The organism is Nocardiopsis prasina DSM 43845 (genome assembly GCF_000341265.1).
Classification (GTDB): Bacteria; Actinomycetota; Actinomycetes; order Streptosporangiales; family Streptosporangiaceae; genus Nocardiopsis; species Nocardiopsis prasina.
The window spans coordinates 1-56,468 of sequence record NZ_ANAE01000125.1 but is presented as its reverse complement, the minus strand read 5'-3'; the positions used below and the strand labels follow the sequence as shown (position 1 = coordinate 56,468).

Below are 56,468 nucleotides of genomic sequence, written 5' to 3'. Positions count from 1 at the left end.
GGGTCGGTGACCTGGTCGGGGGTGCTGGTGTCGACCCCCTCCGCGGCGGGTTCGCCCGGCGGGTCCCCCTCCCGCTTCGCCTGGTCCGCCGTCGTGGTGCCCTGCGCCATACGCCCCCCGTTTCCGCTTCTTGACCGGCTCTGTCCGGCCTCCCGGTCCGCGCTCCGTCCGTTCCCGGGCATGCCGAGGGGCACGGGTCGCGTGTTCGGGCCAACCTATCCAGCGGCTCCGACAGCTGCCACCGGATTGTTTCAGCGCGGGACACATCAGAGCTATTCCGTACAACGGGAACTTCCCGGGGCGGGGCGCGCACGCGTCGGGCCCGGTACGCCGCAGGTGGCGTACCGGGCCCGACTTTTCTCACATCGGGGTGGTGCTGACGTGACTAGCGCACCGTCTCCATCTCCCGGGTCTGGTCGCCCTCGACAGGAGCGTCCTCGACCGGGGCCTGCTCCGCGGGAGCCTGCTCGGCCGGGGCCTCCTGGGCGGGAGCTTCCTGGGCGGGGGCCTCCTGGTCCGCCTCCGCGCTCACGGCGCGGCAGCTGTCGACTCCGGTGATGATGGCCCGGTAGGTCAGCCTGCCGAAGGCGCCGTCGACACCGATGCACAGGTCCCGCTGGGCGTTGCGGACGGCCCGCTCCGTGGCGGAGTTGTAGGTACCGTTGACGTTCAGGCCCGCGTTGTACTTCGCGTTGAGCAGGACCTGCACGCCGCGGACGCCGTAGCCGCGGTCGTCCCGGTGGAAGGAGTCGGCGCTGGTCGGGAACAGCTCGTTCCTGATCTTGATCCAGCTCTCCGACTCGAGGACGCCGTTGACGGTGATGCCCTCACGGCGCTCGAAGTCGCGGAGCACGCGGTCGAACTCCCGGGTGAAGGTCTCGCTCGGGTTGTCGGTGATGTACCCGAGGTGGTTCAGGAAGTACTGCGCGGCGAGGATGTCGGCGCTCGGGCCGGGGTTCTGGAGCGAGTAGTTCGGCCAGATCTGCGCGGCCTCGATCAGCTGGATGACCTCGTTCGGGGTGCGCTCGTAGTCGTCGGCCGCGGCGGTCGGTGCCATGAGCGCCATGCCGCCGAGGGCGATGGCTCCGGCGGTGGCGAGGGAGGCGATCCGGCGCACGACGCCGGTCAGGACATGCTTGGACATGATGTGCGGTTATCTTCCTGTCGTGGCTGGTAAGACGCGCTCATGCTCACACGGATCACGACTTGGTCAACGACATGACACGCTTTGATTACTGACAGCGATCGTTGACACGGTCGCGCAGGTCAAAGGCCCCGGGCTGGTCCGCCCGGGGCCTGTTCCGTGTCTCCACGGCGTGTCGTCGCAGTTCCAGCTACCGGACCGGGTACCCGGCCTCGCTCAGGCTCCGCTTGACGTCGGCGATGGTGAACTCACCGAAGTGGAAGACGGTCGCGGCCAGGACCGCGTCCGCGCCCGCCGCCACCGCCGGGACGAAGTGCTCCACCGCGCCCGCGCCGCCCGAGGCGATCAGCGGGACGTCCACCCGCGCGCGCACCGCGCGGATCAGCTCGAGGTCGAACCCCTCCCTGGTGCCGTCGGCGTCCATGGAGTTGAGCAGGATCTCACCGGCGCCCAGTTCGGCGGCGCGCTCGCACCACTCCAGGGCGTCGAGGCCCGCGCTCTCGCGTCCGCCGTGCGTGGTGACCTCGAACCCGCTCGGGGTGGGGCGGCCGCCCTCACGCACCCGGCGCACGTCGGCGGAGAGCACCAGGACCTGGCGGCCGTAGCGTTCGGCGATCTCCCCGATCAGCTCCGGACGGGCGATCGCGGCGGTGTTCACTCCGACCTTGTCGGCACCGGCACGCAGCAGCCGGTCCACGTCCTCGGTGGAGCGGACCCCTCCACCCACGGTGAGCGGGATGAACACCTGGTCGGCGGTGCGGCGGACCACGTCGAAGGTGGTCTCGCGGTTGCCGCTGGAGGCGGTGACGTCCAGGAAGGTCACTTCGTCGGCGCCCCCGGCGTCGTAGGTGCCCGCGAGTTCCACGGGGTCACCGGCGTCGCGGAGGTTCTCGAAGTTGACGCCCTTGACCACGCGCCCGGCGTCGACGTCCAGGCACGGGATGACGCGGATGGCCAGGCTCACCGATCCGCACCCCGCACCGTGGTCAGGGCGTCCTCCAGGGTGAAGGCGCCCTCGTACAGGGCGGTTCCCATGATGGCGCCCTCCACGCCCAGCGGGACCAGGGAGGAGATGGCCTCCAGGTCGGCGAGGCTGGACACGCCGCCGCTGGCGACCACCGGCTTGTCGGTGCGCTCGCACACGGTGCGCAGCAGGTCCAGGTTGGGGCCCTTGAGCGTGCCGTCCTTGTTGACGTCGGTGACCACGTAGCGGGCGCAGCCCTCGGACTCCAGGCGGTCGAGGGTCTCCAGGAGGTCGCCGCCGTCGCGGGTCCAGCCCCGGGCGGCCAGGGTGGTGCCGCGCACGTCCAGTCCGATCGCGATCCGGTCGCCGTGCTCGGCGATGATCCGGGCGCACCACTCGGGGTTCTCCAGGGCGGCGGTGCCGATGTTCACCCGGGTGCAGCCGGTGGCGAGGGCGGCGGTCAGGGTCTCGTCGTCGCGGATGCCGCCGGACATCTCCACCTTCACGTCGAGGCGGTCGACGATGTCGCGCAGCAGGTCGCGGTTGTGCCCCCGGCCGAAGGCCGCGTCCAGGTCCACGAGGTGGATCCACTCTGCCCCGGCGTCACGCCAGGCTCGGGCGGCCTCGAAGGGGTCGCCGTACTGGCCTCCGGAGCCCGCCCTTCCCTGGACGAGCTGGACGGCCTGACCGCCCGACACGTCCACGGCGGGCAGCAGTTCGAGTACGGGGGTCGACGGGGTGTGTTCGCCGGTCATGGTGCCTTCTCGTGCTCGGTTCGGTTCGGGGTCATGCGGGTTGCACTGGGCAGGGGAGGGTGTTCTGTTCGGCGCCGGAGAGTCCGGGTTTCAGCAGACACAGTGCAGGACGAGTCAAGCCGCCAACGAGGAACGAGCCGGGCTTGGACGACGATGCCGTGTTGCCTTGACCCGCATCTCTCCGCGAAGGCGCCGTACCCGGGCCAGAGCGAAGCGGAGGCCCAAGGTGGCACAGCGGTGGTCACAGGCTGCCGACCCAGTTGGCCAGGACGCGGGCGCCCGCGTCACCGGACTTCTCCGGGTGGAACTGGGTGGCGCTGAGCGGGCCGTTCTCCACGGCGGCCACGAACGGCTCGCCGTGCTCGGACCAGGTGACCTGGGGGCCGCGGAAGCGGTCGCTGTGGCTGACGAACTCCCAGCGGCGGACCGCGTAGGAGTGCACGAAGTAGAAGCGCTCCTCGGGGCCCACACCGGCGAACAGGCGCGAGTCCTCGGGCGGGGTGACGGTGTTCCAGCCCATGTGGGGGATCACCGGAGCCCTGAGGCGTTCGACCGTGCCCGGCCACTCGCCGCAACCCTCGGTGGCGCGGTCCTCGGCGTGGACGTCGGCCTGTTCCACGCCACGCTCGAAGAGGACCTGCATGCCCACGCAGATCCCCAGGACGGGGCGGCCCCCGGCCACACGGCGACCGATGATCCGGTCACCGCCGGCGGCTCTGAGGCTGGCCATGCAGGCGCTGAAGGCGCCCACACCGGGGACGACGAGCCCGTCGGCGTCCAGCGCCGTGTGCGGGTCGGAGGTGACCGTGACGTCGGCGCCGGTGCGCTCCATGGCGCGTTGGGCCGAGCGGAGGTTGCCCGACCCGTAGTCGAAGACGACCACACGTGACATTCGAGTGCGTGCCCTTCAATTGGTGAGGTGAGCGGCCCTGGAGCGGGCGGACTAGAGGTAGCCGAGCCGCAGCACGCCGGAGACCACGGCGAGCGCGACGCATCCGGCCAGGGCCCCGGCGATGAGGCGGTTCCTCCCCCACAGGGCGTAGACGCCGCCCGCGAGGAATCCGCCCAGGACCAGCAGGAACAGGCCCCAGAGGTCGGTGTCCATCTACAGGACGCCCTTGGTGGAGGGCACCCAGTCCACGCGCGGGTCGTTCTCGGTGGCCTGGCGCAGCGCGCGGGCGAACGCCTTGAACTGCGCCTCCACGATGTGGTGGGCGTTGCGGCCGTAGGGCACGTGGACGTGCAGGGCCACACGGGCCTGGGCGACGAACGACTCGAAGATGTGGCGGGTCATGGTCGTGTCGTAGTCGCGGCCGATGATCGGTGCCATGCCCTCGGGCTCGGTGTGCACGAGGTAGGGGCGGCCGGACACGTCGACGGTGACCTCGGCCAGGGCCTCGTCGAGGGGCACCTTGGCGTCGGCGAAGCGGCGGATGCCCGCACGGTCGCCGAGTGCCTCGCGGAAGGCCGCGCCCAGGGCGAGGGCGGTGTCCTCCATGGTGTGGTGAGAGTCGATGTGCAGGTCGCCCTCGGTGCGCACGGTGATGTCGAAGAGCCCGTGCTTGGCGAGCTGGTCGAGCATGTGGTCGAAGAAGCCGACTCCGGTGGAGACGTCGGCGACGCCCGTGCCGTCCAGGTCGACCTCGACCATGACCTTGGTTTCCTTGGTTGCGCGTTCGACGCGCCCGATGCGGCTCATGGTCCCTGATCCTTGGTGGTGCTGTCGTGGTGGAACGTGCTGTGGTGTCGGGCGGGGCCCGACGCGGCTACCGGCCGGTGGCCTTCAGGAGGGCCGCGCGGAACGCCGCCATCTCCTCGGTGGTGCCGACGGTGACGCGCAGCCAGCCGTCGGGGCCGGTCTCACGGATGAGGACGTCCTGCTCGAGCAGGTCCCGCCAGACCCGGCCGCGGTCCTCGAACTCACCGAACAGGACGAAGTTGGCGTCGGAGTCGGCGACGGAGAAGCCCTGTTCCCGCAGCCAGGTGACGATGGCGTCGCGTTCGGCGCGCAGGTCGGCGACGGCGCCGAGGAGCTCCTCGGCGTGTTCCAGGGCGGTGACGGCCACCGTCTGGGTGATCGCGGACAGGTGGTACGGGAGACGGACCAGTTGGAGGGCGTCCACCACGGCGGGGTGCGCGGCGAGGTAGCCCACCCGCGCCCCGGCCAGGGCGAAGGCCTTGGACATGGTGCGCGAGACGATCAGCCTGGCGTGCTCCGGCAGCAGGGCCAGGGCGCTGGGCGTGCCCTCGCGACGGAACTCGGCGTAGGCCTCGTCGACGACCACGACACCGGGGGCGGCCAGGGCGACACGCTCGATGTCGGCGATCCCGAGGGCGGTGCCGGTCGGGTTGTTCGGCGAGGTGAGGAAGACGACGCTGGGCCGGTGTTCGGCGATGGCGGCCAGGGCCGCGCCCACGTCGATCCGGAAGTCGGCGTCGCGCGGGACCGGCACCCAGTTCGTCCCGGTCCCCCGGGAGATGATCGGGTGCATGGAGTAGGAGGGCTCGAAGCCCATCGCCGTGCGACCCGGACCGCCGAAGGCCTGGAGCAGCTGCTGGAGGATCTCGTTGGAGCCGTTGGCCGCCCAGACGTTGGCCGCGGTCAGGTCGTGGCCCAGGTAGGCGGCCAGGCCCTCGCGCAGGCGGACCGCGTCCCGGTCGGGATACCGGTTGAGTCCCAGGGCGGTGTCCGCCACCGCCTCGGCCAGGGCCTTCGCCAGACGCGGCGAGGGGGCGTGGGGGTTCTCGTTGGTGTTGAGGACCACCGGCACGTCCATCTGCGGTGCGCCATAAGGCGAGCGGCCGCGCAGATCGTCGCGCAGCGGCAGGTCGTTCAGGGTGAAGCTCACTGGTTTCACACTCGTGGTCGGTTGTGGCGGGACGGTCCACCGGGGCCGCGGTGACCACCGTGGTCACACGGGTCCCCGTGGCCGATCGCCCCGCCGGGGCGGGCGTCTGACGGCCTCCGGTTCGCTTCGGCCGGTTTTCGGGCGCCGCCGGGGGCGGTCACCCCCGGCACCTCCCCGGAACTGCTGGAACGCCCCCGGGTCAGGGGGTGTTCCCCTCCTCGGCGCGGTCCGCGCGCGCGGCGACGGCCTCGCCGTGCGCGGGCAGGTCCTCGGCCTGGGACAGGGTGATGACGTGATGGGCGACGTCGGCCAGCGCGTCACGGTCGTACTCCACGACGTGCACCCCGCGCAGGAAGGTCTGCACGCTCAGGCCGCCGGAGTGGCAGGCGCAGCCGCCGGTGGGCAGCACGTGGTTGGAACCCGCGGCGTAGTCGCCGAGGGAGACCGGGGAGTGGTCGCCGACGAAGATCGCTCCGGCGTTGCGCACGCGCGCGGCCCGGGCGGGAGCGTCCGCGGTCATGATCTCCAGGTGTTCGGCCGCGTAGGCGTCGACGACGGCCAGACCCTGTTCGAGGTCGTCGACCAGGACGATGCCGGACTGCGGACCGGCCAGGGCCTCGCGGACGCGGTCGCTGTGCTTGGTGGCGGCGACACGCGCGGCGAGGCGCTCGGTGACCGCCTCCGCCAGGGCCTCGTCCGGGGTGACCAGGACGGAGGCGGCGACGACGTCGTGTTCGGCCTGGCTGATGAGGTCGGCCGCGACGTAGTCGGGGTTGGCGGTGGAGTCGGCGAGGATCGCGATCTCGGTGGGTCCGGCCTCGGCGTCGATCCCGATGACGCCCTTGAGGAGCCGCTTGGCCGCGGCGACCCAGATGTTGCCGGGGCCGGTGACCATGTCGACGCGCTCGCAGTCCTCGGTGCCGTAGGCGAACATCGCCACGGCCTGCGCGCCGCCGACCGCGTACACCTCGTCGACGCCGAGCAGGGCGCAGGCGGCGAGGATGGTCGGGTGCGGCAGTCCGCCGAAGTCCTTCTGGGGCGGCGAGGTCACCGCGAGGGAGGACACGCCCGCTTCCTGGGCGGGGACGACGTTCATGATGACGCTGGACGGGTAGACGGCGCGGCCGCCCGGCACGTAGAGGCCGACGCGGTTGACCGGGATCCACTTCTCGGTGACGGTGCCGCCGGGGACGACCTGGGTGGTGTGGTCCCGGCGGCGCTGCGCGTGGTGGACCTTGCGGGCGCGCCGGATGGACTCCTCCAGCGCGGCGCGCACGGCCGGGTCGAGTTCGGCGAGAGCGGTGTCGATGGCGTCCTTGGGGACGCGGACGTCGGTGAGCCGCACGCCGTCGAAGCGTTCGGTGAGTTCGACCAGGGCCTCGGTTCCGCGATGGCGGACGTCCTCGCAGAGCGGTCGGACGCGTTCGGTGGCGTCCGCCACATCGATTTCGGCGCGCGGAAGGGCGTCGCGCGGGTCGTCTGAGGAGCCTCGGAGGTCGATTCGACTGATCACGGTCCCAGTCTAGGGGGCTCGGCCCAATCCCCGTGTGGTGGTGTCCGGATGATGGACACCACACCCACTCGACACCCGCGCGACCGGCGCGAACCCCGCTTCGCGGCTCCGACCCCGCCACTCCCCCAATCGCGCGCAATAAGCGTCGCCTAACTTTGGGACACCTAACCTAATATGACGAAAGAAAGGCTAGCCTTATTCATTACGACACCACTCGGAGGGGTTTCGTAAAACGCATTTGAATGCGTTATCGTAGTGACATGACTTCGAACAAGACCGGCGATAGCAACCATTCCAAGTTCCACCGTCTCCTCGTCGACCAGGTGCGGCACGAGTTCACCGCCTCGCACCAGTACGTGGCGATCGCCGCCTGGTTCGACGACCAGGACCTGCCCCAGTTGGCCAGGGTCTTCTACGAGCAGTCCCTCGAGGAGCGCGACCACGCGATGATGATCGTGCGGTATCTGCTCGACAACGACGTCACCTTCGCCCTTCCGGGCGTGGACGAGATCGAGACCGATTTCGCCGTACCCCGCGACCTGGTCGCCCTCGCGCTGCGCCAGGAGCGCGAGGTGACCGACAACTTCCAGCGCCTGGCCAAGGTGGCCCGCGACGAGGAGGACTACACCGGAGAGCAGTTCCTCCAGTGGTTCATCCAGGAGCAGGTGGAGGAGGTCGCGACGATGTCGACCCTCCTGAACGTCGTGGACCGCGCCAACGGCAACCTGTTCGACGTGGAGACCTTCGTCGCCCGCGACATGCCGAGCGAGGACAACGGCAGCCAGGGCGCGCCGGGCACCGCCGGACCCTCGGTGTCCTGACCGGTCGCGCCTCGCCGCGCACCGTCTGACCACATGCCCCGCCCGGCCGGCTCCGGGCGGGGCGCCCGCGTCCGCGCCTCCGCGGAGGCATACTGGGACCATGCCAGAGGCACTGCCGATCTTCCCGCTGAACACCGTGCTGTTCCCCGGTATGACGATCCCCCTCCACGTGTTCGAGCAGAGGTACCGTCGGCTGGTCTCGGAGCTGCTCGGCCCGACCCTCGCCGGGGGTGAGACGGGCGGCCGTGATCGCGGACCCGCCCGGTTCGGGGTCGTGTGGATCGAGCTGGGGAACGAGGTGGCCAGCGAGTCCGGGCAGGGCTCGGGGGGCGCGGACACCGGAGTGCCCATCACCGCGGGGCCGGGCGCCCGGCCCTCCCTTCCGCTCGTGAGCGCGACCGGGTGCACCGCCCTGGTACGCGACGTGCGCACCTACGAGGACGGCAGGTACGACCTGGTCATCGAGGGCGGCACGCGGTTCACCATCACCGACCTGTCCGAGGCCGACCCCTCCTCCGTGGACGACTACTCGGCGGCGTCGGTGTCCCTGCTGCCCGAGGCGCTGGGCCCCGACGTCGAGGAACACGCCGACCGGGTACGGGACCTGTACGAGGTGTACCAGCGGCGGCTGTCGGAGATCGGGATGGCGTCGGAGTCCTCGGGTGACCTGCCCCGCGACCCGATCGCGCTGTCGTACTCCGTGGCGATGTCGGTGGTGCTCGACTCGGCGGAGAAGCAGCGCCTGTTGGAGGCCGAGAACACGGCGACCCGCCTGGCCGTGGCCGCACGGTTCCTGCGCAGGGAGAACCGGATCGTGGCCGCCCCCGACCTGCCCAACCTGCCCGCCGGCCCCTTCCTCGACAACGGGATCTCCTTCAACTAGGAGGTCCTCGGGACGCCACACCGGGACGGGACACCCCCTCACCTGGCGCGCCGTTCCGCGTACGGAGGAGTAGCCTGCCCTGAGGTCGGTAGTACGAAGTGGAAGGCCCAGGTGACCCATGAGTGGAAAAGCCACGCCCGCGACCGTGGCCGCCAGCAGGACCAAGACCACCTACACGCTGCACCCCTATGAGGCTGACGGGGGTGACGGCCACTCCTACGGCTCGGACGCCGCCGACGCGATCGGGGTGCCCCACGAGCACGTGTTCAAGACGCTGGTGGCCGAGGTGGACGGAGAGTTCACCGTGGGAGTGGTTCCGGTGAGCACCTCGCTGGACCTCAAGGCTCTGGCGGCGGCGGTCGGGGGCAAGCGGGCGACCATGGCCGACCCGGCCCGGACCGAGAAGATCACCGGGTACGTGCGCGGCGGCATCAGTCCGCTGGGGCAGCGCAAGCGGTTGCGGACGGTGATCGACTCCTCGGTGACCGGGCTGCGTTCGGTCTACGTCTCCGCCGGGCGGCGCGGCCTCCAGATGGAGCTGACCCCCAAGGACCTGATCGCCCTGACCGAGGCGGCCGTCGCACCCATCGGGACCGACTGAACGCCCTCCCGCCGGGAGGGGGCGCGGGCCGCGCGGCCGAGGTCCGATGGTCCCCCTCCGGACCCGAACCCGCTGGGTCACAGGGGTCCGTGGACCCGCACACATTCGCCCACGGAGTGTTGCCCACCCCCCTACCCGGGGGTAGCTTTGTGACATGGGCAACACTTCATCCCCCTATCGGTCCGTTCCCGACATGTTCGCCTCCCGCGTCGCCGAGTCCGGTGACCGGGAAGCGTTCACCTATCCGGTCCCCTCCCCCACCGGCGGCAGCGAGACGTGGGAGTCACTGACCTGGAACCAGACCCGTGACCGCGTCCGCGCCTTGGCGCTGGGCCTGCACTCCCTGGGCGTGACCTCCCAGGCCCGCTGCGCGATCGCGTCGAGCACCCGCGTGGAGTGGGTCCTCGCCGACCTCGCGATCCTGTGCGCGGGCGGCGCCTCCACCACCATCTACCCCACCTCCGGACCGCCCGACTGCGCGTACATCGTGTCCGACTCCGGCAGCATGGTCGCCTTCGCGGAGAACGACGAGCAGGTCGCCAAGCTGGTGGAGCAGCGCGGGGCCATGCCCGGGCTGTCCCGGGTCATCGCGTTCGAGGGAGCGGCCGGTGGCGACGACGCCTGGGTCATGGGCCTGGCAGAACTGGAGGCCGTCGGGGCCCGGCTGCACGAAGAGCGGCCCGAACTCTTCGACGAACTGGTCTCCTCGGTGCGCGCCGACCACCTGGCGACGCTGATCTACACCTCCGGCACCACCGGTCGCCCCAAGGGGGTGCGTCTGGACCACGCCAACTGGCTCTACGAGGCCGAGGCCCTGCGGGTGATGGGCGACGAGATGCGCGCCCAGGGCTGGGAGATGCTCGACGCCGACGACGTCCAGTCCCTGTGGCTGCCGCTCGCCCACAGTTTCGGCAAGGTCATGCAGGTCGCCCAGCTGCGCCTGGGCTTCACGACCGCCGTCGACGGTCGCGTGGACCGGATCGTCGACAACCTCGCGCTGGTGCGGCCCACCTTCATGGCCGCGGCCCCGCGCATCTTCGAGAAGGTGTTCAACCGGGTCGTCATGCAGGCCAAGGAGGGCGGGGCGGCCAGGTACCGGATCTTCAAGTGGGCGGTGGGCGTGGGCGACCAGGTGGCCCGGTCGAAGGAGGAGGGCCGGGAGCCCGGGGGCCTGCTCGCCGCCCAGTACAGGGTGGCCGACCGCCTGGTCTTCGACAAGCTGCGCGCCCGGTTCGGTGACCGGCTGAAGTTCTTCGTGTCCGGCAGCGCGCCCCTGGCCCCCGAGATCGGGCGGTTCTTCTACGGCGCGGGGATCACCATCCTGGAGGGCTACGGCCTGACCGAGACCTCGGCGGGAGCCTTCCTCAACCGGCCCGGCGACGTGCGGTTCGGCTCGGTCGGGCTGCCCCTGCCCGGGACCGAGGTGCGGATCGCCGAGGACGGCGAGGTGCTGCTGCGCGGCGGCAGCGTGATGCGCGGGTACCACAACCTGTCCGGCGCCACCGAGGAGGTCCTCGACGAGGACGGCTGGTTCGCCACCGGGGACATCGGCGCCCTGGAGAACGGCCGCCTGCGGATCACCGACCGCAAGAAGGAACTGATCAAGACCGCGGGCGGCAAGTACGTGGCTCCGCAGAGCATCGAGAGCCGGTTCAAGTCACTGTGCCCCTACGTGGGCAACCTGGTGGTGCACGGCGACCGCCGTCCCTACTGCGTGGCGCTCGTGACCCTGGACGCCGAGGCGATCGAGGTCTGGGCGGAGGCCAACGGCCTGGGCGCGCTGAACTACCTCGGCCTGACCCGGGAGCCCCGGGTCCGCGCGATGGTCCAGGAGGCCATCGACGAGCTCAACCGCGGCCTGCCGCGGCACGAGTCCATCAAGGACTTCGCCATCCTCCCGAACGAGCTCACGGTGGAACAGGGCGAGATCACGCCGAGCCTGAAGATGCGCCGCAGGGCGGTCGAGGAGCGGTACCGGGACCTGCTCGAAGGCATGTACGAGGGCTCCGTCCAGAAGCTGTGAGCGGGGCCCCGGGCCCGAGGGACACCGTCAGCCGCTACCGGGGCCCGGCCCGCCCGGCCGGGGGTCGCCGGTCTGGGGGAGCGCGCCCTCCGGCAGGGGTGCGGCCCGGACCGGTTCGGGAACGCCGGGCTGGTCGCCGCGCATCAGGCTGAAGGCGTCCAGCAGCCCGTACTGGAGGACGTGCACGAAGGGCCACACGACCAGGAAGGCGACGGCCTGGAGCTGGAGGGCGGCGACGACGGTGCCGCCGGGGTCGGTGGCCAGCATGGTCTCCCGGGCCGGGGCGTCCAGGGCGGTCCCGATCCGCCACACCAGCAGGGACGCCGCGGCCGCGCCGAGCGAACCGGAGATCAGCCCGACCAGCCGCAGGTCCTGGAACCTGCGCCGAGCCAGCGCGAACTGGACCATGTAGGTGGCGTAGCCGGTGAGGAGCCCGGCCACCGCGGTGATGACGACGAAGTAGCCCTCACCCGCGAAGACCACCTCGGACGCGCCCGTGAAGACACCGCCGTCCGGTAGGACCACCACCTCGGGCCGCGGGGCGAGCCACCACCACAACGGCGCGAGGAGCGCGCCCAGCAGGGCCACCGCCCCGAGGAGGCCCACGCCCACGACCAAGCCGCGCACCGGACCCCTACAGCTCTGTTCCGCCATCACCCGCTCCTCATCGTCGCCACCCGGGCCCGCCGAAAACCTGTGGATACCGGACATGGCCCGAAGGAGAATACCGCCATGAGCGACAAGAGCAGTCTCCAGAACCTCCCCGAGCGTGTCGATGCTCCCACAGCCGCCGACGAACGCACGATGCTCCTGGCCTCGCTGGACTGGCACCGGGCGACGGTGCACCGCAAGTGCGCGGGCCTGGCCGCCGGCCTCTCCTCGTCCGCGCCGGTCCCGGGGTCGCCCATGACCACCATCGGCGGGATCGTCTCGCACCTGCGCTGGGTGGAGGCGTTCTGGTTCGACGTCGTGATGCTCAACCAGCCCGACGTGGCCCCGTACTCGACCGAGGATCCGGACGGCGAGTTCAGGGTCGGGGTCGAGCGGCCCCTGGACGAGCTCCTCTCCGAGTACGCCGCCCAATGCGAGCGCTCCCGGGAGATCACCTCCCATCTGGAGCTCGGCAACTCCGCCCGACGGGTGCTCAGGGACCGTGAACGGGTGACCCTGCGCTGGGTGGTCCTCCACATGATCGAGGAGACCGCCCGGCACAACGGGCACCTGGACATCCTCCGGGAGCTGGCCGACGGCGCCACCGGCGAGTAGGCACCGCGACGATTCGGGCCCGGGACGGTGTACACCGTCCCGGGCCCGAATGTCGCGCGGCTCAGTCCTGGTCGTCCGTGGTGTCGGCGTCCTCGGTGACACCGCCGTCATCGTCGGCGAGGATCAGGTAGAGCCCCCGCTTGGTGTCGGCCAGCAGACGCTTGGCCCGTTCCAGCTGCTCCGGGGTCCCGGCCTGGGCGACCTGGGACGCGGCGGCCGAGAGCTGGTACGCCAGGGTGCTGATCTCCTCGTAGCGGGACCTGGCGTCGGCGTACGCGTCGGCCCCCGCCTCCCAGGGCGGGGTGAGGTCGGCGCCGTTCTCCTCCAGGTAGGCGACGCCCTCGTCAGTGAGCTGGTAGGGACGGCGGCGCCCCTCCCCCTCGACCTGCGCGACCAGGCCCTCATCCTCCAGCTGCTGGAGCATGGGGTAGACCGAGCCGGGGCTGGGCCGCCAGACCCCGCCGCTGCGTTCGCGACCCTCGCGGATGATCTCGTAGCCGCTGCGCGTCTCCTCAGCCAGGAGCATGAGGATCCCGGTGCGGACGTCGCCGCGCCGTGCTCGGGTGCCGCCTCGCCGGTGTCCGTGCCCGCCCCCGAAGGGGAATCCGGGCCCGAACGGCCCACCGGGGCCGCCGGGGCCACCGAAGGGACCGCCGGGGCCACCGAAGGGGCCGCCGGGGACGGCGCCTCCGCCCCACGAAGGGTGCGGCGGCCGGGGCGGTTCCGGCGGCGGGGACCCGAACCCGTCCCGTCGCGGGCCGTGGTGTTCGTCGTGCCCGTCTCGCGGGTCGTGGTGTGCGCGGGGGGTGTCCGTGGGGCGCCAGGCCCAGGGAAGTCGGGGACGCTCGGAGTGTCGTCCGCCCCAGGGCCAGGGGCCGGGAAGTGCCATCGCGGTCATGTCGTTCTCCCTGCTGTCGAGTGATCTTGATCGTTCACGACTGTCATTCCGTGATTCGATAACTCAAAGATATATCGCTAACTCGATCAAAGCAAGGGCGAAGACAGAGAAATCCCCGTGTGCGGTGCCGCACACGGGGATCTCGGAGGCGGGTCAGTAGTCGACCGCGTACGCCCCCAGCAGGCTCTTCATCTCACCGTTGAACTCCGGGGAGATCCGCACCGAGTAGCGGTCCACCGCGTAGATCCGGGAGCGCACCGGGTTGTCCACCCGGATCCGCACGGGGGTGTCGCCCTTGTGCGTGCTCAGCACCTGGCGGAGGTCGTCGATGAGCTCGGAGTCCAACCGGTCCTCGGCGACGGTCAGCAGGACCGGCGGTTCGCCCTCCGTGACATGGGAGATGTCGAGGATGGACATCTCCGAGGCGAACATCGACCAGGTGCCGTCCCGATCGTTGAGCCGTCCCTTGACCGTGACCGCGGTGTCCTCCAGCAGCGCCTCCACGTACAGCGGATACGTCTTGGGGAAGAACAGCACCTCCATGCTGGCGTCCAGATCCTCCACCGTGGCGATGGCCCACTGGTTGCCCGCCTTGTTGGTGCGCTTGTCCACCTTGGAGATCAACCCCGAGATCCGCACCTCACCCCGCTCACGCGCCATGTCACCGGCGACGATCTGCGCGATCGAGGTGTCCCGGGAACGCGCCAGCACCCGCTCGGCCCCGGCCAGCGGGTGACTGGACACGTACAGACCCAGCATCTCCCGTTCGAAGGCCAGCTTGGTCTTGCGGTCCCACTCCTCCTCGCCCCACTGGATGTTCAGCCCGATCGGGGTGGAGTCACCGTCGTCGTCACCGCCGCCGAACAGGTCGAACTGGCCGTGGGCCTCCTGCTTCTTGGAGCTGATCATGCCGTCCACCGCCACCTCGTGGTGGCGGTACAGCTCACGCCGGGGCTGCCCGAGCGAGTCGAACCCGCCCGCCTTGACCAGCGACTCGATCACGCGCTTGTTGCACGCCGCGAGCTCGATCTTGGACAGGAAGTCCGTGAAGGACGAGTACTTGCCCTTCTCCGTGCGGGTCCTGACGATCGAGTTCACCACGTTCGCGCCCACGTTGCGCACCGCGCCCATGCCGAAGCGGATGTCCTTGCCCACCGGCGTGAAGCGCAGACCCGACTCGTTGACGTCCGGCGGCAGCACCTTGATGTGCTGGGCCCGGCACTCGGCCAGGTACACCGCCATCTTGTCCTTGTCGTCACTGACCGAGGTCAAGAGCGCGGCCATGTACGCGGCCGGGTAGTTGGCCTTGAGGTAGGCGGTCCAGTAGGAGACCAGCGCGTACCCGGCGGCGTGCGACTTGTTGAAGGCGTAGCCGGAGAAGGGGAGCATGACGTCCCACAGGGTCTGGATGGCCTCCTTGGAGAAGCCGCGCTCCATCGCGCCGGGGAAGAACTTGGCCTCCTCCTCCTCGAGCGCCTCCTTCTTCTTCTTGCCCATCGCGCGTCGCATCAGGTCGGCGCCGCCCAGCGTGTACCCGGCCAGCTGCTGCGCGATGGCCATGATCTGCTCCTGATACACGATCAGGTGGAACGTCTCAGCGAGAATCGGCTCCAGGGCGTCCTTGAGCTCCGGGTGGATCGCCGTGATCTCCTGACGCCCGTTCGACCGGTCCGCGTAGTCGTTGTGCGCGTTCGCGGCCATCGGCCCCGGACGGTACAGGGCGTTGACCGCCGCGATGTCACCGAACTTCTTCGGCTGCATCCGCTTGAGCAGGTTGCGCATGGCGCCGCCGTCCAGCTGGAACACGCCCAGGGTGTCGCCCCGGGAGAGCAGCTGGTAGGTCTTCTTGTCGTCGAGCGGCAGCTTGATGAGGTCGATGTCGACCCCTTCCGCCTCCTTGATGCTCTTGACCGCGTCGTCCATGATCGTGAGGTTGCGCAGACCCAGGAAGTCCATCTTGAGCAGACCCATGTCCTCGCACTGAGGGTAGGGAAAGCCGGTGATGATGGCGCCGTCCGCGTCCCGCTTGTGCAACGGGATGACGTCGAGCAGAGGCTCCTTGGACAGGATGACGCCCGCCGCGTGCACGCCCGTGCCGCGGGTCAGCCCCTCGATACCGCGCGCGGTCTCCATGACCTTGGCGACCTGGGGGTCGTTGTCCACCAGGCTGCGCAGCTCGGTGGTCTCGCCGTACCGCTCGTTCTCGGTGTTGAAGACCGCGTCGAGCGCGATCTCCTTGCCTCCGACCGCCGCCGGGAAGGCCTTGGTGATCTGGTCTCCGACCGAGTAGGGCATGCCCAGGATGCGGGTGGAGTCCTTGATCGCGGCCTTCGCCTTGATGGTGCCGAAGGTGAGGATCTGCGCCACACGCTCCTCGCCGTACAGCCGGGTGACGTACTCGATCATCTCCCCGCGCCTACGCTCGTCGAAGTCCAGGTCGACATCGGGCATGGACACTCGTTCGGGGTTGAGGAACCGCTCGAACAGCAGGCCGTGCTCCAGGGGGTCGAGGTCGGTGATGCCCAGGATGTAGGCGATCATCGAGCCCGCCGCCGACCCACGGCCCGGGCCCAGCGCGATCCCGCTCTTGCGGGCGTACTGGCAGATGTCCGCGACCACGAGGAAGTACGCGGGGAAGCCCATCTCGTTGATGATGCCGAGCTCGAACTCGACCCGGCGGCGGACGTCGTCACCCGCACCGTCCGGGTAGCGGTTCGGGAGGAGCCGTTCGACCTCCTTGGCCAGCCACGAGGCCTGCGACTCCCCCTCCGGCACGGGAAAGACCGGCATGAGGTCGCGGTGGGCGAAGACCTCGTCGTAGGCACCGGCTTCGACGCGCTCGGCGATGAGCAGGGTGTTCTTGCAACCCTGCGCCCACTCGTCGAAGTTGAGCAGGCCGCGCATCTCGTCGGCGGTCTTGAGGTAGTAGCCGGAGCCGTTGAACCGGAACCTGGTCGGGTCGTCCAGGTTCTTGCCCACGCCCACAGCCAGGAGGGCGTCGTGCGCCGACGCCTGGGACTCGTAGACGTAGTGCGAGTCGTTGGTCACCAGCGGCGGGATGTCGAGCTCCCGGCCGACCTTGAGCAGGCCGTCGCGGACCTCCTTCTCGATCGGCACGCCGTGGTCCATCAGCTCCAGGAAGACGTTCTCCTTGCCGAAGATGTCCTGGAGCCCGGCCGCGTACTCGATCGCCTCCTTCTCCTGCCCCAACCTCAGCCGTGTCTGCACACCGCCGGAGGGGCAGCCGGTCGAGACGATGATGCCCTCGTTGTACTGCTGCATGAGCTCGAGGTCCATGCGGGGCTTCATGTAGTAGCCCTCGGCCGAAGCCAGGGATGACATCCGGAAGAGGTTGCGCAGACCCTGCGCGTTCCGCGCGAGCATGGTCATGTGCAGGTACCGGCCGCCACCGGAGATGTCCTTGCCGCCCTCCGCCGAGGCGTCGTCGGAGGTGTTGGAGCGCCCCCAGAACACCCGCTTCTTGTGGAAGCGCGACTCGGGTGCGACGTAGGCCTCGATCCCGATGATCGGTTTGACGCCCGAGCCCTTGGACTGCTGGTAGAACTCGTAGGCCCCGAACATGTTGCCGTGGTCGGTCATGGCCACGGCTGGCATCCCCAACCGCCCGGCCTCCTTGAACAGGGGCTTCAGCTTCGCCGCACCGTCGAGCATGGAGTACTCGGTGTGGACGTGCAGATGTGCGAAGGAGTCGGCCATGACGCGGGTGCCCCCAGGCGGGTAGACGGACGGGTGGTGTCTCCTGAGCCTACGACTTCCCCACGACTTTCGCGGACGCCCTGTGGACGGCGGCACTCCCCCGCCCCCTACGGACTCAGCGGGATCCGCCGGAGGAGCGCAGGGTGTGGGCCAGGGTCCGCAGCCAGGGGTCCCGGAAGGCCGGTTCGGCGGTCAGGGCGCGGTGGACCTGCGCGCGGGCCCCGCGGGTGAGGCCGTGGTCACGCAAGGACGGCGCCTCACCGAGGGCCTCCCGGGGACGGTCGTCGTGACGGGGCGCGGCCGCACAGGGGTCGGCCCGGCGGGCGCGGCGGAACGGGGGTTCGATCGTGCCCTGGCAATCGCCGAGGTAGCGCCAGAGGGGGCCTGGCACGGACACGTTGCCCACGGAACTCGCGGGGAGTTCACGGGTCCACTCGGCGTGTTGCTGCCAGCGCCGGGTGTGGGGGCCGGTGTGGCGGCGGACGGTGATTCCGAGGTAGCGGAGCCCGCGGCGGATCACGTTCCATGCGACGCGCTCCTCGTCGATCCAGGCGCGTAGTTCCCGGTGGAGGTGGCCGAAGGTGGTTCCGTCGTGGACGAGGTCGACCAGCACCAGGGGGCGCTCGCGTGCTGCCATTCCCGCGGGCGTGATGCCCGAGGCGGTGAGGTCTGCGCGGAGCTGGACGCGCTCGTCGGGGGTCAGGTCGCGGCCGCCCGTGCCGTGGAGGGAGAGCGGCAAGCGGTGCAGCCGGGACAGGTGGGGGGTGTCGGCGAGGACCCCGCTGAGCAGGTCGTGCAGGCGGTCCGGGTAACGGCCGACGAAGAACAGGTCGCCGTCGGCGCTGCGGGCCAGGACCTTGGCCGCGCACTCGGTGAGTTCGGGAACCTCCTCGGGGCGGGTGTCACCGGGCAGGGTCCCGAGCTGTTCGTCGCGCGAGAGGTCCCCGCGGAACGGGCGTCGGGGTTCCTTGTCTGCCATGGGACCCCAGTCAACAAGGCGGAGCCGGGGGCGACAAGGGGATTCGGTCGCCGTTCCGACTGTGGTGGTACACCGTTCGGACACGCGGGCCTGTTAGCCTCCGGCGGTCGGCCCCCGCTCCCCTGAGAGGACCCTCTTCCGTGACCACCACGCCCCGCCGGATCGCCTCCACCGCCACCCTGGTGCTGGCCGCCTCGGCGCTGACCGCGCTGCCGTCCTCCGCGGCCGAGTCGTCGGTTCCCGCCCCGCCCGGGGCGCACGAGGTGCGCTTCGCCACCTTCAACACCGCCCTGGAGCGCGGTGAGCAGGGCGCCCTCGTCGAGGAGCTGGCGACCCCCGACAGCGAGCAGGCGCGCAACGTGGCGGAGATCATCCAGCACGTGCGCCCCGACGTGCTGCTGGTCAACGAGTTCGACTACGACGACGAGGGCGCGGGTCCCCGGCTCTTCCAGGACAACTACCTGTCCGTGGGCCAGTCCGGTGCCGAGCCGATCGAGTACCCGTACGTGTACACCGCCCCGGTCAACACGGGAGTCGCCTCCGGTGTGGACCTCAACGGCGACGGCGAGGCGGTGACCGAGCCGGGCGGTCCCGAGTACGCGGAGGACGCCTTCGGGTACGGCGTCTTCCCCGGTCAGTACGGGATGGTCGTGTACTCGATGTACCCGATCGTCACGGACGAGGTGCGCACGTTCCAGAACTTCCGCTGGGCCGACATGCCCGACGCCCTGCTGCCCACCGATCCGGAGACCGGTGAGCCGTACTACTCGGAGGAGGCCCTGGCGGTGCTGCGGCTGTCCTCCAAGAGCCACTGGGACGTCCCGATCGACACCGGGCGCGGGCGTCCGGTGCACCTGCTGGCCAGCCACCCGACACCGCCGGCGTTCGACGGTCCGGAGAGGCGCAACGTGGCTCGCAACCACGACGAGATCCGGTTCTGGGCCGACTACGTGACCCCGCGCGGGGGTTCGTACGTCTACGACGACGAGGGCGTGCGGGGCGGGCTCGCCCCCGGGGCCCCGTTCGTGATCGCCGGTGACCTCAACGCCGACCCGAACGACGGTGACGGGCACCCCGAGGCCGTGACCCAGCTGTTGGAGCACCGCGACGTCGTGGACGTGCGCCCCTCCAGCCAGGGCGGACGCGGTGCGGCCCAGCGGCAGGGCGGCGCCAACGATGACCACGAGGGCGACCCGGAACTGGACAGCGCCGACTTCAACGACGTGCCCGGCCCGGGCAACCTGCGGGTGGACTACGTCCTGCCGTCGCGGTCCCTGCCCGCGCGGGGTTCGGGCGTGTTCTGGCCGACCGTGGACGACCCGCTGTTCCGGCTGACGGGCGACTACCCGTTCCCCAGCTCCGATCACCGCCTGGTGTGNNNGGGGGGGGGGGGGCCCCGCCGCCACCGGGTGTCAGGAGCCTCCGACTCCGCCGGGACCGGTCGCGGCCTCCTCCTGGGCCGCGGCCAGGCCCGCGCTGATGACACTGTCCATGATGGGTGCGAGACGGTCCGCGCCCAGGCGGGGAGCGTGCTCGGCCATGCGCTCGACAAGTCGGCGTTCGCGTTCCATGTCGCGTCCGGCGAAGTAGCCGACCGGCTTGAGCCGCTGGACCTGTGCGGCGACGAGGGCGCGGCGTTCGAGGAGTGCGGCGAGCTCGGCGTCCATCTGGTCGATCCGGCCGCGCAGGCGCAGGATCTGCTCGCTGACGGGCGCGGGTTCACTGTGGCGGTCGTGCACGGAGGTCCCTCTCGGGTGTGGATGCGTTCGCGGATGCGGCGCGGCCGTACGACCCGTCAGGGAAGTGTGGACTGGGGCGTCGGCCGCCCGGAAAGACGAAAGAGCACCGGGCCGATGCCCGAGTGCTCCTTTTGCCGACGTTCCCGTCTCCGCCTACGTGAAAGCGGCCGACGGGCGCGTCGGCTGGCTAAACACGTGATAGCGGTGGGTCACGGTGGTGATGCTACTACACCCCGGGGAAGCGCTCCGTCACGGCGCGGTTCACTCGGGGACCTCGACCCGGATCATGAGGGCGCTGGCCTCGGCGGTGACCTCACCGTGGGCGCGGATCCGACCGGCCACGAAGACCTTGCGACCCTCGACCCGCTCCACCCAGGAGGTGATCTCCAGGGGGGTGAACAGCGGGGTGGGGCGGCGGTAGTCGATCTCCAGGCGCGCGGTCAGCCCGGGGCTGGTCTCGACGGAGGAGACGCTGCCGACGGCCTGGTCGAGCATGGCGGCGATCCAGCCGCCGTGCACCAGGCCGGGAGGGCCCTGGTAGACGGTGTTGAGGGTGACCTCGGCGCGCAGGCCCTCCTCGGTGCGGTCGAGGAAGAGGCGCGGAGCGGCGGGGTTGGTCTCGCCCTCCACGATGTTGGTGATGGTGCCGATCACGGAGGTGCCGTCGCCGAGTTCGCGGCGGACCATGGTGCCGATCTCGCGGCGGGCGACGTTGAGGCGGTCGGTGAGTCCCTCGACGACGTCGGCGGTCTCGGCCAGGGTGTCGGAGTCGACCTCGGTGTTGGCGACGGCATCGACGAGGTCGTGGACGCGGGAGACCAACGTGCGCAGTTCGGCGGGGATCGAGTGGGCGTCGACGAGCGGGAGTCCGTAGGCTCGTGGGTCGTCGGGGCTCTCGGTGGCCGGCTGCGTGTTGACCGTCATGTGTTCCTCGTCGGATCGGTGTTCGTGCTCGGTCGGCGAATGGTTCTGGGGGCGCCGACGCCAAAACCGAATCCTACTCGGTAGTACCCCGATGGGGCGGGCCGAGGGCGTGCGCTCCCCGTCACACCGGACGGGGAGCGCGCTCGTCACAGCCGGTCAGCCGAGCTTGTGCTCCATGTGCAGGTGGGGGATCCCGGCGTCCATGAACTCCTCACCGTGGGCCGTGTAACCCAGCCGCTCGTAGAAGCCCAGCGCGTGCGTCTGCGCGTGCAGCTCGACACGTTCGAGGCCGATCTCGCGGGCCAGTTCCTCGGCGGCGCGCACCAGAGCGGCGCCCGTCCCCCTCCCCCGTCCGGCGGGCAGGACGGCCATCCGGCCGAGGAGACCGGCGCCGTCCCCCTGGTCCACGAGTCGGACCGTGCCCACCGGGTTGCCGTCCACGAGGGCGAGGAGGAAGGCGGCGGTGGAGTCCCGCTCGTCCCACTCCTCCTCGATGGGAACCTGCTGTTCGGCGACGAAGACGGCGCCGCGGATCACGAAGACGGCCGCGCGGTCCCGCTCGCCCTCGACCCGGCGAATCTGTGGCTTGCTCATGGGCGCAGACTATCCGCGCGCCGGTGCCCCCGTACCCCGCGGGGCCTGCCACGATCCCCTCTCCGGCGGTCTGGGCCCCGGCCCCTCCCGTGCCCGGGGCGGTGCCCCCGCCCCGCGCGCACCCTGGCGCCGACGAACGCCCGCGACCCGTTCTAACCTGGACATATGGAACTGCCCCGTGACGTCCACCCCACCGTCGAGGACCCGCGCGTGGAGCGCGCGCGGTACTGGCGCTTCTCCGGGCTGCCCGACACCGAGCTCCTCACCGCGCGGTTCGTCACCACCGCCTTCACGAGGCACACGCACTCCACATACACCATCGGCATGATCACCGCCGGGATCGAGGAGTACTCGCACTCGGGCGGGAGCTCACGGGTGGGGCCGGGCGGGCTCGCCGTGGTCGAGCCGGACGAGGTGCACACCGGCCACGCCGGGGTCCCCGAGGGGTGGAGGTACCGGGTGTTCTACCCCGCGCCCGAGGTGGTGGTGGACATCGGCCGCGAACTGGGGATGCGCGGCACCCCGGGGTTCACCCACTCCGGCATCGACGCCCCCGAGGTCTCCCGCGTACTCGTGCGCGCGCACACGGCGGCCGAACGGGGCGAACGGCTCACCGCGTCGTCGCTGGCCCGTCAGGGCATCGCGATGCTGCTGCGCTCCCACGGGCGTGAGCGCGGGACCGGGGTCGCGGCGCACACCGCGCGGCCCGAGGTGGCGCTGGCACGGGAGCTGTTGACGGAGCGACTGGTGGACCCGCCGACCCTTGAGGAGCTGGCGGCGCACGTGGGCATCGGCCCGTTCACGCTGGCCCGGGCGTTCCGGACCGCCTACGGACTGCCCCCGCACGCCTACCTCAACCAGCTGCGGGTGGCCCGGGCCCGGGTCCTGCTCCTCCAGGGCTGGCGGGCGAGCGAGGTCGCCGCGCGGGTGGGTTTCACCGACCAGTCCCACCTGACCCGGCACTTCCGCCGCCACCTCGGTGTGCCGCCCGTGACCTACCAGCGCGCCCTGCGCGTCTGAGCCCTTCCGCCCGGTTCCCGGCGAGCGCAAGAACGTACAAGACTCCCGGCCCTGGGCCCACCTAACGTGAGCGAACGTGAAGACCTTCTCCGTACTCCGATCTCCCGCGGTGCGGGACAGCCTGGGGATCGGTGTCGCCGTCGGCGCCGCCGGTCTGGCCTTCGGCACCGCCGCCGTGGCCGCCGGGCTCTCACCCGCCCAAGCGGTGTTCCTGAGCCTGTTCATGTTCACCGGCGCCTCCCAGTTCGCGCTGGTGGGGGTGATCGCGGGCGGCGGCAACCTCGTCGCGGGGGCGCTGGGCGCCCTCCTGCTGGGCGCCCGCAACACCCTGTACGGGCTGCGGCTGGCCGACGTCCTGGGGTACCGGGGCGTGCGCCGGGCGCTGGCGGCGCACGGGGTGATCGACGAGACCACGGCGGTGACGCTGGTCCAGCCGGACCGGGAGTCGGCCCGTACCGCGTTCATGACGACCTACCTGGTCCTGGGCGGCTTCTGGGTGGCCACGACCCTGGTGGGCGCGCTGGCCACGGACCGCGTGGACAACATCGACGCGTTCGGTCTGGACGCGGTGGGCCCGGCCATCTTCCTGGGGCTCCTGTGGCCCCGCCTGCGCGAGGGCGGGCTGCGCACCTGGCTGATCGCGGCGCTGGGCGCGGGGCTGGCGCTGGCCACGACCCCGTTCATGCCGCCGGGGGTACCGGTGCTGCTGGCCGCCTCCGCCGGGCTGCTCGCCTTCGTGGGCGCCGACGACCGCGGGGGCGCCACGGGGCGGCCCGACGGCGCCGACGGGACCGACCGTGCCGAGGGGGTCCGGTCATGACGATGTGGATCGCGCTGGTCGCCACCGCCGCCGGGTGCTACCTGCTCAAGTACGCGGGGCTGGCGGCCCCGCGCCGTTTGCTGGACAACCCGTGGCTGCGACGGTTCGCCATGGCCGTGCCCCTCGCGCTGCTGGCCGCTCTGATCGCCGTGCAGGCCCTGGGCGACGGTCAGGGCCTGCACTGGGACACCGCCCGCATGGCCGGGCTGGGAGCGGCCGCGCTCGCCCTGGTGCTGCGCGCGCCGTTCCTGGTGGTGGTCGTGGCCGCCGCCGGGACCACCGCCGCCCTGCGCGCCCTCGGCGTCGCCTAGGACCCGGCCGGGCCGCCCCCGGGGGGCGGGGACGGCTCGGCGTCAGTCCGCCGTCCCGGAGTCGCGGAGCTCGTCCCGGACCTGCGCGAACGCCGCCACCGCCGCGCGGACGTCGTCCTCGCTGTGAGCCGCCGAGAGCTGGACCCGGATACGCGCACGCCCCATGGGAACGACGGGGTAGGAGAACGCCGTCACGTACACGCCCTTCTCGAGGAGGGCGGACGCCATCCGGGCCGCCTCGGCCGCGTCCCCGATCATCACCGGCACGATCGGGTGTTCGCCGTCCAGGACGTCGAAGCCCGCCGCGGTGATCGACTCCCGGAACAGTGCCGCGTTACGGTTCAGCCTCGTCCTGAGGTCGTCGGCCTCGGAGAGCATGTCGAGCACGCGCAGGGAGGCGCCGACGATCATCGGGGCCAGGGAGTTCGAGAAGAGGTACGGCCGCGACCGCTGCCGGAGGATCTCCACGATCTCCGCGTGTCCGGCCACGTATCCGCCGCTGGCCCCACCGAGTGCCTTGCCGAGCGTTCCGGTCACGATGTCCACACGGTCCTGGACGCCGAACAGCTCCGGGGTCCCCTGCCCGTTCGGTCCGACGAACCCGACGGCGTGGGAGTCGTCCACCATGACGAGCGCGTCGTAGCGCTCCGCCAGGTCGCAGATCTCGTCGAGCGGGGCGAGATAGCCGTCCATCGAGAACACGCCGTCCGTCACGATGAGCCGGTGGCGGGCGTTCGCCGCGGCGACGAGCTGCTTCTCCAGATCGGCCATGTCGCGGTTCTTGTACCGGTACCTGCCCGCCTTGCTGAGCCGGATCCCGTCGATGATGCTCGCGTGGTTCAGCTCGTCGGAGATCACCGCGTCCTCAGCGGTGAGGAGCGTCTCGAAGACCCCGCCGTTCGCGTCGAAGCACGAGCTGTAGAGGATGGTGTCCTCGACCCGGAGGAACTCCGAGAGGCGTCGCTCCAGTCGCGCGTGCAGGTCCTGGGTGCCGCAGATGAACCGCACCGAGGCCATCCCGAAGCCCGATTCGTCGAGCGTGCGCTTGGCGGCGTCGATCAGGTCGGGGTGGTCCGCGAGGCCCAGGTAGTTGTTCGAGCAGAAGTTGAGGACGGAGCCGTCACCGACGCTGATCCGTGCGGACTGGGGACCGCTGATCAACCGCTGGTCCTTGAACAGTCCCGCCTCCCGGATGCCCTCGATCTCACTCTTGAGGTGGTCACGCATCGCTGAGTACACGTCAGTCTCCTACTCGTCGCTGATCGTCGTTGTGAGCGGTCCCGGGCTGGGGGACCATCGGCGTGGTCCAGTCGATGACGACCTTTCCGCACCCGCCCGAGGCGGCGACCTCGAAGGCCTCCTCGTGCTGTTCGTAGCCGAACCGGTGGGTGATGATCGGACTGATGTCGAGGCCGTTCTCGAGCAGCACGGACATCGCGTACCAGGTGTCGAACATCTCCCGCCCGTAGATCCCCTTGACCGTGAGCATCCGGGTCACCACGGTCGCGAGGTCGACGGAGACGTCGTCGGACGGCAGGCCGAGGACGGCGATACGGCCGCCGGGGCTCATGCTGGAGATCGCCGAGGCGAGGGCCCTGGGCTGGCCCGACATCTCGAACGCGACGTCGAAGCCCTCCTTCATGTTGTTCGCCGCCATGACGTCGGCCAGGTCCTCCCGTGACACGTCCACGGCGATCGTGGCGCCCATGTCCCGGGCCAACCCGAGTCTGTACGGGCTCAGGTCGGTCACGACGACGCTGCGCGCTCCCGCGTGGCGCGCGGTCGCGGCGGCCATGATCCCGATCGGCCCCGCCCCGGTGACCAGGACGTCCTCGTTCATGACGGGGAAGGACAGCGCCGTGTGCACGGCGTTGCCGAAGGGGTCGAAGATGGCGGCGACGTCGAGGTCGATCGGGATGCGGTGCACCCAGACGTTCGACTCGGGAAGCGCGACGTAGTCCGCGAACGCCCCGTTCGTGTTCACCCCCAGACCGATCGTGCGAATGCACAGGTGACGGCGCCCGGCCCGGCAGTTGCGGCACTTGCCGCACACCAGGTGGCCCTCGCCGCTCACCAGGTCGCCGACCTTCACGTCGCTGACATCACCGCCGACGTCGACGACCTCACCGACGAACTCGTGTCCGAGGACGAGCGGCGGCTCGATCACGGAGCGCGCCCAGTGGTCCCAGGCTCTGATGTGGAGGTCGGTACCGCAGATTCCGGTGCGCAGGACCTTGATGAGCACCTCTCCGCGACCGATCTCGGGGTTCTTGACGTCGGCCAGGGTCAGCCCGGGCTCGCCGCGGAGTTTCGAAAGAGCCTTCATTCCCCCGATCATCACGTACTGGATATCATTAAGTCCATCACGAAGACCTGTAGAGAACCTTCCAGATTTCCTTCAAAGGAGACCGCGTGATCGACCCGCGCCGCCTGCGCGTTCTCCAGGCAGTCGCGCTCCACGGCACGGTCACCGCCGCGGCCCGGGCGCTCTACCTGTCACCGTCGGCGGTGTCGCAACAGCTGTCGGCGCTGGAGCGCGAGGTCGGACTCGACCTCTTCGAACGCCACGGACGGAACATCCGGCTGACCTCCTCGGGGACGGTCCTCGCGGGATACGCCGTGCAGGTGTCCGCGATCCTCGAGCAGGCGGAGGCCGACCTGGCCGCGTCGGCGCTCGGAGAGGTCGGCACCGTGAGCATCGCGGCGTTCCCGTCCGCGATCATCGAGGTCGTGGCTCCCGCCCTCCGCGCGCTTCGGGCCTCCGCGCCGCATCTGCGCGCGCACGTCACCGACGCGGAGGGGGGCGCCGCGCAACGGCTCCTCGCCGAGGGCCAGGTGGACGTCTCGGTGTCGGTGGACTACCCGGAGGCCACGGTCTCGACCGCACAGGAGTTCAGTCACGCACGTCTGTACTCGGAGCCGTTGGACGCGCTCGTGCCGTCGGACAGCGAACTCGCCGCCAGCACCCACCTGTCACTGTCACGTCTGGCCGGCGAGGCGTGGGTCACCCCGCTGCCGGGCAACCCGATCCACGACCTCACACTCCTCGCGTGTCAGCAGGCGGGCTTCCAGCCGCGCGTCGAGTCGGTCTCCAACGACTTCCGTGCGGTCAGCGCGCTCGTCGGCGCGGGCGTCGGCATCGCCCTCGCCCCGCGGTCGGCGGTAGCCGCCATCGACCTGCCGCGCGTCAGCGTCGTCCCGCTGAGGGGACGACCGCCCAGAAGGCACGTGTTCGTCTCCGTTCGCCGGGGCACCGAGGGGCATCCCCTGGTGAACGCTGTGCTCAGCGAGCTCCACGACCACGCCCGCGCCCTCGAACCACGAAGGAGGCGGTCGGCGGCACGGCCCCCCGACCACGAGGACGGGAGCTCCGCCTGACCGGTCGGCCCACCGGGCGGGCGCCACACAGGGGGCGGCTTGGGGCGGCTCGGGGTGAGTTGTCCACAGGCGGCGACCCTCGGCCTTGACCGGCCCTGAGCCGCCTGCCAGAGTCAGCCGCATGTGTTCCGGAGCACACCCCGCCCCCGGAGCGCGCTGAGTGGACCTTGCGACGATGGAAGGACCCGCCTCCATGGCCCCTGCCGCACCACGGCCCCAGCCCCCGACCGACACCGCAGCGCACGCGACGGTCTCGGTCCTGGCCGCCGCCGGGATCAGACGGTGTTACACCGTCCCCGGCGAGAGCTTCCTCGAACTGGCCGACGCCATCGACCAGCATCCGGAGATGGCGCTGGTCTCCACCCGGCACGAGGGCGGAGCCGCCTTCATGGCCGAGGCCGAGGCCAAGCTCACCGGTATCCCGGCCGTGGCCGCCGCCACCCGGGGCCCCGGCGCGGCCAACCTGGCGGTGGGCGTGCACACCGCCATGCAGGACTCCACCCCCATGATCGTGTTCCTCGGACAGGCGGAGACCGAGCACCTGGGCCGTGAGGCCTTCCAGGAGGTGGACCTCACCGCCTTCTACGCACCCATCACCAAGTGGTCCACCACCGTGCACCGGGCGGACCGGCTGGCGGAGGTGACCGCACGGGCGATCCGGATCGCCACCACCGGGCGGCCGGGGCCCGTGGCCGTCGCGGTGCCCGGAGACCTGTTCGGGCAGCGGGTCGGCGCCCCGCCCGTACCGCGCGCCCCGCTGGTCCCCCGGCCGCCACTGGGCGAGGGGGACCGCGATCAGCTGGCCGCGTGGCTGGCCCGTGCGGTGCGCCCGGTGATCGTCGCGGGCGGCGGTGCGCGGGCGGCGCGCGAGGACCTCGTGCGCGTGGCCGAGCGCTACAGCGCCGGGGTGTACGCCGCCTGGCGACGCCAGGACGTCTTCCCCAACGACCACCCGCTCTACCTGGGGCACCTGGGGCTGGGCGCGCCGAGCGCGGTTCTGGGCGCCCTGGCCGACGCCGACGCCGTCCTGGTGGTCGGCTGCCGGATGAGCGAGACGACCACCCAGGGGTACCGGCTGCCCGAGTCGGACGGCCGCACCAGGGTGGCGCAGATCGACATCGACCCCGCGCAGGTGGGGGCCACCAAGGACGTGTGGCTGGGAGCGGTGGCCGACTCCGGCGAGGCGCTGCGCGCACTGGCCGGGGCTCCGGTGACGGTGGCCTACCGGGACTGGAGCGCGGCCCGTCGGCTGTGGGTCGAGAGCGCCACCGTCCCACCCGAGGCCGAGCGGCACCGGGGCCCGCGCATGCACCCGTGGTCGGTGATCGCGGGCATGCGAGAGGCTTTGCCCGAGGACGCCCTGATCACCAACGACGCGGGCAACTTCGCGTCCTTCCTGCACCGGGGCTGGTGGTACCGGCACGCGGACACGCAGTTGGCGCCGACCAGCGGCGCCATGGGGTACGCGGTGCCCGCCGCCGTGGCCGCCAAGCTCGCCGCTCCGGAGCGGACCGTGGTGGCGGTGGCCGGTGACGGCGGCGCGCTGATGACCGGGCAGGAACTGGAGACGGCGGTGCGCCACGGGGCGGCGATCACGGTGGTGGTGTTCCAGAACGGGCTCTACGGCACGATCGCCATGCACCAGGCCCGCGAGCTGGGCAGGATCGCGGGAACGGAGATCAGCGGACCGCTGGACCTGGCCGGGTACGCCAGGGCGCTGGGGGCCAGGGGCGCCACCGTGCACACCCGTGAGGAGTTGGAGAAGGCCCTGAGCGAGGCGGTGGGCGCGGACCTGCCCACCCTGGTGGACGTGCGCACCGACCCGGAGGTGATCAGCCCGACCGCCACCATGACGGACCTGCTCGGCGAGGCCTGAGTGCGGGGCGGGGCGGGGCGGCTCGGGTCCGCCCCGCCCTCCAGGGGTGAGGGCACGACCTGGCGATCGGACCCACCGGGTCGGACGCCTCGGCAGGGCGTCTCCCATGCGGAGGCAGAGGGGCACCGCGCCCACGACGCCCCCCGGGTCACTCCGTGTAGGCGGCGGCCGCCTCCCGCAGGGCTCTGACCACGGCCCTGATGGCCGGGCGCCGGGAGGCGTCGGTGCGCCAGAACACGTAGACCTGGCGGACCATCGCGGGCTGCACGGGGACCACCGTCACGCCCTCGGGCAGGGGCCCCCTGCCCAGTCGCGGCATCACGGCGGCGCCGATCCCGGCCGCGATGAGGGCCAGCTTGGTCTGGTGCTCCTCCACTGAGTGGATGATGTGGGGTTCGGCCCCTCGGCCCCGGATGATGTCGTGCAGCCAGTCGTCGCAGATGGACCCCTTGGTCCAGCTGATCCACGGCAGGTCCAGGATCTCGTCCAGCTCCAGGATCTCCCGGTGGGCCAGCGGGTGGTCCGAGGGCAACGCGATGTCGCCGACGTCCTCCATGAGAGAGGCGCGGGTCATCCCCTGGGGCAGTTGGAGGGGCGCTCCCATCCAGTCCACGACCAGGGCGAGGTCGGCGTCGGCGCGCGCCATCGCGGGGACGCTCTCCTGGGGCTCGTCCTCGTGGAGTTCGACCCGCAGTCCGGGGTGGGCCTCGCGCAGGGCTGACAGGGCGGCGGGCAGCAGTCCGCGCACCGCCGTGGGGGTGGCGGACAGGCGTAGGTGGCCGGTGACCTCGCCCCGGTGGGCCTCCAGGTCGGCCTCGGCCCGGTGGACCAGGGACAGGATGCGGGAGGTGTGCTCCACCAGGAGTTCGGCGGCGTCCGTGAGGCGCACCCCCCGCCCGTTGCGCTCGACCAGTGGTTGGCCGACCTCGCGTTCGAGCTTGGTCAACTGCTGGGAGACGGCGGAGTTGGTGACGTGGAGGGCCTGGGAGGCCGCGCTGAGGGACCCGTGGGCGGCGATGGCGTGCAGGACCCGGAGCCGGTCGACACTGAGCATGTAAGCAACGCTAAGGCACGGGTTTAGAGATACGAAGTAGACCTAAGGGATCGTGCACAGATAGAAACATCCCATGTCCACTCTTCCCGACACCGTCGCTTCCTCCCCGCCGGTCGTCGCACCGCGCAGCGCCCCGTTCCTGAGCTGGCGTGCCAAGTTCGTGCTGCTCGCGCTCATCTGGGGCATGAGCTTCGTCCTGATCCGGATCGGCGCGGAGGTGCTCGCGCCGCTCCAGCTCGCCCTCGGGCGCATGGGCACCGGCGCCCTGGCCCTGCTCGCCGTCCTCCTCCTCAGCCGGGGGCGCCTGCCGTCCTCACCCCGGCTCTGGTGTCACATGTTCGTGGCCGCGCTGCTGCTGAACACCATCCCGTTCACTCTGTTCGGCTACGCGGGAAAGCTCATCCCGTCCGCACTGATGGGGATCGTCAACGCCTCCACCCCGCTGTTCGCCGTGGTGTTCGCCATGCTGATCCTGAGCGACGAACGACCCGACCGGACCCGCCTCCTCGGCCTGGGCATCGGCTTCCTGGGGGTCCTCACCGTCTTCGGTGTCTGGAACTCCCTGGGCCAGGTGAACGTCTCCGACGACGACGCCCTGCTCGGCATGCTCCTGGTGGTGGGCGCCACCGTCTGCTACGGGATCGGCACCCCCTACCTGCGCCGGTTCGTGGCGGGAAGCCCGCACAGCGCGCTGGAGCTGAGCTCCCTCCAGATGCTGCTCGGCACCCTGCCCCTGCTGGTGCTGACCCCACTGCTCACCGAGGCCCCCACCGAACTGACCTGGCGGGTCGCCCTCGCGGTGACCGCCCTGGGCGTGTTCGGCACCGGGTTCGCCTACATCCTCAACTACGCGATCGTCCGGGCCGCGGGCGCCACCGTGGCCACCACCGTCACCTACGTCGTCCCGGTGGTCGCCGTCACCGCCGGTGTGGTCCTGCTCGGCGAGACCCTGACCTGGAACCAGCCGGTGGGGGCCCTGGTGATCATCCTGGGTGCGGCACTGTGCCAGCGGGTCCTGCACGTCCGCCGTCCGGCCCCGGTGGGGCAGGACGGCGGAGGAGACCGGGAGGGGAATGGCGCGCGCTAGTCCTCGCGGAGCAGCTCCACGGCGGCGCGCAGGTCGTCGGGGTAGGGGCTGGAGAACTCCACCGGACGGTGCTCGGTGGGGTGGTCGAAGCCCAGCCGCACCGCGTGCAGCCACTGGCGCCTGACCCCGAGCCGCTCGGCGAGCGTCGGGTCGGCGCCGTAGAGGTAGTCGCCCACGCACGGGTGGCGCAGCGCGGACATGTGCACCCGGATCTGGTGGGTGCGGCCCGTCTCCAGCTTGATCTCCAACAGACTGGCGGCCCGGAAGGCCTCCTGGGTGTCGTAGTGCGTCACCGAGGGGCGCCCGCCAGCGACCACGGCCCAACGGCCATCACCGGCGGGGTGACGGTCGATCGGGGCGTCGACGGTGCCGCGCAGCGGGTCCGGGTGGCCCTGAACCAGCGTGTGGTACCGCTTGTCCACGGTGCGCTCCTTGAACGCCCGCTTCAGCACGCTGTAGGCGGTCTCGCTCTTGGCCACGACCATCAGACCGGTGGTGTTGGCGTCCAGCCGATGCACGATGCCCTGACGCTCGGCCGCACCGCTGGTGGCCAGCTGCACGCCCGAGGCCAGCAGGCCCTCCAGCACGCTCGGACCGGTCCAGCCGACCGTGGGGTGCGCGACCACGCCGACCGGCTTGTCCACCACGATGATGTCGGTGTCCTCGTGCACGATCCGCATGCCGGGGACCGCCTCGGCCCTGGGCACCGGGGCGGTGGGCGGCGGCGGGAGGGTGACCTCCAGCCAGGCGCCGGCGCTCACCCGGTCGGACTTGGCCGCCTCGGAGCCGTCGAGGAGGACCCCGCCGTCACCGATGATCTCGGCGGCGCGGGTGCGGGACAGCCCGAACATCCGCGCGATGGCGGAGTCGAGCCGGTCCCCCTCCAGTCCGTCAGGGACGGGCAGGCTTCTCGTGTCGCTCATGCGCCCTTCCCTTCGTCGTTGTCGTCGCGGTCCTTCTCGGCGCCCTCATCAGGCTCGGCGGCCTCGTCCTCGGCCCTCGTCCCGTCCAGGTTGAGCCCCTTGAACGTGAGCGCCACCACCAGGCAGGCCCCGACCACCACGCAGGAGTCGGCCAGGTTGAACACCGGGAAGCTCCCGACGCTGATGAAGTCGACGACCGCGCCCGTCCCGGGCGTCTCGCCCCGGAAGTAGCGGTCGACGAGGTTACCCGCGGCACCGCCCATCATCAGGCCGAGCGTCGCGCCCCACCACAGGCTGCGCACGCGCCAGCCGATCCAGGCGATCGCGAGGACCACGATGGTGGCGATGGCGGTGAACACCCAGGTGTAGCCGGTGCCGAGCGAGAACGCGGCACCGGTGTTGTAGACCAGGGTGAACTGGACGAAGCTGCCGAGGACGTCGAGGCGCTCACCCTGAGAGAAGGCGGCGAGCACCCATTCCTTGGTGATGAGGTCGGCGACGATCGCGGCCAGCGCGACCAGCAACAGGAGTACGTACCTGCGCGGCCGGGCGACGGTGTTGTCGGTCGTGGTCATGTTGCTGTCCCCGGAGGGCTCTACCTCAGTCAGCGACGCTCCTCGCGCTGTTTGCAGTTGACGCACAGGGTGGCGCGCGGAAAGGCCTGTAGACGTGCCTTCCCGATGGCCTGGCCGCATGACTCACAGACCCCGTAGGTCCCCGCGTCCATCCGTTCGATCGCCCGCTCGCTCTTGGCGAGCAGGTCACGAGTATTGTAGGCCAACGCCAGATCGTGTTCGCGCTGGAAGGTCTTCGCCCCGGCGTCCGCGGGGTCGTCGCCCGCACCCTCGACCGGATCGGTGAGCCGCTCGGCGAGCGCTTCCTCGCCTTCCCTGAGTTCCGCCCGCTGGGCCGCCATCTCGCCCTCCAGCTGCTTCCGGACCTGAGCGAGCTCTCCCGACGTCCAGGGCTCCTCACCCTGTCGCACCGGCAGCGCCGCCGCCTCGGTGGCCTTCATCGCACTCCCCCTCCGCGTACCCATGGCCCCGCACCCCTCCTGAACTGGGGGGTCTCCCCTTCGGAACGGCCGTGAGTGGTGCCGTGAGCCTAGGCAATCCCCCGGTCCAAGGCAACGATCCCGGCGGTGCGGTGCGGCTGGTGAAGGGGATTCACTCCCCCGGGGTCACTCCGCCACGGCGAAGCCGCCGTAGTCCTCGGCGAGCAGCCGCAGGTGGGGTTCGTCGAAGACCGCCGAGCCGCCGTGCGGTCCGGTCAGCACCTCGATCACCCAGTCGGCATCCTCGGCGTCGTCCTCCCCCGCGAGCATGTCCCGGTACACCCTGCACGGTTCGTAACCCTGCTCCTGGAGCTGCTCGGCGAGCTCCTCCGCGTCCTCGCGGTCGGCCAGGGTCACCAGCACCGCGCCCCGTGTCCGCTCCGCCATGGCCGCACCCCCAACTAAAGCGCGGCGCGCCTGGCCGCACTGCGTTATCCTGAAGTCGTGTCGATGGGGACGAGTAACGCTGGCCCCGACCGGACGGACACAGCCTAGAGGGGGCTGGACCGCCCAAGCGACCCGGGGACGGTGCGAGCCCGGGGGCAACGACCAGCGCGAAGATCACCCCGGAGCCGCCGGAAGAACAGGTCGCGTGCACCGCGCGCACCCCAGTAGAACCGGCACGAACCCAACGAAGTGGGACCCGCCACCGATCCGCCCAGCGGACCCGGACGCGGCTCCAAGGAGGGTGGTACCGCGGGGCCCGGCCTCGTCCCTCCGTCAGGAACACCCCTGATGGAGAAAGGTACGACGGTGACCGACGACCCCCGGCCCGAATCCCGCGCGCTGCCCCAGCTGCCCGCCCAGATCGACCTGCCCGCGACGGAGCGCGAGATCCTCGGCCGCTGGTCGAAGGAGAACGTCTTCCAGCGCTCCCTCGAACAGACGCGCGGCAACGAGAACTGGGTGTTCTACGAGGGCCCGCCCACCGCGAACGGCCAGCCCGGCGTGCACCACGTCGAGGCCCGCGCCTTCAAGGACGTCTTCCCGCGGTTCCGCACCATGCGCGGCTACCACGTCGACCGCAAGGCCGGCTGGGACTGCCACGGCCTGCCCGTCGAGGTCGCCGTGGAGAAGGAACTCGGCCTGAGCGGCAAGAAGGACATCGAGGCCTTCGGTATCGCCGAGTTCAACGAGCGCTGCCGCGAGTCGGTCCTGCGCAACGTGGACGCGTTCACCGCCATGACCGAGCGCATGGGCTACTGGGTGAACATGGACGACGCCTACCGCACCATGGACCCGCAGTACGTGGAGTCGGTCTGGTGGGCGCTCAAGCAGATCTGGGACAAGGGCCTGCTGGTCCGCGACTACCGGATCAGCCCCTACTGCCCCCGCTGCGGCACCACGCTCTCCGACCACGAGCTGGCCCAGGGGTACGAGACCGTCACCGACCCGTCGGTGTACGTGCGCTTCCCCATCACCTCGGGGCCGCTGGCAGCTCCCGAGCACCCCACCTCACTGCTGGTGTGGACGACCACCCCGTGGACCCTGGTGTCCAACACCGCCGTGGCCGTGCACCCGGACGTCCGGTACGTGGTGGCCACCAACGGCGACGAGCGGCTCGTGGTCGCCGAACCTCTGTTCGGGAAGGTCCTCGGTGAGGGCTGGGAGCTCACCGGCGAAAGCTACGAGGGCGACGAGATGGAGCGGTGGACCTACCAGCGCCCCTTCGACCTCGTCCCCTTCGACGAGCCCGCGCACTACGTCGTGCTCGCCGACTACGTCACCGTCGAGGACGGCACCGGTCTGGTCCACCAGTCCCCCGCCTTCGGCGCCGACGACATGCTGGTCTGCCGCTCCTACGGCCTGCCCGTGGTCAACCCGGTCCGCCCGGACGGGACCTTCGAGGCCGAACTCCCCCTGGTGGGCGGGGTGTTCTTCAAGGAGGCCGACAAGACGCTGGTCCGCGACCTCAAGGACCGCGGTCTGCTCTTCCGCCACCTGAACTACGAGCACTCCTACCCGCACTGCTGGCGCTGCCACACCGCGCTGCTCTACTACGCGGTCCCGTCCTGGTACATCCGCACCACCGCCGTCAAGGACGAACTCCTCGCGCAGAACGACGTCACCAACTGGGTGCCGGAGAACGTCAAGGAGGGCCGCTTCGGCGAGTGGCTGCGCGGCAACGTCGACTGGGCGCTGTCCCGCAACCGCTACTGGGGCACCCCGCTGCCGATCTGGGAGTTCCCCGACGGCCGCCGGATCTGCGTGGGCTCCCTGGAGGAGCTGAGCGAGCTCAGCGGCCAGGACCTGTCCAACCTGGACCCGCACCGCCCGTTCGTCGACGACGTCGTCATCCCCGACCCCGACGCCGACCCGTCCCTGCCGGAGGACCAGCGGGTCGCCCGCCGCGTGCCCGAGGTCATCGACGCCTGGTTCGACTCCGGTTCCATGCCGTTCGCCCAGTGGGGGGCGCCGCACCAGAACAAGGAGACGTTCGAGGAGAACTTCCCCGCTCAGTACATCTCCGAGGCCATCGACCAGACCCGCGGCTGGTTCTACTCGCTGCTCGCGGTGAGCACCCTGGTGTTCGGCCGCAACTCGTTCGAGAACGTGGTCGTGCTCGGCCACATCCTCGCCGAGGACGGCCGCAAGATGAGCAAGCACCTGGGCAACGTCATGCAGCCCATTCCGGTCATGGACCGGCACGGTGCCGACGCCCTGCGCTGGTTCATGCTGGCCAGCGGCTCACCGTGGACCGCCCGACGGGTCGGCCACGCCGCCCTGGAGGAGATCGTCCGCAAGGTGCTGCTGACGTACTACAGCACGACGTCGTTCCTCACCCTGTACGCCAACGCCGGGAACGGCTGGGACCACTCGAAGCTGGCCGACGCGCCCGCTCCGCAGGACCGCCCGGTGCTGGACCGCTGGCTGCTGTCGGAGCTGAACGAGGTCGTCCGGGACGTCACGAAGGCGATGGAGGAGTTCGACACGACCGGGGCCGGGCGCCGCCTGACCGCGTTCGTGGACGACGTCTCCAACTGGTACGTGCGCCGTTCCCGCCGCCGGTTCTGGGGCGGGGCCGACACCCCCGAGGGCGCGGCCGCCTTCGCGACGCTGTTCGAGGCGCTGGAGACCGTCACGCTGCTGATGGCGCCGATCGTCCCGTTCCTGACCGAGCACGTGTGGTCGGCGCTGCGCCGCCCGGAGGCCGCCGACTCGGTGCACCTGGCGTCGTGGCCCCGGGTGAACGAGGACCTGATCGACACCGAGCTGTCGAAGAACATGGCGCTCACCCGCCGTCTGGTGGAACTGGGCCGGTCCGCGCGGGTCGACTCGGCCATGCGTACCCGTCAGCCGCTGGCCCGCGCCCTGGTGGGTGCCCCGGGCTTCGCCGACCTGCCGGAGCAGCTGCGCGGCCAGGTGGCGGAGGAGCTCAACGTGGCCGGTCTGGACTCGCTGTCGTCGGTCGGCGGGGACCTCGTGGACTACGTGGTCAAGCCGAACTTCCGCGCTCTGGGCAAGCGGTTCGCCAAGCGCACGCCGCTGGTGGCCAAGGCCATCCAGGCCGCCGACCCGGCCGCCCTGGTCGCGCAGGTCCGTGACACCGGCTGGGCGCAGGTGCGGGTCGAGGACGAGCCGGTCGAGGTCAGCGCCGACGAGGTGCTGGTGACCGAACAGCCCCGCGAGGGCTGGGCCGTGGCCTCCGAGGCCGGTGAGACCGTGGCCCTGGACCTGGAGCTGACCCCGGAGCTGCGTCGCGCGGGTCTGGCCCGCGAGATGGTCCGGATGCTCCAGGAGGCCCGCAAGAACAGCGGCCTCGACGTGTCGGACCGCATCCACGTGTGGTGGACCACCGGTGACGACGCGATCCGTGAGGCCCTGACCGAGCACGGTCGGACCATCGCCGGCGAGGTGCTCGCCGACGCCTTCGTGGCCGGTGTGGCCGAGGACGCCCCCCACTCGGCGGAGTCGGAGGAGTTCGACGTGGTCTTCGGCTTCCGCCGCGCCTGACGTCGATCGCAGCGATGTGGAAGGGCCCCGCTCGATGATGAGCGGGGTCCTTCCGTGTTCCTGGGTCAGGCGGAGAGGGAGGAGTCCGGTTCCCTGGTGCGTCCCGAGTCCTCCACCCGGTCCTGCGGTTCCTCGCGGTCCTCGGGGCCTTCGGGTGTGTCGGTTTCGTGGGCCGAGGTGTCCGCGGGGTCCTCGCGGACGGGTTCGTCCTCGTTCCCGCAGGCGCTCTCCGGTGCCGTGTCCGATTCCTGGGGCTCCAGGGAGGTCTCGGCCTCCTCCGTCCGGGCGTCCTGCTCGATCCCGGCCTGTTCGGACTCGACCCGCTCGACCTGGGGGTCCTGCTCAGGCTCGACTTGTTCGGACGCGGCCTGCTGGAGCCCTTCCTGGTCGGACTCTGCCTGCTCGACCTGGGGGTCCTGCCCAAGATCGACCTGTTCGGACGCGGCCTGCTCCGACTCGGTCTGGTCGGACTCCCGCTGCGGCTCGCCTTCCTCGGGGTAATCGCCGTGTGCGTCGAGGAGGGCCGCGTAGGCCACGGACGGTTCCACGTCCTCGGCGGGGTCCGGGGCCTCGGGGCCGAGGTCCTCGGGCGCCCGGTCCTCCTGGTGCGGCTCCTGCGCGTGTGCCTCGTCATCACTCTCGGGGAGCGGCGCGGCATCCACGGTGGTCTCTTCGACGGGGATCTCCGCAACGGAGGTCCACTCGTCCGCTCTCTCGGGCTCGATGACGGACTCGTCCGGTTCCGTGACCGGTTCCATCTCCGCCACAGCGACCACGGGCTCCGGCGCGTCCTCGACCTCGGTCACCTCGGTCGGGTCCAGCGCGGCCTCGTGGGTTGCCTCCCTCTCGGGGGTCTTCTCGACCTGCGGGGGTTCGTCCGATCCGTCGGGTTCTGGGACGGGCTCGGGCCTCTCGGAGTGCTCTTCCGGCTTCGGCTCGGCTTCCGGTTCGACGACCGGTTCGGGCCAACTCCCCATGGTGGGGGTCTGCCAGCGGGGAACCTCGAACTCCGCTTCCTCTTCGTTCTCCTCGGCGGCCGCGGCGCGCGGCTCACCGACCTCGTGCCCCGTGGGCACGAGAGGCTCCGTAACGGCGGATTCCCGCACCGGCTGAGCAGCCGGTGCGGGTACGCGCCCGGAGTGCTCCGGTTCCCACTGTGTGCCCGGTACCGCGCCGGCCGCCGAAGCGGCGGCCACCACGGGGACGGACGACTTCCCCAAACCGTCCGTCCGTGCCGTGTCCGAACTGCTCCCGCCGAACCGTCCCTGGAGGAGCGCGCCCAACAGAAGAAGGACGCTCAACCCGCCGAGTCCCAAGGCGAAGTACACCAGGGTGGGCTCGGCGAGCACCAGGGCGGCCGCGATGACGACAAGGGCCGCCAGTACCGCCACGGTGGCGAGGAGGCTAAGGATCACGGGTCGACCAGGGCCTTTACACGTGTGGAGCCGGAGTTTTCAGTTGTTCGGAGCCGCATCCGCTGAGGTTCAGCGACGCTCGTGCGGGGCCTCGCCCGGGTGGAAACCACCGTGCTGGGCGGGCTCGGGCTGACCGAACGGGTTACCGCCGGGGCCGGGGCCGTGCTGCTGAAGCGCGGGGGTCCCGCCGGACTGGGGGGCCATCGTCTGGAACCCACCCGTGGTGTTCGGGTTGGGCTCGATGGACTTGCCCTCCTCGTTGAGCTCGCGCAGCTGACGCTCGAAGTAGTCCTTCAGGCGGCTGCGGTACTCGCGCTCGAAGTCCTTGAGCACGTTGACCTTGTGCTCGAGCTCCTCGCGCTGCTGGACCAGGCTGCCCATGACCTGACGGTGGCGCTCCTGGGCGTCGCGGTCGAGGTTCTCGGAGCGGGCCCGGGCCTCGCCGATGATCTGGTCGGCCTGACGGCGCGCCTTACCGAGGATGTCCTCGGACTCGTGGCGGGCGCGGCCGAGGGTCTCGTCCGCCTCGCGGCGGGCGTCGGAGATCGCCTGGTCGGCGGTCTGCTGAGCGAGGGCCAGGACGCGGGCGGCCGTGTCCATGTTCTCCTCGCCACCCATGGCCAGGTTGGCGCCGGTCATGCCCATCTGCGGCTGCGGCGCGGGCGGCTGGGGCTGCGGCTCGACGGGCTGCTGCGCCTGGACGGGCTCCGGGCGCATCTGTTCCATCTGCTGCTGCGGGGCCTCGGGCGCCTGCTCCTGCTGCTGGAAGTCCTGCATACCGGCGTTGGGGACCTTGCCCCTCAGGCACTCGGCCAGCTTGCCGCGCAGTTCCTCGTTCTCCTGGATGAGTCGGTCCAGCTCGGACTCGACCTCGTCGAGAAAGGCGTCGACCTCTTCTTCGTCGTACCCCGGCCGGAGCCGGGTGGTACTGAACTGCTTGTTCCGCACATCAGCGGGTGTCAGCGGCATGTTCGTCTCCTTGGCGCGCTTGGAGTCTGTCCGTAGGGACGCTACCTGATCGTGACCTTACGGCAATCCAGATCATGACCAAGACCACATATCGGAATCCAGGGCGGTCCTTTCCGCCCCCCAACCCCTACGACACGTTCACCATCAGGACCCTCAGAACGCTCTGAAGGATGATCACGGCGAAGAAGAGAATCAGCACACTCAGGTCGAGTGCGACGCTTCCCAGCCGGACCGGCTTGATGAACCTGCGTAGGAACCTCAGTGGCGGGTCGGTGATCGTGTAGACGATCTCGGCGAGCACAAGCACGAACCCGGTAGGCCGCCAGGTCCTGGAGAAGGACATCACCATCTCCAACACCACCCGCGCTATCAGCACGAAGACAAACAGCTGAAGCAGAAGCAGCAGCACATACAGGACCATACTCACGGTCGTTCCCCGACCCAATCTCTGGACAAATGTGATGATCTAGCTCTGATTGAAGAACCCTCGCTCGGCGATCCGCGCCTTGTCTTCGGCGGTCACCTCGACGTTGGCCGGGGACAGCAGGAACACCTTGTTCGTCACGCGTTCGATACTGCCATGGAGACCGAAGATCAGACCAGCCGCGAAGTCGACCAGACGCTTGGCGTCACTGTCGACCATCTCGGTCAGGTTCATGATCACCGGTGTACCTTCCCGGAAGTGCTCTCCGATCGTACGCGCCTCGTTGTAGGTGCGTGGATGGAGCGTGGTGATCCGAGCAAGGTCGGCGGTTGAGGCTGTCGTGGTCGTTCCACCGCGCCGTTCACCCGTTCCCAGGTAGTCGCCGGTGTCCGTCACAGCGTCGCCTCGTGTTTCCTCGCCTCGCGGAGTGTCAGCGTCGCGGTCACGCTGCTCCTCCACGCCCTCATCGAAATCGTCGAACTCATCATATTCGTCCGCATAGCGGTGATCGTAACGGTCGTCCTCCACGAGGCCGAGGTAGACCGCCATCTTGCGCATCGCGCCGGCCATCTCATGTCCTCCGTCGTCCCCGCGGCGTTCTCACCGCAGCCGACTCCTCCGTCGTTTCCAGCCCCTGCGCCCCGCCTCAGCGGGGTGTTCGTCCATTCGGGCGAACGCCACAGACGGGCCCCAAGGTCTATGTGGGGACATTACCCCACGATCGGTCCCCGAGCGCCAAGCAACGCCGTGCCGAGTCGCAGGTGTGTCGCGCCTCGTCCGATCGCGGCCTCCAGGTCCCCGCTCATCCCGGCGGAGATCACCGTCGCCTGAGGGTAGCGATCCCGAATCCGCCCCGCCACCTCGTTGAGGACGGCGAAGGCAGCGTCCGGGTCGCCGCCGAGCGGCGCCACCGCCATCACTCCCCCCAAAGTGAGCGCCTCGTGCTCGTCGATGCTCTCCGCGAGGGCGGGCGCGTCGGAGGGGTCGACCCCTCCGCGCGGGCCGAGGACCCCGGCCCGCGAGTCGGTGTCCAGGTTGACCTGGACCAGACAGGTCAGGCTCCGTTCGGCCGCCGCGGCCCGGTCCCCCAGCCCGCGGGCCAGCTTCGCCCGGTCCACCGAGTGCACGACGTCGGCGTAGGAGGCCACGGAGCGGGCCTTGTTGGTCTGGAGCTGGCCGACGAAGTGCCAGGTCAGGCCGAGATCAGCGGTCTCCGCCGCCTTGGGGGCGGCCTCCTGGTCGCGGTTCTCACCGACGTCGGTGACACCAAGCGAGGCGAGAATCCGCACATCACTGGCGGGGTAGGTCTTGGTCACGCCGATCAGCGACACCTCCGAGGGGTCGCGGTCGGCCTTGTGGCAGGCCGCCTCGATCCTGGCCCGCGCGGCCGAGAGGTTGGCGCGGATCTGCTCGGTGCGCTCAGGGTCGGTCAGTGACACTGTCGATCGTTCCTTCTGGGGTAGGAGGGCGGCGCGTGACCGGAACCGGCCGCTGGGGACGGCCCGGTCGGGCGGGTCGGCGGTCAGGTGCGCCAGAGGAAGGAGGCGAATCTGCCGGTGGGCGCGTCGCCCCGGTGGGAGAAGAGTTCGGGGGTCTCCAGGGTGCAGCGCCCGTCGGTGACGATGTCGGTGACGCCGGCCCCGCGCAGTTGAGCAGTGACGGCGGCGACCATGTCCACGCCTGTGGTGCCCTGGCGCGTGGTCGAGGCGGCCTCGGGTGTCCGGGCGGCGGTCTCGGCCTGGAGCTCGGGTGGGACCTCGTAGCAGCTTCCGCAGATGGCGGGGCCGAGGAAGACGGTGATGTGGTCGGGGCGGGCGCCCTGGGCGACCATGGTGTCGACGAGGTTTGCGGCGACTCCGTGGGCGGTGCCCTGTCGGCCGGAGTGGGCCGCCCCCAACACACCGGCGACGGCGTCGGTGGCGAGCACCGGCAGGCAGTCGGCGGCCATCGAAGCCAGGACCAGATCCGGGCGGGTGGTGACCACGCCGTCACAGGTACCGACCCCACCGGGTTCGGTCGCCACGAGGACGTCGGCGCTGTGCACCTGGTTCATCCACACGACCCGGTCGACGTCGAACCCGAGCTCCTGGGCCGCGCGTCGGCGGTTGGCGGTGACCGCCTCCCGGGTGTCACCGGACCCCAGCCCCAGGTTGAGCGAGTCGAACGGCGGCTGACTCACGCCGCCCTTGCGTTCGGTGACGGCGGCACGGACACCGTGCCCCAGGTCGATGACGTTGCCCATCGGCGCGACGTTGTCCTTCCCTCTGCCCCGTGGGCGGAGGAGTGACGGCGGGTCGCCCCCGCCGTCCTCCGCCGCGCCCCATCGAGGGCGGCGACGGCCCCGCCGCAGATGGGTCGGGGCCGCTGACACGTCGATGGTACCGGGGTGGTGCCGGACTACTTGAGGAACTCCGGGACGTCCAGGTCGTCGGGGTCGTCGAAGATGACCCGGCGACGGGGCGTGGGAACCTCGCTGCGGCGCTCGGAGGCCTCCGACACCGCGTGGACGTGGTTCGCCTGCTCCTCCGGCTCGGCGGCCTCGGGCTCCGGGGCGGTGGTCTCCTCCGCCTGGACCGGCTCCGGCTCGACCTGCTCGGGCTCCGCGCTCGGGACCGGGTAGCCGTTGCCCTGGACCGGCTCGGCCGGGGCCTGCTGGGGCTCGGGGCGGACCGGTTCCGGGGTCACCGCGGGCTGGACCGGCGGCATGGCGGGCCGAGGAGCCTCCTGCACCGGCTGGGCCGGGCGGGACGGAGCGATCCACGGCATGCTGGTGGCCGGCGCCCCGCTCGCGTCCGTGCCGGGGGGCGTCGCCTTCGCGGACGACTCCTCCCTGCCGGACGTGATGCCTGCCGTGGGGGCGACGGCCTCAGGAGGGTCCACCGGCTGACGCTCCCGCGTGGCGGGGCTGGACACCTCGGGCTCGTCGAAGCCCGCCGCGATCACGGTGACCCGGACCTCGTCGCCCAGGGCGTCGTCGATGACGGCGCCGAAGATGATGTTGGCCTCGGGTGCCGCCGAGTTGGCGACCAACTGAGCCGCCTCGTTGATCTCGAACAGTCCGAGGTCGGAGCCGCCCTGGATGGACAGCAGCACACCGTGTGCGCCGTCGATGCTCGCTTCCAGCAGTGGCGAGGAGATCGCCAGTTCGGCCGCCGCGACCGCCCTGTCGTCCCCTCTCGCCGATCCGATCCCCATCAGCGCCGATCCGGCACCGGACATGACCGACTTGACGTCGGCGAAGTCCAGGTTGATCAGGCCCGGCGTGGTGATCAGGTCGGTGATGCCCTGGACACCGGAGAGCAGGACCTGGTCGGCCGCCTTGAAGGCGTCCAGGACGCTGACCTGGCGGTCCGAGATGGACAGCAGCCGGTCGTTGGGGATGACGATGAGGGTGTCGACCTCTTCACGGAGCATCGCTATCCCCGACTCGGCCTGGGTGGCCCGCCGCTTGCCCTCGAAACCGAAGGGGCGGGTGACCACACCGATGGTGAGTGCCCCGAGGGAGCGGGCGATGTTGGCCACGACCGGGGCTCCCCCCGTGCCGGTTCCGCCACCCTCACCAGCGGTGACGAAGACCATGTCGGCCCCCTTGAGGACCTCCTCGATCTCCTCGCGGTGATCCTCGGCGGCCTTGCGACCGACATCGGGGTTGGCGCCTGCGCCAAGGCCACGGGTGAGCTCACGGCCGACGTCGAGCTTGACGTCCGCGTCGCTCATCAGCAGCGCTTGGGCATCGGTATTGATCGCGATGAACTCGACGCCCTTGAGCCCCTCTTCGATCATTCGGTTGACGGCGTTGACACCGCCGCCGCCGATACCGACGACTTTGATGACCGCGAGGTAGTTCTGCGGTGCTGCCACGACGAGGGGCCTTTCCGCTCGCTTACGCCGTTCCGTCTCCGCGTCCGACGGCCGTGGGCCATCGGGTGCGCCGGCGGTCCGGCATCCGGTTCTACAGTGTGCGTTTCGGGTACCCCCGCACAGCGCCCGGAGGCGACCGTGAGTGGGGAGACCCGGGGCCACCGAAGACCGTTCTCGAACGGTTCTCGTGTACCCCTGAAAGCGTGTCTTACTGCGTTGTTGACGTTGGTTGTGCTTCCCGACAGTAAGCGGACCGTCGGGTGCGGGCAACCGGTGACGACTTCAGCCTAACGGCGTATAACGCGAGGAAGCGAAGTGCGCACTCGGCGCGTCGCGTCTGGAATGTCCTTGCGGAGGATTCGGTTCGCGGCGCCGAGCTCCCACTCGTACCCCTTGTCCCGGTGCGCGGCTCTTGCCCCGACTCCTGTGCGACCATCCCGTTACTTGGGGTGAGCTTCACCGGACGATGGCCAGGTCCGGGGTTCCCACGTCGTAGACGCGCCCGTCCTCGGGCGGGTGCTCGCGCATCAGCACGCGCAACACGTCGCTCTTGCCCGTGGTGTCCCGCGCGTCGCCCCACTCCACCACTGATCCGTCACCGAGTTCCACGGTGATGTCGTCGGTGTCGGTCGCGTCGATCAGCTGTATCTGCGCGATGAGGGAGTCCGGCGCCTCCTGGACGATGTCGGCGGCGGCCCGGACCGCCGTGTTGCCCTCGATCTCGCCGGTGACCCGGACCAGCGGGTGCGTGCCGGGCCGGGTCGCGGAGTCCTCGATTCGTACGCCGTCGCCGTCGACGAGCCGGTACTCCTCCCCCATGCGGATGGCGAGCAGGGGACGGCGCTCGACCACCTCCACCCTGAGGGTGGCGGGCCAGCCCCGGCTCACCTCGGCGGCCTGGACCAGGTCGAGTCCCTCGGCTCGGTCGCGGCCCTGGTCCAGGTCGACTCGGATCAGGGGTGTGCCCGTCTCCACGGCCACGGCCGCGACCACCTCCTCCTTCGAGACCCGGTCCAGACCGGTGACGGCGACTTCACGCACGACGAGGAGCCGGGAGCCGAGCAGCACCCACGTGACCACGCAGACCAGTGACACGACGAGCAGGACCGCGAAGGCGACCTTCCAGGGGTCCGACCCCTTGCGGACCGCGCTCTCGCCGCCCTCCCCGTCCCGTTCCGTGGTCTTCGCCCTGTTGCGGTCAGCGGCCACGTGCGTGCTCCTCTTAGCTGGTTTCGGTTCCTTCTGCGTTCCGCGCCAGCTCCTCGACGATCAGCGGCCCCAGCTCGGTGACGTCACCGGCGCCCATGGTGAGGACGATGTCCCCGGGGCGGGCCAGAGCGGCCACCGTACGCACGGCGTCCGCGCGGTCCGGCACGTACCGGACCCCGTCGTGGGAGACCTTCGAGGTGATGATCTCCCCCGTCACTCCGGGCTCGGGGTCCTCACGGGCGGCGTAGACCTCCATCACCACGACCTCGTCGGCCAGGCTCAGGGCGGTCGCGAACTCCTCGGCGAAGATCCGGGTCCGGCTGTACAGGTGCGGCTGGAACAGGGCCACCACCCGACCCTCCGGGATCTCCTCCCCGGAATCCTCGGAGAAGGAGCGCAGGGCGGCGCGCGTGGCGCGCAGGTCCGCGTCGATCTCGGTGGGGTGGTGGGCGTAGCTGTCGTAGACGCCCACGCCGTCGCCCTCGCCCTTGAGCTCGAACCGGCGGGCGGCGCCGGCGAAGTCGGCGATCCCCTCCACCGCGATCTCCAGGTCGTGGCCGAGTTCGTCGGCGACGGCCACGGACGCGGCGGCGTTCAGGACGTTGTGCCGCCCCGGGACGGCCAGGGTGCCGTCGATCGGCTCGCCGTCGGCGGTGGTGAGCGTGAACTCCGTGGTGAAGCCGCGCGCCCGGATACGGGTGATCCGGTAGTCGGCGTCCTCGGCCTCGCCGTAGGTGAGCACCTTCTTACCGCGCTCACGGGCGAGTTCGGCGACGGTGCGGGCGCCGGGGTCGTCGATCCCGACGATGAGGGTGCGCTCGACCCGGTCGACGAAGTTCGCGAAGTTCGCGTGGATCTCGTCGATGCCGCTGTAGTTGTCCAGGTGGTCGGCCTCGACGTTGGTGACCACGGCGACCTTGGGCGAGAGCATCAGGAAGGATCCGTCGCTCTCGTCGGCCTCCACCGCGATGACCTCGCCGACCCCGGCGTCCGCGCCCAGGCCGGTGGTGACCAGCTTGCCGCCGATCACGTACCCGGGGTCGACCCCCAGGTGCTGGAGGACCACGGTGACCATGGAGGTGGTGGTGGTCTTGCCGTGGGTGCCCGAGACCGCGATCCCCTCACGGCCCAGCAGGAGGGCGCCCAGGGCGGCGGCCCGGGGCAGGACGCGGATGCCGCGGGCGCGCGCCTCGGCGAGTTCGGGGTTGTCCTCACGGATGGCGGAGGAGACCACCAGGGTGTCGGCCTTGCCCAGGTTCTCGGCGGCGTGGCCCACGAAGACCTGGGCGCCCATCTGCTCGAGTTCGCGCAGGGTCTCGCTGTCGCGGGCGTCGCTGCCCGAGACCTCAACCCCGGACTGGAGCAGCACGCGGGCGATGCCGGACATGCCGGCCCCGCCCAGACCGATGAAGTGGGTACGGCCGAGTTCGTCGACGGGGACCGGGTCGGTCGTTGTGACCAGGCTCATCGTGCGTCCTTCCCGTCGTCGTAGAAGGCGTCCTCGCCGTCGTCGTCGGACAGTTGTATCTCGGGGGTGGGCTTGTCGCCGCGGGCGATCGCGAGGACCTCCCGGGCCAGTTCGGTGTCGGCGTCGCGGCGACCCATCCGGGCGGCCGCCTCCGACATGGCCACGACACGGTCGGTGTCGGTGAGCAGCGGGATGAGCTGGCCGGTGATCCACTCGACCGAGACGTTGGCGTTCTCGACCATCAGGCCGCCGCCCGCCTGGACGATCGGCTCGGCGTTCAGTGCCTGCTCACCGTTGCCGATGGCCAGCGGCACGAAGGCGCCGGGCAGGCCCACGGCGGTGAGTTCGGCGCAGGTCATGGCCCCGGAGCGGCACATCGCCACGTCGGCGGCGGCGTAGGCCATGTCCATGCGGTCCACGTAGGGAACGGCGACGTAGGGGACGCCGTCCTGGGTGAGGTCCTGGGGTTCGTCGGCGTTCTTGGGGCCGACCACGTGCAGGACCTGCACGCCGGCGCGGCGGAAGGCCGGCGCGGCCTGGAAGGCGGTCTCGTTGATGCGCTGGGCGCCCTGGGAGCCGCCGAAGATCAGCAGGGTGGGCAGGTCGGGGCGCAGACCGAAGTAGGCGCGGGCCTTGTCACCCATGGCCAGCCGGTCCAGCGAGGTGATCTGCTGGCGCAGCGGGATGCCGATGAACCGGCCGTTGCGGATCTGGGTGTGCGGGTGGCCGGTGAACACGTGCGGGGTGAGCCGCGCACCGAGGCGGTTGGCCAGGCCCGGGAGAGGGTTGGCCTCGTGCACCACGATGGGGATGCGACGGCGCCGTGCCGCCAGGTAGCCGGGGGTGGCCACGTAGCCGCCGAAGCCCACGAGGACGTCGGCCTGGAGCTTGTCCAGCTGTTCTCCCGCCGCGCTGAGGGCGCCCGCCAGCTTGCCGGGAACCGTGAGCAGTTGTGGGGTGAGCCTGCGCGGCAGGGGAACCGCCGGGATCAGGCCCAGTTCGTAGCCGCGCATGGGGACCAGCCGGGTCTCCAGGCCCCGCTCCGTTCCCAGGCAGAGGATCTCCGTGTTGGGGTCCACGCGCCGGAGCGCGTCCGCTAGGGAGAGTGCGGGCTCGATATGCCCGGCCGTGCCGCCTCCGGCGAGGGCTACCCTCATCGTCGCCGATTCCTCCTTGGCCGGTCACCCGCCGGGACCGGTCCGCTCTTGTTCTTGGCCGTGGTCTTGGCACCGGTCCGGGCCCCGCGCTCACCCGACTTGCGGGGGGTGCGCGGCGCGGTGGTGCGCTTGGAGGGCGCCGAACCGCTCTGATTACGGACGGAAGCGGCGATGTTCTCCAGGCCAAGCCAGCTTATGGCCCTTTGGACCCGAGTGGGACCCCGGGCCGCCAGGGCCTTCTGGGCCTCGGGCTCGTTTCGGGCGATGGCGAGCAGCACCCCGAGCGCGATCATCGTCGGGATGAGCGCGGAGCCGCCGTAGGAGACCAGGGGCAGCGGGATGCCGGTGACGGGGACCAGGCCGATGACGGCGGCGATGTTGATCATGGACTGGCCGATGATCCAGGTGACGATCGCGAAGGCGGCCAGGCGCGAGAAGGCGTCCTTGACGCGGAAGGCCACCCGCAGGCCCGCGTAGCCCAGCATGCCGAACAGGCCGAGGACCAGCAGGGTGCCGATGAGCCCGAACTCCTCACCGATGATGGCGAAGATGAAGTCGGACTCGGCGTAGGGCAGGAAGCCCCACTTCTCACGGCTGGCGCCGATGCCGACCCCGAAGATGCCGCCGGTACCCAGGGCGTACAGGCCGTGCAGTGACTGGAAACCGGTACCGCTCGGGTCCGACTCCGGGTCGAGGAACACGGCGATTCGGGTCATGCGGAAGGGCTCGATCGCGATGACGATCGCGGCCAGCCCCAGGACCAGGCCGAACATGCCCACGAACAGCCGCGCGGGCGCCCCCACCACCCAGAGCAGGCTCAGGAAGATGAGGAGCAGCACCAGGGAGGTGGACAGGTCGGAGCCCAGCAGCACGAGGAGCACCAGGAGTCCGCAGCCGGGCACCAGAGGGATGAGCAGGTGCCGCCACTCCGTGAGGTCCTTCAGCTCCTCCTTGCGCGCGAGGATGTTGGCGCCCCACAGGGCGAAGGCGAGTTTGGCCGGTTCGGAGGGCTGGATGACCAGGCCGCCGACCTCCAGCCACCGCATCGCACCGTTGACCTCGGTGCCCTGGAAGGCGGTGAGCAGCAGCAGCGCCACAGACACGATCATCGCCGGGTAGCCGACCATGCGGAAGACCCACAGGGGCAGCTGGGAGGCGAACACCATGAGCGGCAGGCCGATCATCGCCGACACCATCTGCCGCTGGACCACGGAGAAGGCCGAGCCGGTCTCGGTGATGGAGTTGACCATCGTCGAGGACAGCACCATGACCAGGCCCAGGGAGATGAGCATCACCCCGGTACTGAGGATCAGGTAGTAGGAGGTGAGGGGACGGTCCAGGGACCGGGCCCACTCACGCCAGAGGCCCCGTTCGCGGCCACCGGCCGCCGTGCGTTCCCGGGTGCGGGACACCCCGGGAACCGTTGTCGTCGCCGCCATCCACACCCTCCGCACGATTCGCGCCTCAATACTTGCGTACCGGCGGGTCGGGAACCGTGGACATTTCCCGCGTGTTGGCCATCTTTGGCGGTGCGTGGGGTGCCGCGCGACACACAGGAGGCCACCCGCGCGTTCGATATGACGCAGGGGTGGCCTCTGATCACTCAGTGTTCGCCCGAGGGGGTGCTCCGCTTCGGCTCCTGCTCGCCGCAGGGGACGAGGGACGGTTCAGCCGAGCCGGTGGACGGCCTCGGCGAAGAAGCGGCCCCGCTCCGGGTAGTTGGTGAACATGTCCATGGAGGCGGCGGCCGGGGCCAGCAGCACCGTGTCGCCCTCCCGGGCGAGGTCGGTGGCCCGGGCGAGGACCGCGTCCATCACCGTGTGACCGGCGGGCGCGTCGGGTTCGGGGCCCTCCACCTCCACCACCGGAACGTCCGGGGCGTGCCGGACCAGGGCCTCACGGATGCGCTCGCGGTCGGCGCCGATCAGCACCGCGCCACGGAGGCGGGAGGCGGCACCGGCGACGAGACCGTCGACCTCGGCCCCCTTCAGCAGGCCGCCCGCGATCCACACCACCGAGTCGTAGGAGTTCAACGACGCCGCGGCGGCGTGCGGGTTGGTGGCCTTGGAGTCGTCCACGAAGTCCACGCCCGCGACCGTGGCCACGTGCGCGATGCGGTGGGGCTCGGGCACGAAGGCGGTCAGACCCGCCCGAACCGAGGCGGGGTCCACCCCCACCGAGCGGGCCAGGGCGGCGGCGGCCAGGGCGTTGGCGACGTTGTGCGGCGCGGCCGGGCGGACGTCGCCCAGGGAGGCGAGCTCCTCAGCGCTGCTGTGCGGCTCGGCGACGAAGGCGCGGTCCACGAGCAGGTCCTCGACCACACCCAGCTCACCGGCGCGAGGCGTGTCCAGGCGCAGACCCACCACCGGAGTGTGCGGGTCGCCCTCCTCCTCGGCCAGACGGACGGACCAGGAGTCGGCTGTGTTGACCACGCGGATCGTGCCCTGGGCGAACACCCTGCCCTTGGCGCGGGCGTAGGGCTCCAGGCCGCCGTGCCAGTCCAGGTGGTCGGGGGCGACGTTGAGGACCGTGGCGGCGTGCGGCCGGACGCTGTTGGACCAGTGCAGCTGGAAGCTGGACAGCTCCACGGCGAGGATGTCGTGGACGTGGCCGTCGGCGTCGGGGAGGACGGCGTCCACGATCGGGGTGCCGACGTTGCCGACCGCGAGCGCATCGCGGCCGTCCGCGCGCAGGATGGACTCCAGCATGCGCACGGTGGTGGTCTTGCCGTTGGTGCCGGTGATGGCGAGCCACACCTGGTCGGCGGGCTTGAGCCGCCAGGCCAGCTCCACGTCCCCGATGACCTCCACCCCGGCCTCCGCGGCGCGGACCAGGAGCGGGGAGTCGGGACGCCAACCGGGCGAGGTGACCACGAGGTCGCAGTCGTCGGGCAGCGGGGTGTCGCCCAGGACGACCTCGGCACCGGCCTCGGTCAGGGCGGCGGCCACCGGGCGTGTCGTGTCGTCGTCGCGGCCGTCGACGACGACCACCCGGGCACCCCGGGCCAGGAGTGCCCTGGCGACGGGGGGCCCGGAGACACCCAGACCGGCGACGCAGACCCGCGCGCCCGCGAGGGGGTCGTCGCCCCCGGCGGGGGCGGCGGTGCGGGACGAGTCGGAAGGATGGTGGTGCGGCATGCCTCTAGCTTGGCATCCATTCCAGGTAGAAGAGTCCGATGGCGATCGCCATGAACAGGCCCTGGATGATCCAGAACCGGATGACGATGGTGGTCTCCGCCCAACCCTTGAGTTCGAAGTGGTGCTGGAGCGGCGCCATGCGGAACACCCGTTTGCCGGTGAGACGGAACGAGGTGATCTGGATCATCACGGACATGGTGATGATGACGAACAGGCCGCCGATGAGCAGCAGCAGGAGCTGTGTGCGGGTGGTGATGGCCAGACCCACGATCAGGCCGCCCAGGGCCAGCGAGCCGGTGTCGCCCATGAAGATCTTGGCGGGCGGGGCGTTGAACCACAGGAAGCCGATGCAGGAACCGAGCACGGCCGAGGCCACCACGGCGAGGTCCAGGGGGTCGCGGACCGTGTAGCAGCTGGAGGTGAGCGCCTCCACACAGGACTGGCGCAGCTGCCAGTTGCCGATGATGACGTAGGCGGCCAGCGACAGGATGGTCGCGCCGGTGGCCAGACCGTCCAGGCCGTCGGTGAGGTTCACCGCGTTGGAGAAGCCCACGATGAGGAACAGCGCCCAGATGACGAACACGCCGATCATCAGCGGCGGGCCGAAGTCGCGCAGGAACGACAACTGGGGGGCGGCGGGGGTGTAGCCGTACCCGTTGGGGAACTGGGTGACGCCGTAGGCGAACCCGACACCGATGACGGCCTGGCCGACCATCTTCGCGCCGCTGCGCAGACCGAGGCTGCGGCGCTTGTAGATCTTGATGAAGTCGTCCAGGAAGCCGACACAGCCCATGCCGACGAACAGGAACATCACCAGCAGGCCGGAGGCCGTGGGCCCGGAGGCGGCCGGTTGGATCGCCCAGAGCAGCAGGTGGGAACCGAAGTAGCCCACCACCGCGCCGAGGATGATCACGATGCCGCCCATGGTGGGCGTGCCCTGCTTGGTCTTGTGGCCCTCGGGTCCGTCGTCGCGGACCTCCTGGCCGAACTTGAACCGGTACAGGAGCTTGATGAGCGGCGGCATCAGCACCATGGAGATGATCAGCGAGAGCCCCGCCGCTATGGTGATGCCGATCACTGGACATCACCCTTGGTGATGAGGTCGATGACCCTTTCGAGCGCAGCCACGCGCGATCCCTTCACAATGACAACGTCTCCTGTGCGCATCCGTTCGCGCACCGCGTCGGCTGCTGCCTCCGCGTCGGGAACCCGGATGCTCTCACCGCGCCACCGCCCCTGCTGGGCGGCGCGTTCGGCTCCGACTGCGATCCCCTCGGCCGCCTCGCCGACCACGACCAGGTGGGCCACGCCGGTCTCGGCGGCCAGCTCACCCACGTTCTCGTGTTCGGCCCCGCCGTCGTCGCCGAGCTCGGCCATGTGGGCGAGCACCGCGATGGACCGGCGATCCCGGGCGAGCGCGCCCAGGGTGGTCAGCGCCGCCCTCATGGACTCGGGGTTGGCGTTGTAGGCGTCGTTGACGAGGGTGACACCGTGGTGTTCGGTGACCTCCATTCGCCAGCGGCTGACCGGGGTCGCCGCGCCGAGGGCGGCGGCGATGTCTTCGATGTCCATCCCGAGGTCGTCGGCGACGGCCGCGGCGGCCAGCGCGTTGCTGACCTGGTGGGCGCCGACCAGTCCCAGCTGGACCCGGGCCGTGCGGCCGCGCAGGTTCAGGGTGAGGGACGGGGCGCCGTCGGTTCCGATGGTGATGTCCGTGGCGCGCACCTGGGCGTCCTCGGCGGTGCCGTAGAGCACCACGCGGGCCTCGGTGCGGGAGCGCATGGCGCGCACGAGCGGGTCGTCGGCGTTGAGGACGGCCACGCCGCCCTCCCCGCGCCGCTCGCTTCCGGGCGGCAGGGACTCCACGAGCTCGCCCTTGGCCTTGGCGATGGCGTCGCGGCCGCCGAACTCGCCCATGTGGGCGCTGCCGACGTTGAGGACGACACCGATCCGGGGCGGGGCGATCCGGCACAGGTGGGCGATGTGCCCGATCCCGCGCGCCGCGACTTCCAGCACCAGGTTCTTGGTCCGGGTGTCGGCGCGGAGCACCGTGAGCGGGTGGCCGATCTCGTTGTTGAACGAACCCGCGGGGGCGACCGTGGGGCCCAGCTCTCCCACGACCTGGGCGATGAGGTCCTTGGTGGTGGTCTTGCCGGAGGAGCCGGTGACCCCCACGACCTCGGTGGTGGCCGTTCCGCGCGCGGGGTCGCTGAGTTCGGTGGCCACGTGCCGGGCGAGTCGGGCCAGGGCCGCCACGACCTCGTCGTCGCCGCCGTCCACCAGGAGGTGGGGGGCGTCGACCGGGCGCGAGGCCAGGACCGCGACGGCTCCGGCCGCCACGGCGGTCTCGGCGAAGTCGTGTCCGTCGACCCGCTCACCGCTCAGGGCGACGAAGAGCGCTCCTGGCGCCACCTGTCGAGAGTCGATGACGACGGGGCCGTCGACGACGGCGTCGGGGCGCGCTGATCCGCCGATGGCGGTTTGGGTGATCTCAGCGATCCGATCGAGCGTGAGCGCGATCAAATCCACTCCTCATGTCAGGCCCGGCCCACGGCGCCCCAAGGGCATTGGCCACCCGGCCTCGGGATCGGGTCAGGGGATGGCACCGCGGATACCGTGCGCGCGGTGCCGCGCCGGGCCACGAACTCCGGCTGGTACCGGGCCGCGGGCGCCTGTGTGGGCGGCACGTGTCGGGCTGCGATTGCCGGACCTACCTTAGAACATGTTGGGGTGTCTGGGGTCCCGGCAGGGCCCTGTGCGAAGCAATATGCTCCACTTCGTGACCGTCGACACGCACCTCGCATGTGATTCGTGCACGTCACGGAGGGGGACACCACCGGGACGCGGTCTGGGACCGCGTCCCGGAAAGAGGACGGCACCACGTTCGGCGCGCCCCGGGTGTGTCGTGGCGTCAGGCCTCGTCAGGCACCCGGTGGACGTCCTGGAGGGCGTTGCCGAGCCGTTCGCTCGCCCGGGTGCGCAGGGCGTCCTCGATGGCGCCCCGCAGGACCTCGCGGTCGTCGAAGGGCAGGACGTCGCCCTTGACGTACTGGCCGGTCTCGTGGCCCTTGCCCGCGACCACCACCACGTCGCCGGGGCCGGTCCGGTGCACGCCCAGGCCGATCGCCTCGGCGCGGTCGAACTCCACGGTGACCCGCGCACGCTGGTCCTCGGGGACCTTGGCGACTCCGTCCAGCATCGCGGCGGCGATGGCGACGGGATCCTCGGTGCGCGGGTTGTCGTTGGTGATGATCAGCTGGTCGGCCAGTCGCGCGGCGGCCTCGCCCATCAGCGGACGCTTGGCGCGGTCACGGTCGCCGCCGCAGCCGACCACCATGGTGACCTGGCCGTCGGTGGTCTCGCGCAGCGCGCTGAGCACGGCCTCGATGGCGCCGGGCTTGTGCGAGTAGTCCACCAGGGCCGCGAAGTCCTGCGACCCCGAGTTCCCCCGGACCTCGACCGGCTCCATGCGGCCCGGCACGCCCGGAGCGGCGGCCACGCCCGCGATGGCGGTCTCCAGCGGAATCCCCGCCTCGACCAGACCCACGACGGCCGCCATGGCGTTGGAGACGTTGAACGGGCCCGGAAGCGCCACCGAGGCGCGGGCCTCCATGCCGCCGGGGCCCACGATACGGAAGGTGCTGCCGGTGGCGCCGAGCTCGACGTCGATCGCCGTCCAGTCCGCAGCCATGGCGTTCTCCGGACCGGCGTCCGAGGCGCCCTCCACCGCGAAGGTGGTCACCGGGACCTTGCCGCGTCCCTGCACCATGTCCACCAGCGCGCGACCGAAGCGGTCGTCGGCGTTGACCACCGCGATGTCGCAGTACTCCGGCGAGAACAGGCGCGCCTTGGTGTCGAAGTAGTCGCGAAGGTCCGAATGGAAGTCCAGGTGGTCCTGGGACAGGTTCGTGAAGATCGCGACGTCGTAACGGGTGCCGCCCACGCGGCCCAGGGCCAGCGCGTGGCTGGAGACCTCCATGGCGGCGGCCGTCGTCCCGTGTTCGCGCATCACCGCGAACAGGCCGTGCAGGTCCGTGGCCTCCGGCGTGGTCAGCGAGGAGGCGACGCGCTCGTCGCCCACACGCATCTCCACGGTGCCGACCAGGCCCGTACTCATCCCGGCGTGGCGCATGCCGGACTCGATCAGGTAGGTGACCGTGGTCTTGCCGCTGGTCCCGGTGGTGCCCACGAGGAGCAGGTCCTGGGCCGGTTCGCCGTAGACCCAGGCCGCGACCGTTCCCAGCGCGGCGCGCGCGTCCGGTACGACCAGGACGGGCAGGCCCGACTCGGCCGCGCGGTCCGCGCCCGCCGCGTCGGTCAGGATCGCCGCGGCCTCGGCCTCGGCCACCTGCTGGGAGAAGTCGGCGCCGTGCGCGCGAGTACCCGGCAGGGCCGCGTACAGGTCGCCCTGCCGCACCTTGCGCGAGTCGTGGGTGATACCGCGGACATGGATCTCCCGATCGGGCATGTCCGCTGGACGGTCCGCGCCGAGGTCTGGGCGCAGGAGTGTGGCGTCCGGCCCGAGCAGCGCTGCGAGGTCGGACAGTGGACGGAGTTTGGCGTGTTCAGGTCGCATTACCGGTGGCACGTGTGGAGGTTAACGGCTGCGGGGGACCTCTCGGTAATTTCCACGCTGCCCACGGGCGATACTTCACTCGTAGGAGGTACCGCCATGAAGCAATCGCCGCGCCCACTCGTGCTGGACGGGGGTCTGGCCACGAGCCTGGAAGCCCACGGTCGCGACCTCTCCGGGGGCCTGTGGTCCGCCCGCCTCCTCGCTGAGGAGCCCGCACTCGTCTCCCAGGTGCACCGCGACCACTTCCAAGCGGGAGCCGACGTCGCCATCACCGCCAGCTACCAGGCCAGCGTGGCCGCCTTCACCCAACGCGGCTACTCGCACTCCCAGGCTCTGGACTTCCTCGCCCGCTCCGTGGAGCTCGCCCTCACCGAACGCGACGCCTTCGGCCACGGCCTCGTGGCTGCCAGCGTGGGTCCCTACGGCGCCGCCCTCGCCGACGGCTCCGAGTACACCGGCGCCTATGGCCTCTCCGAGGACGAGCTCCACCTCTGGCACCGCGAACGCTGGCGGGTCCTCACCGACGCCGGCGCCGACCTCGTGGCCTGCGAGACGCTGCCCTCCCTCCCCGAGGCCCGAGCCCTCGCCCGGCTCCTGGAGGAGACACCCCACGTCCGCGCGTGGTTCAGCTTCTCCTGCGTCGACGCCGAACACATCAGCGACGGCACGCCCCTCCGCCAGGTCGCGGAGGAACTCGCCCCACTCGACCGCCTGGTCGCCGTGGGCGTGAACTGCGTGCCGCCCAGCCACGTGGCCCCACTTCTCCACGAGGTCGCAAGCACGGGAGTCCCCACGATCGCCTATCCCAACTCCGGTGAGTACTGGGACGCCGAGGCCCAACAGTGGACCGGCACAGCCGACCCCCAGGACTTCGGACGCGCCGCCGCCCAGTGGATCGCCGACGGGGTGTCCCTCGTGGGTGGCTGCTGCCGTACCGGCCCCGAGCACGTGCGTGCCATCCGGTCGCTCGTGGACTCCCTCCCTGCCGATTCGTAGTCCCTCCGCGCGGATCGTTTCTCGTGTCGCGGCCGGTCACTGTCGTCGGCGAAAAGCGGCAGCGAGGGAAGCAGCACCCCCAGGCCTGCGCGGATCGGGGCCCGTGTCG

At 70.8% G+C, this 56,468-nt stretch carries 51 protein-coding genes and 1 pseudogene (1 of these 52 running past the window's edge); 14 read left to right on the top strand and 38 right to left on the bottom strand.

The features are described 5' to 3' along the window. The 9 genes from D452_RS0112760 to hisD form a co-directional block, all read right to left on the bottom strand. Window positions 1-110 carry the 5' portion of an ABC transporter ATP-binding protein gene (locus tag D452_RS0112760; protein WP_017544538.1) on the bottom strand. Its footprint begins 1,921 nt before the window's first position, so 110 of the gene's 2,031 nt are visible here — the first part of the coding sequence; the start codon lies at window positions 108-110; its stop codon lies beyond the left edge, outside the window. A 275-nt stretch (window positions 111-385) separates the two neighbouring features. Further along, complete coding sequence (locus D452_RS0112755; protein ID WP_020379988.1) at window positions 386-1,144, bottom strand: peptidoglycan-binding domain-containing protein; 759 nt, start codon at window positions 1,142-1,144, stop codon at window positions 386-388. Window positions 1,145-1,334: 190 nt separating this feature from the next. Beyond that, on the bottom strand, window positions 1,335-2,108 hold the full coding sequence (hisF, locus tag D452_RS0112750) for an imidazole glycerol phosphate synthase subunit HisF (protein WP_017544537.1): 774 nt from the start codon (window positions 2,106-2,108) through the stop codon (window positions 1,335-1,337). Further along, window positions 2,105-2,863, bottom strand: coding sequence for a bifunctional 1-(5-phosphoribosyl)-5-((5-phosphoribosylamino)methylideneamino)imidazole-4-carboxamide isomerase/phosphoribosylanthranilate isomerase PriA (priA, locus tag D452_RS0112745; RefSeq protein WP_017544536.1), 759 nt, complete (start codon window positions 2,861-2,863; stop codon window positions 2,105-2,107). Before priA ends, hisF begins: the two co-directional genes overlap by 4 nt. Window positions 2,864-3,104: 241 nt before the next feature. Further along, window positions 3,105-3,755 (bottom strand): imidazole glycerol phosphate synthase subunit HisH, encoded by a 651-nt coding sequence (gene hisH / locus D452_RS0112740; protein WP_017544535.1) that lies wholly within the window; start codon window positions 3,753-3,755, stop codon window positions 3,105-3,107. 51 nt (window positions 3,756-3,806) lie between these two features. After that, window positions 3,807-3,968 carry a hypothetical protein gene (locus tag D452_RS30875; RefSeq protein WP_017544534.1) on the bottom strand — a complete coding sequence of 54 codons (162 nt, stop codon included), beginning with the start codon at window positions 3,966-3,968 and terminating at the stop codon, window positions 3,807-3,809. Beyond that, a complete protein-coding gene (gene hisB / locus D452_RS0112730; protein WP_017544533.1) occupies window positions 3,969-4,562 on the bottom strand; it encodes an imidazoleglycerol-phosphate dehydratase HisB in 594 nt (197 codons plus the stop codon). 67 nt (window positions 4,563-4,629) lie between these two features. Continuing rightward, window positions 4,630-5,712 carry a histidinol-phosphate transaminase gene (locus D452_RS0112725; RefSeq protein ID WP_017544532.1) on the bottom strand — a complete coding sequence of 361 codons (1,083 nt, stop codon included), beginning with the start codon at window positions 5,710-5,712 and terminating at the stop codon, window positions 4,630-4,632. Between the two features lie 199 nt (window positions 5,713-5,911). Continuing rightward, window positions 5,912-7,225, bottom strand: a complete 1,314-nt coding sequence (hisD, locus tag D452_RS0112720; RefSeq protein ID WP_026129247.1) for a histidinol dehydrogenase — start codon at window positions 7,223-7,225, stop codon at window positions 5,912-5,914. A 260-nt stretch (window positions 7,226-7,485) separates the two neighbouring features. Here hisD and D452_RS0112715 point away from each other — a divergent pair, with 260 nt between their 5' ends. The 4 genes from D452_RS0112715 to D452_RS0112700 all read left to right on the top strand — a co-directional run bounded on the left by D452_RS0112715 (window position 7,486) and on the right by D452_RS0112700 (window position 11,553). Then, the gene (locus tag D452_RS0112715) at window positions 7,486-8,046 is read left to right on the top strand and encodes a ferritin (RefSeq protein ID WP_017544530.1); all 561 of its coding nucleotides are present in this window, start codon (window positions 7,486-7,488) and stop codon (window positions 8,044-8,046) included. A gap of 100 nt (window positions 8,047-8,146) precedes the next feature. Next, complete coding sequence (locus D452_RS0112710; protein WP_017544529.1) at window positions 8,147-8,929, top strand: LON peptidase substrate-binding domain-containing protein; 783 nt, start codon at window positions 8,147-8,149, stop codon at window positions 8,927-8,929. A 118-nt stretch (window positions 8,930-9,047) separates the two neighbouring features. Next, the gene (gene ybaK, locus D452_RS0112705; protein ID WP_152498582.1) at window positions 9,048-9,530 is read left to right on the top strand and encodes a Cys-tRNA(Pro) deacylase; all 483 of its coding nucleotides are present in this window, start codon (window positions 9,048-9,050) and stop codon (window positions 9,528-9,530) included. A gap of 154 nt (window positions 9,531-9,684) precedes the next feature. Further along, on the top strand, window positions 9,685-11,553 hold the full coding sequence (locus D452_RS0112700; protein ID WP_026129246.1) for an AMP-dependent synthetase/ligase: 1,869 nt from the start codon (window positions 9,685-9,687) through the stop codon (window positions 11,551-11,553). Window positions 11,554-11,580: 27 nt separating this feature from the next. On the opposite strand, the gene D452_RS0112695 is transcribed toward D452_RS0112700, so the two are convergent. Further along, window positions 11,581-12,207, bottom strand: coding sequence for a hypothetical protein (locus D452_RS0112695; RefSeq protein WP_026129245.1), 627 nt, complete (start codon window positions 12,205-12,207; stop codon window positions 11,581-11,583). 78 nt (window positions 12,208-12,285) lie between these two features. Here D452_RS0112695 and D452_RS0112690 point away from each other — a divergent pair, with 78 nt between their 5' ends. Continuing rightward, entirely contained in the window at window positions 12,286-12,819 is a 534-nt protein-coding gene (locus tag D452_RS0112690) for a DinB family protein (RefSeq protein ID WP_017544525.1), read from the top strand. Between the two features lie 61 nt (window positions 12,820-12,880). On the opposite strand, the gene D452_RS0112685 is transcribed toward D452_RS0112690, so the two are convergent. The 3 genes from D452_RS0112685 to D452_RS0112675 form a co-directional block, all read right to left on the bottom strand. Beyond that, on the bottom strand, window positions 12,881-13,717 hold the full coding sequence (locus D452_RS0112685) for a PadR family transcriptional regulator (RefSeq protein WP_026129244.1): 837 nt from the start codon (window positions 13,715-13,717) through the stop codon (window positions 12,881-12,883). Between the two features lie 153 nt (window positions 13,718-13,870). Beyond that, complete coding sequence (gene dnaE / locus D452_RS0112680; RefSeq protein WP_017544523.1) at window positions 13,871-17,434, bottom strand: DNA polymerase III subunit alpha; 3,564 nt, start codon at window positions 17,432-17,434, stop codon at window positions 13,871-13,873. 115 nt (window positions 17,435-17,549) lie between these two features. Beyond that, entirely contained in the window at window positions 17,550-18,413 is an 864-nt protein-coding gene (locus tag D452_RS0112675) for a hypothetical protein (RefSeq protein ID WP_017544522.1), read from the bottom strand. 161 nt (window positions 18,414-18,574) lie between these two features. On the opposite strand from D452_RS0112675, the pseudogene D452_RS29645 reads away from it, so the two are divergent. Continuing rightward, window positions 18,575-19,789, top strand: a pseudogene (locus tag D452_RS29645) (endonuclease/exonuclease/phosphatase family protein); the annotation flags it as partial. A 36-nt stretch (window positions 19,790-19,825) separates the two neighbouring features. On the opposite strand, the gene D452_RS0112665 reads toward D452_RS29645, so the two are convergent. The 3 genes from D452_RS0112665 to D452_RS0112655 all read right to left on the bottom strand — a co-directional run bounded on the left by D452_RS0112665 (window position 19,826) and on the right by D452_RS0112655 (window position 21,670). Further along, window positions 19,826-20,152, bottom strand: coding sequence for a chorismate mutase (locus D452_RS0112665; RefSeq protein ID WP_017544521.1), 327 nt, complete (start codon window positions 20,150-20,152; stop codon window positions 19,826-19,828). A gap of 261 nt (window positions 20,153-20,413) precedes the next feature. Continuing rightward, window positions 20,414-21,076, bottom strand: a complete 663-nt coding sequence (locus D452_RS0112660; RefSeq protein WP_017544520.1) for a PaaI family thioesterase — start codon at window positions 21,074-21,076, stop codon at window positions 20,414-20,416. Between the two features lie 156 nt (window positions 21,077-21,232). Beyond that, window positions 21,233-21,670, bottom strand: coding sequence for a GNAT family N-acetyltransferase (locus tag D452_RS0112655; protein WP_017544519.1), 438 nt, complete (start codon window positions 21,668-21,670; stop codon window positions 21,233-21,235). Window positions 21,671-21,835: 165 nt separating this feature from the next. On the opposite strand from D452_RS0112655, the gene D452_RS0112650 reads away from it, so the two are divergent. From D452_RS0112650 to D452_RS0112640, 3 genes are all read left to right on the top strand, one after another. Continuing rightward, window positions 21,836-22,690: an AraC family transcriptional regulator gene (locus D452_RS0112650; protein ID WP_017544518.1), complete on the top strand. Its 855-nt coding sequence runs from the start codon at window positions 21,836-21,838 to the stop codon at window positions 22,688-22,690. Between the two features lie 76 nt (window positions 22,691-22,766). After that, window positions 22,767-23,510 (top strand): AzlC family ABC transporter permease, encoded by a 744-nt coding sequence (locus D452_RS0112645; protein ID WP_017544517.1) that lies wholly within the window; start codon window positions 22,767-22,769, stop codon window positions 23,508-23,510. Then, window positions 23,507-23,821 carry an AzlD domain-containing protein gene (locus D452_RS0112640; protein WP_017544516.1) on the top strand — a complete coding sequence of 105 codons (315 nt, stop codon included), beginning with the start codon at window positions 23,507-23,509 and terminating at the stop codon, window positions 23,819-23,821. The genes D452_RS0112645 and D452_RS0112640 overlap by 4 nt, the downstream gene beginning before the upstream one ends. Window positions 23,822-23,863: 42 nt before the next feature. Here the strand turns inward: D452_RS0112640 and D452_RS0112635 are convergent, their stop codons facing one another. Further along, window positions 23,864-25,048, bottom strand: coding sequence for a glycine C-acetyltransferase (locus tag D452_RS0112635; protein ID WP_017544515.1), 1,185 nt, complete (start codon window positions 25,046-25,048; stop codon window positions 23,864-23,866). Between the two features lie 13 nt (window positions 25,049-25,061). Further along, complete coding sequence (gene tdh, locus D452_RS28225; RefSeq protein WP_017544514.1) at window positions 25,062-26,147, bottom strand: L-threonine 3-dehydrogenase; 1,086 nt, start codon at window positions 26,145-26,147, stop codon at window positions 25,062-25,064. A gap of 86 nt (window positions 26,148-26,233) precedes the next feature. Between tdh and D452_RS0112625 the strand changes: the two genes are divergently transcribed. Beyond that, window positions 26,234-27,199: a LysR family transcriptional regulator gene (locus D452_RS0112625; protein ID WP_017544513.1), complete on the top strand. Its 966-nt coding sequence runs from the start codon at window positions 26,234-26,236 to the stop codon at window positions 27,197-27,199. A gap of 193 nt (window positions 27,200-27,392) precedes the next feature. Beyond that, window positions 27,393-29,075: a thiamine pyrophosphate-dependent enzyme gene (locus D452_RS0112620; RefSeq protein ID WP_017544512.1), complete on the top strand. Its 1,683-nt coding sequence runs from the start codon at window positions 27,393-27,395 to the stop codon at window positions 29,073-29,075. 148 nt (window positions 29,076-29,223) lie between these two features. On the opposite strand, the gene D452_RS0112615 is transcribed toward D452_RS0112620, so the two are convergent. Beyond that, a complete protein-coding gene (locus tag D452_RS0112615) occupies window positions 29,224-30,129 on the bottom strand; it encodes a LysR family transcriptional regulator (RefSeq protein ID WP_017544511.1) in 906 nt (301 codons plus the stop codon). Between the two features lie 73 nt (window positions 30,130-30,202). Between D452_RS0112615 and D452_RS0112610 the strand changes: the two genes are divergently transcribed. Further along, a complete protein-coding gene (locus D452_RS0112610; protein WP_017544510.1) occupies window positions 30,203-31,216 on the top strand; it encodes a DMT family transporter in 1,014 nt (337 codons plus the stop codon). Here D452_RS0112610 and D452_RS0112605 read toward each other — a convergent pair. The 4 genes from D452_RS0112605 to D452_RS0112590 all read right to left on the bottom strand — a co-directional run bounded on the left by D452_RS0112605 (window position 31,213) and on the right by D452_RS0112590 (window position 33,580). Beyond that, window positions 31,213-32,139 (bottom strand): RluA family pseudouridine synthase, encoded by a 927-nt coding sequence (locus D452_RS0112605; protein WP_017544509.1) that lies wholly within the window; start codon window positions 32,137-32,139, stop codon window positions 31,213-31,215. The genes D452_RS0112610 and D452_RS0112605 overlap by 4 nt on opposite strands. Next, a complete protein-coding gene (gene lspA / locus D452_RS0112600; RefSeq protein WP_017544508.1) occupies window positions 32,136-32,714 on the bottom strand; it encodes a signal peptidase II in 579 nt (192 codons plus the stop codon). The genes D452_RS0112605 and lspA overlap by 4 nt, the downstream gene beginning before the upstream one ends. Before the next feature lie 29 nt (window positions 32,715-32,743). After that, the gene (locus D452_RS0112595; protein WP_017544507.1) at window positions 32,744-33,154 is read right to left on the bottom strand and encodes a TraR/DksA family transcriptional regulator; all 411 of its coding nucleotides are present in this window, start codon (window positions 33,152-33,154) and stop codon (window positions 32,744-32,746) included. Window positions 33,155-33,319: 165 nt separating this feature from the next. Beyond that, a complete protein-coding gene (locus tag D452_RS0112590) occupies window positions 33,320-33,580 on the bottom strand; it encodes a hypothetical protein (RefSeq protein WP_017544506.1) in 261 nt (86 codons plus the stop codon). Window positions 33,581-33,946: 366 nt separating this feature from the next. Here D452_RS0112590 and ileS point away from each other — a divergent pair, with 366 nt between their 5' ends. After that, complete coding sequence (gene ileS, locus D452_RS0112585) at window positions 33,947-37,147, top strand: isoleucine--tRNA ligase (RefSeq protein ID WP_026129242.1); 3,201 nt, start codon at window positions 33,947-33,949, stop codon at window positions 37,145-37,147. A 65-nt stretch (window positions 37,148-37,212) separates the two neighbouring features. On the opposite strand, the gene D452_RS28220 is transcribed toward ileS, so the two are convergent. From D452_RS28220 to D452_RS0112510, 15 genes are all read right to left on the bottom strand, one after another. Continuing rightward, on the bottom strand, window positions 37,213-38,562 hold the full coding sequence (locus D452_RS28220; protein WP_051061304.1) for a hypothetical protein: 1,350 nt from the start codon (window positions 38,560-38,562) through the stop codon (window positions 37,213-37,215). Between the two features lie 69 nt (window positions 38,563-38,631). Further along, window positions 38,632-39,531, bottom strand: a complete 900-nt coding sequence (locus D452_RS0112575; protein WP_026129241.1) for a DivIVA domain-containing protein — start codon at window positions 39,529-39,531, stop codon at window positions 38,632-38,634. 127 nt (window positions 39,532-39,658) lie between these two features. Then, window positions 39,659-39,958 carry a YggT family protein gene (locus D452_RS0112570; protein WP_026129240.1) on the bottom strand — a complete coding sequence of 100 codons (300 nt, stop codon included), beginning with the start codon at window positions 39,956-39,958 and terminating at the stop codon, window positions 39,659-39,661. 39 nt (window positions 39,959-39,997) lie between these two features. Then, entirely contained in the window at window positions 39,998-40,525 is a 528-nt protein-coding gene (locus D452_RS0112565; protein WP_017544502.1) for a cell division protein SepF, read from the bottom strand. A 140-nt stretch (window positions 40,526-40,665) separates the two neighbouring features. Further along, window positions 40,666-41,394, bottom strand: a complete 729-nt coding sequence (locus tag D452_RS0112560; RefSeq protein ID WP_017544501.1) for a YggS family pyridoxal phosphate-dependent enzyme — start codon at window positions 41,392-41,394, stop codon at window positions 40,666-40,668. 83 nt (window positions 41,395-41,477) lie between these two features. Further along, complete coding sequence (gene pgeF / locus D452_RS0112555) at window positions 41,478-42,197, bottom strand: peptidoglycan editing factor PgeF (RefSeq protein WP_017544500.1); 720 nt, start codon at window positions 42,195-42,197, stop codon at window positions 41,478-41,480. A 155-nt stretch (window positions 42,198-42,352) separates the two neighbouring features. Further along, window positions 42,353-43,816 (bottom strand): cell division protein FtsZ, encoded by a 1,464-nt coding sequence (gene ftsZ, locus D452_RS0112550; RefSeq protein WP_017544499.1) that lies wholly within the window; start codon window positions 43,814-43,816, stop codon window positions 42,353-42,355. A gap of 456 nt (window positions 43,817-44,272) precedes the next feature. Next, on the bottom strand, window positions 44,273-45,025 hold the full coding sequence (locus tag D452_RS0112545) for a cell division protein FtsQ/DivIB (protein ID WP_017544498.1): 753 nt from the start codon (window positions 45,023-45,025) through the stop codon (window positions 44,273-44,275). Window positions 45,026-45,038: 13 nt separating this feature from the next. Continuing rightward, complete coding sequence (murC, locus tag D452_RS0112540; protein ID WP_017544497.1) at window positions 45,039-46,493, bottom strand: UDP-N-acetylmuramate--L-alanine ligase; 1,455 nt, start codon at window positions 46,491-46,493, stop codon at window positions 45,039-45,041. After that, a complete protein-coding gene (murG, locus tag D452_RS0112535; protein WP_026129239.1) occupies window positions 46,490-47,650 on the bottom strand; it encodes an undecaprenyldiphospho-muramoylpentapeptide beta-N-acetylglucosaminyltransferase in 1,161 nt (386 codons plus the stop codon). Before murG ends, murC begins: the two co-directional genes overlap by 4 nt. Next, window positions 47,647-49,089 (bottom strand): putative lipid II flippase FtsW, encoded by a 1,443-nt coding sequence (gene ftsW / locus D452_RS0112530; RefSeq protein WP_026129238.1) that lies wholly within the window; start codon window positions 49,087-49,089, stop codon window positions 47,647-47,649. Before ftsW ends, murG begins: the two co-directional genes overlap by 4 nt. Window positions 49,090-49,317: 228 nt before the next feature. Further along, window positions 49,318-50,787 carry a UDP-N-acetylmuramoyl-L-alanine--D-glutamate ligase gene (murD, locus tag D452_RS0112525; RefSeq protein ID WP_017544494.1) on the bottom strand — a complete coding sequence of 490 codons (1,470 nt, stop codon included), beginning with the start codon at window positions 50,785-50,787 and terminating at the stop codon, window positions 49,318-49,320. A gap of 4 nt (window positions 50,788-50,791) precedes the next feature. Beyond that, entirely contained in the window at window positions 50,792-51,865 is a 1,074-nt protein-coding gene (gene mraY, locus D452_RS0112520; protein ID WP_017544493.1) for a phospho-N-acetylmuramoyl-pentapeptide-transferase, read from the bottom strand. Further along, window positions 51,862-53,310: a UDP-N-acetylmuramoyl-tripeptide--D-alanyl-D-alanine ligase gene (locus D452_RS0112515; RefSeq protein WP_017544492.1), complete on the bottom strand. Its 1,449-nt coding sequence runs from the start codon at window positions 53,308-53,310 to the stop codon at window positions 51,862-51,864. Before D452_RS0112515 ends, mraY begins: the two co-directional genes overlap by 4 nt. A gap of 388 nt (window positions 53,311-53,698) precedes the next feature. After that, window positions 53,699-55,363: a UDP-N-acetylmuramoyl-L-alanyl-D-glutamate--2,6-diaminopimelate ligase gene (locus D452_RS0112510; RefSeq protein ID WP_026129237.1), complete on the bottom strand. Its 1,665-nt coding sequence runs from the start codon at window positions 55,361-55,363 to the stop codon at window positions 53,699-53,701. 96 nt (window positions 55,364-55,459) lie between these two features. Between D452_RS0112510 and mmuM the strand changes: the two genes are divergently transcribed. Then, window positions 55,460-56,359 (top strand): homocysteine S-methyltransferase, encoded by a 900-nt coding sequence (gene mmuM / locus D452_RS0112505; RefSeq protein ID WP_026129236.1) that lies wholly within the window; start codon window positions 55,460-55,462, stop codon window positions 56,357-56,359. Window positions 56,360-56,468: the final 109 nt, after the last annotated feature.

What these genes read in the sequence shown, in the direction of transcription:
- D452_RS0112660 (WP_017544520.1), bottom strand. Translation starts at nt 21,076, where the DNA reads ATGACGGTCAACACGCAGCCGGCCACCGAGAGCCCCGACGACCCACGA.
- D452_RS0112685 (WP_026129244.1), bottom strand. Translation starts at nt 13,717, where the DNA reads ATGACCGCGATGGCACTTCCCGGCCCCTGGCCCTGGGGCGGACGACAC.
- D452_RS0112590 (WP_017544506.1), bottom strand. Translation starts at nt 33,580, where the DNA reads ATGGCGGAGCGGACACGGGGCGCGGTGCTGGTGACCCTGGCCGACCGC.
- D452_RS30875 (WP_017544534.1), bottom strand. Translation starts at nt 3,968, where the DNA reads ATGGACACCGACCTCTGGGGCCTGTTCCTGCTGGTCCTGGGCGGATTC.
- hisB (WP_017544533.1), bottom strand. Translation starts at nt 4,562, where the DNA reads ATGAGCCGCATCGGGCGCGTCGAACGCGCAACCAAGGAAACCAAGGTC.
- D452_RS0112565 (WP_017544502.1), bottom strand. Translation starts at nt 40,525, where the DNA reads ATGGCCGGCGCGATGCGCAAGATGGCGGTCTACCTCGGCCTCGTGGAG.
- D452_RS0112510 (WP_026129237.1), bottom strand. Translation starts at nt 55,363, where the DNA reads ATGCGACCTGAACACGCCAAACTCCGTCCACTGTCCGACCTCGCAGCG.
- D452_RS0112640 (WP_017544516.1), top strand. Translation starts at nt 23,507, where the DNA reads ATGACGATGTGGATCGCGCTGGTCGCCACCGCCGCCGGGTGCTACCTG.
- hisH (WP_017544535.1), bottom strand. Translation starts at nt 3,755, where the DNA reads ATGTCACGTGTGGTCGTCTTCGACTACGGGTCGGGCAACCTCCGCTCG.
- D452_RS0112635 (WP_017544515.1), bottom strand. Translation starts at nt 25,048, where the DNA reads ATGCGTGACCACCTCAAGAGTGAGATCGAGGGCATCCGGGAGGCGGGA.
- D452_RS0112715 (WP_017544530.1), top strand. Translation starts at nt 7,486, where the DNA reads ATGACTTCGAACAAGACCGGCGATAGCAACCATTCCAAGTTCCACCGT.
- ftsW (WP_026129238.1), bottom strand. Translation starts at nt 49,089, where the DNA reads ATGGCGGCGACGACAACGGTTCCCGGGGTGTCCCGCACCCGGGAACGC.
- dnaE (WP_017544523.1), bottom strand. Translation starts at nt 17,434, where the DNA reads ATGGCCGACTCCTTCGCACATCTGCACGTCCACACCGAGTACTCCATG.
- D452_RS0112755 (WP_020379988.1), bottom strand. Translation starts at nt 1,144, where the DNA reads ATGTCCAAGCATGTCCTGACCGGCGTCGTGCGCCGGATCGCCTCCCTC.
- D452_RS0112595 (WP_017544507.1), bottom strand. Translation starts at nt 33,154, where the DNA reads ATGAAGGCCACCGAGGCGGCGGCGCTGCCGGTGCGACAGGGTGAGGAG.
- pgeF (WP_017544500.1), bottom strand. Translation starts at nt 42,197, where the DNA reads ATGGGCAACGTCATCGACCTGGGGCACGGTGTCCGTGCCGCCGTCACC.
- murG (WP_026129239.1), bottom strand. Translation starts at nt 47,650, where the DNA reads ATGAGGGTAGCCCTCGCCGGAGGCGGCACGGCCGGGCATATCGAGCCC.
- D452_RS0112695 (WP_026129245.1), bottom strand. Translation starts at nt 12,207, where the DNA reads ATGGCGGAACAGAGCTGTAGGGGTCCGGTGCGCGGCTTGGTCGTGGGC.
- D452_RS0112650 (WP_017544518.1), top strand. Translation starts at nt 21,836, where the DNA reads ATGGAACTGCCCCGTGACGTCCACCCCACCGTCGAGGACCCGCGCGTG.
- D452_RS0112700 (WP_026129246.1), top strand. Translation starts at nt 9,685, where the DNA reads ATGGGCAACACTTCATCCCCCTATCGGTCCGTTCCCGACATGTTCGCC.
- D452_RS0112655 (WP_017544519.1), bottom strand. Translation starts at nt 21,670, where the DNA reads ATGAGCAAGCCACAGATTCGCCGGGTCGAGGGCGAGCGGGACCGCGCG.
- tdh (WP_017544514.1), bottom strand. Translation starts at nt 26,147, where the DNA reads ATGAAGGCTCTTTCGAAACTCCGCGGCGAGCCCGGGCTGACCCTGGCC.
- lspA (WP_017544508.1), bottom strand. Translation starts at nt 32,714, where the DNA reads ATGACCACGACCGACAACACCGTCGCCCGGCCGCGCAGGTACGTACTC.
- D452_RS0112620 (WP_017544512.1), top strand. Translation starts at nt 27,393, where the DNA reads ATGGCCCCTGCCGCACCACGGCCCCAGCCCCCGACCGACACCGCAGCG.
- priA (WP_017544536.1), bottom strand. Translation starts at nt 2,863, where the DNA reads ATGACCGGCGAACACACCCCGTCGACCCCCGTACTCGAACTGCTGCCC.
- ybaK (WP_152498582.1), top strand. Translation starts at nt 9,048, where the DNA reads ATGAGTGGAAAAGCCACGCCCGCGACCGTGGCCGCCAGCAGGACCAAG.
- D452_RS0112610 (WP_017544510.1), top strand. Translation starts at nt 30,203, where the DNA reads ATGTCCACTCTTCCCGACACCGTCGCTTCCTCCCCGCCGGTCGTCGCA.
- D452_RS0112575 (WP_026129241.1), bottom strand. Translation starts at nt 39,531, where the DNA reads ATGCCGCTGACACCCGCTGATGTGCGGAACAAGCAGTTCAGTACCACC.
- D452_RS0112675 (WP_017544522.1), bottom strand. Translation starts at nt 18,413, where the DNA reads ATGGCAGACAAGGAACCCCGACGCCCGTTCCGCGGGGACCTCTCGCGC.
- D452_RS0112690 (WP_017544525.1), top strand. Translation starts at nt 12,286, where the DNA reads ATGAGCGACAAGAGCAGTCTCCAGAACCTCCCCGAGCGTGTCGATGCT.
- murD (WP_017544494.1), bottom strand. Translation starts at nt 50,787, where the DNA reads ATGCCGCACCACCATCCTTCCGACTCGTCCCGCACCGCCGCCCCCGCC.
- D452_RS0112615 (WP_017544511.1), bottom strand. Translation starts at nt 30,129, where the DNA reads ATGCTCAGTGTCGACCGGCTCCGGGTCCTGCACGCCATCGCCGCCCAC.
- D452_RS0112605 (WP_017544509.1), bottom strand. Translation starts at nt 32,139, where the DNA reads ATGAGCGACACGAGAAGCCTGCCCGTCCCTGACGGACTGGAGGGGGAC.
- mmuM (WP_026129236.1), top strand. Translation starts at nt 55,460, where the DNA reads ATGAAGCAATCGCCGCGCCCACTCGTGCTGGACGGGGGTCTGGCCACG.
- D452_RS0112710 (WP_017544529.1), top strand. Translation starts at nt 8,147, where the DNA reads ATGCCAGAGGCACTGCCGATCTTCCCGCTGAACACCGTGCTGTTCCCC.
- murC (WP_017544497.1), bottom strand. Translation starts at nt 46,493, where the DNA reads ATGAGCCTGGTCACAACGACCGACCCGGTCCCCGTCGACGAACTCGGC.